Source organism: Nocardiopsis sp. NRRL B-16309 (genome assembly GCF_001279585.1).
Classification (GTDB): Bacteria; Actinomycetota; Actinomycetes; order Streptosporangiales; family Streptosporangiaceae; genus Nocardiopsis.
The window spans coordinates 1-57,671 of sequence record NZ_LGEC01000075.1 but is presented as its reverse complement, the minus strand read 5'-3'; the positions used below and the strand labels follow the sequence as shown (position 1 = coordinate 57,671).

Annotated in this window: 47 protein-coding genes and 1 riboswitch (1 of these 48 running past the window's edge); of the genes, 13 read left to right on the top strand and 34 right to left on the bottom strand. The window is 72.6% G+C overall.

Translation table 11 applies throughout. The features are described from left to right. The 6 genes from ADL05_RS15375 to ADL05_RS15350 all read right to left on the bottom strand — a co-directional run. Nucleotides 1-601, bottom strand: the 5' portion of a protein-coding gene (locus ADL05_RS15375) for a diacylglycerol kinase family protein (RefSeq protein WP_053617653.1). It extends 293 nt beyond the left edge of the window; 601 of the gene's 894 nt are visible here — the first part of the coding sequence; its start codon is at nucleotides 599-601; the stop codon falls past the left edge of the window. An 83-nt stretch (nucleotides 602-684) separates the two neighbouring features. Beyond that, on the bottom strand, nucleotides 685-1,113 hold the full coding sequence (locus ADL05_RS15370) for a DUF397 domain-containing protein (RefSeq protein ID WP_053617652.1): 429 nt from the start codon (nucleotides 1,111-1,113) through the stop codon (nucleotides 685-687). A 106-nt stretch (nucleotides 1,114-1,219) separates the two neighbouring features. Further along, on the bottom strand, nucleotides 1,220-2,050 hold the full coding sequence (gene tatC, locus ADL05_RS15365; RefSeq protein WP_053617651.1) for a twin-arginine translocase subunit TatC: 831 nt from the start codon (nucleotides 2,048-2,050) through the stop codon (nucleotides 1,220-1,222). Between the two features lie 196 nt (nucleotides 2,051-2,246). Next, nucleotides 2,247-2,570 carry a Sec-independent protein translocase subunit TatA gene (gene tatA, locus ADL05_RS15360; protein WP_053617650.1) on the bottom strand — a complete coding sequence of 108 codons (324 nt, stop codon included), beginning with the start codon at nucleotides 2,568-2,570 and terminating at the stop codon, nucleotides 2,247-2,249. Nucleotides 2,571-2,635: 65 nt separating this feature from the next. Beyond that, nucleotides 2,636-2,818: a hypothetical protein gene (locus ADL05_RS15355; protein ID WP_053617649.1), complete on the bottom strand. Its 183-nt coding sequence runs from the start codon at nucleotides 2,816-2,818 to the stop codon at nucleotides 2,636-2,638. 60 nt (nucleotides 2,819-2,878) lie between these two features. Further along, complete coding sequence (locus tag ADL05_RS15350) at nucleotides 2,879-4,930, bottom strand: YafY family protein (protein WP_053617648.1); 2,052 nt, start codon at nucleotides 4,928-4,930, stop codon at nucleotides 2,879-2,881. A gap of 97 nt (nucleotides 4,931-5,027) precedes the next feature. On the opposite strand from ADL05_RS15350, the gene ADL05_RS15345 reads away from it, so the two are divergent. Continuing rightward, nucleotides 5,028-6,134 (top strand): DUF3866 family protein, encoded by a 1,107-nt coding sequence (locus ADL05_RS15345; protein ID WP_053617647.1) that lies wholly within the window; start codon nucleotides 5,028-5,030, stop codon nucleotides 6,132-6,134. A 266-nt stretch (nucleotides 6,135-6,400) separates the two neighbouring features. Here ADL05_RS15345 and ADL05_RS15340 read toward each other — a convergent pair whose 3' ends face one another. The 6 genes from ADL05_RS15340 to ADL05_RS15315 form a co-directional block, all read right to left on the bottom strand. Further along, on the bottom strand, nucleotides 6,401-7,414 hold the full coding sequence (locus tag ADL05_RS15340) for a methionyl-tRNA formyltransferase (RefSeq protein ID WP_053617646.1): 1,014 nt from the start codon (nucleotides 7,412-7,414) through the stop codon (nucleotides 6,401-6,403). A gap of 184 nt (nucleotides 7,415-7,598) precedes the next feature. After that, complete coding sequence (locus ADL05_RS15335; RefSeq protein ID WP_053617645.1) at nucleotides 7,599-8,735, bottom strand: FKBP-type peptidyl-prolyl cis-trans isomerase; 1,137 nt, start codon at nucleotides 8,733-8,735, stop codon at nucleotides 7,599-7,601. 143 nt (nucleotides 8,736-8,878) lie between these two features. Then, nucleotides 8,879-10,237, bottom strand: coding sequence for a Pup--protein ligase (pafA, locus tag ADL05_RS15330; RefSeq protein ID WP_053617644.1), 1,359 nt, complete (start codon nucleotides 10,235-10,237; stop codon nucleotides 8,879-8,881). A 106-nt stretch (nucleotides 10,238-10,343) separates the two neighbouring features. Next, a complete protein-coding gene (prcA, locus tag ADL05_RS15325; protein ID WP_053617643.1) occupies nucleotides 10,344-11,096 on the bottom strand; it encodes a proteasome subunit alpha in 753 nt (250 codons plus the stop codon). Between the two features lie 55 nt (nucleotides 11,097-11,151). Then, nucleotides 11,152-12,027: a proteasome subunit beta gene (prcB, locus tag ADL05_RS15320; protein ID WP_197285810.1), complete on the bottom strand. Its 876-nt coding sequence runs from the start codon at nucleotides 12,025-12,027 to the stop codon at nucleotides 11,152-11,154. A gap of 134 nt (nucleotides 12,028-12,161) precedes the next feature. Beyond that, nucleotides 12,162-12,365, bottom strand: coding sequence for a ubiquitin-like protein Pup (locus ADL05_RS15315; protein WP_053617641.1), 204 nt, complete (start codon nucleotides 12,363-12,365; stop codon nucleotides 12,162-12,164). A gap of 821 nt (nucleotides 12,366-13,186) precedes the next feature. Between ADL05_RS15315 and ADL05_RS15310 the strand changes: the two genes are divergently transcribed. Continuing rightward, on the top strand, nucleotides 13,187-14,341 hold the full coding sequence (locus tag ADL05_RS15310; protein WP_053617640.1) for a S1 family peptidase: 1,155 nt from the start codon (nucleotides 13,187-13,189) through the stop codon (nucleotides 14,339-14,341). An 85-nt stretch (nucleotides 14,342-14,426) separates the two neighbouring features. Here the strand turns inward: ADL05_RS15310 and ADL05_RS15305 are convergent, their stop codons facing one another. After that, nucleotides 14,427-16,040 (bottom strand): amidohydrolase, encoded by a 1,614-nt coding sequence (locus ADL05_RS15305; RefSeq protein ID WP_053617639.1) that lies wholly within the window; start codon nucleotides 16,038-16,040, stop codon nucleotides 14,427-14,429. Between the two features lie 58 nt (nucleotides 16,041-16,098). Continuing rightward, nucleotides 16,099-17,397, bottom strand: coding sequence for an MFS transporter (locus ADL05_RS15300; protein WP_053617638.1), 1,299 nt, complete (start codon nucleotides 17,395-17,397; stop codon nucleotides 16,099-16,101). A 135-nt stretch (nucleotides 17,398-17,532) separates the two neighbouring features. Here ADL05_RS15300 and ADL05_RS15295 point away from each other — a divergent pair, with 135 nt between their 5' ends. Further along, nucleotides 17,533-19,194, top strand: a complete 1,662-nt coding sequence (locus tag ADL05_RS15295; RefSeq protein ID WP_053617637.1) for a PucR family transcriptional regulator — start codon at nucleotides 17,533-17,535, stop codon at nucleotides 19,192-19,194. 112 nt (nucleotides 19,195-19,306) lie between these two features. Continuing rightward, on the top strand, nucleotides 19,307-19,912 hold the full coding sequence (locus tag ADL05_RS15290; RefSeq protein ID WP_053617636.1) for a DUF4352 domain-containing protein: 606 nt from the start codon (nucleotides 19,307-19,309) through the stop codon (nucleotides 19,910-19,912). A 177-nt stretch (nucleotides 19,913-20,089) separates the two neighbouring features. Here the strand turns inward: ADL05_RS15290 and dop are convergent, their stop codons facing one another. From dop to ADL05_RS15275, 3 genes are all read right to left on the bottom strand, one after another. Beyond that, nucleotides 20,090-21,613, bottom strand: coding sequence for a depupylase/deamidase Dop (dop, locus tag ADL05_RS15285; RefSeq protein ID WP_053617635.1), 1,524 nt, complete (start codon nucleotides 21,611-21,613; stop codon nucleotides 20,090-20,092). Nucleotides 21,614-21,937: 324 nt separating this feature from the next. After that, entirely contained in the window at nucleotides 21,938-23,707 is a 1,770-nt protein-coding gene (gene arc / locus ADL05_RS15280) for a proteasome ATPase (RefSeq protein WP_082376429.1), read from the bottom strand. Nucleotides 23,708-24,014: 307 nt separating this feature from the next. Continuing rightward, complete coding sequence (locus tag ADL05_RS15275) at nucleotides 24,015-25,079, bottom strand: tRNA (adenine-N1)-methyltransferase (RefSeq protein WP_231640762.1); 1,065 nt, start codon at nucleotides 25,077-25,079, stop codon at nucleotides 24,015-24,017. A gap of 208 nt (nucleotides 25,080-25,287) precedes the next feature. On the opposite strand from ADL05_RS15275, the gene ppgK reads away from it, so the two are divergent. After that, complete coding sequence (gene ppgK, locus ADL05_RS15270) at nucleotides 25,288-26,121, top strand: polyphosphate--glucose phosphotransferase (RefSeq protein ID WP_053617634.1); 834 nt, start codon at nucleotides 25,288-25,290, stop codon at nucleotides 26,119-26,121. Between the two features lie 268 nt (nucleotides 26,122-26,389). Here ppgK and ADL05_RS15265 read toward each other — a convergent pair whose 3' ends face one another. After that, on the bottom strand, nucleotides 26,390-26,803 hold the full coding sequence (locus tag ADL05_RS15265; protein WP_369800944.1) for a hypothetical protein: 414 nt from the start codon (nucleotides 26,801-26,803) through the stop codon (nucleotides 26,390-26,392). Between the two features lie 161 nt (nucleotides 26,804-26,964). Between ADL05_RS15265 and ADL05_RS15260 the strand changes: the two genes are divergently transcribed. Together ADL05_RS15260 and ADL05_RS15255 are read left to right on the top strand one after the other, a co-directional pair. Further along, complete coding sequence (locus ADL05_RS15260; RefSeq protein ID WP_053617633.1) at nucleotides 26,965-28,287, top strand: helix-turn-helix transcriptional regulator; 1,323 nt, start codon at nucleotides 26,965-26,967, stop codon at nucleotides 28,285-28,287. Nucleotides 28,288-28,319: 32 nt separating this feature from the next. Continuing rightward, nucleotides 28,320-28,793: a hypothetical protein gene (locus tag ADL05_RS15255; RefSeq protein ID WP_053617632.1), complete on the top strand. Its 474-nt coding sequence runs from the start codon at nucleotides 28,320-28,322 to the stop codon at nucleotides 28,791-28,793. Nucleotides 28,794-28,875: 82 nt separating this feature from the next. Here ADL05_RS15255 and ADL05_RS15250 read toward each other — a convergent pair whose 3' ends face one another. After that, a complete protein-coding gene (locus ADL05_RS15250; RefSeq protein ID WP_156365857.1) occupies nucleotides 28,876-30,027 on the bottom strand; it encodes a site-2 protease family protein in 1,152 nt (383 codons plus the stop codon). 122 nt (nucleotides 30,028-30,149) lie between these two features. Here ADL05_RS15250 and ADL05_RS15245 point away from each other — a divergent pair, with 122 nt between their 5' ends. The 4 genes from ADL05_RS15245 to ADL05_RS15230 all read left to right on the top strand — a co-directional run bounded on the left by ADL05_RS15245 (nucleotide 30,150) and on the right by ADL05_RS15230 (nucleotide 33,881). After that, the gene (locus ADL05_RS15245) at nucleotides 30,150-31,046 is read left to right on the top strand and encodes a PD-(D/E)XK nuclease family protein (RefSeq protein ID WP_082376427.1); all 897 of its coding nucleotides are present in this window, start codon (nucleotides 30,150-30,152) and stop codon (nucleotides 31,044-31,046) included. A 118-nt stretch (nucleotides 31,047-31,164) separates the two neighbouring features. Next, a complete protein-coding gene (locus tag ADL05_RS15240; protein ID WP_053617631.1) occupies nucleotides 31,165-31,866 on the top strand; it encodes a response regulator transcription factor in 702 nt (233 codons plus the stop codon). Between the two features lie 217 nt (nucleotides 31,867-32,083). Continuing rightward, nucleotides 32,084-33,514, top strand: a complete 1,431-nt coding sequence (locus ADL05_RS15235) for a threonine/serine exporter ThrE family protein (RefSeq protein WP_231640761.1) — start codon at nucleotides 32,084-32,086, stop codon at nucleotides 33,512-33,514. 178 nt (nucleotides 33,515-33,692) lie between these two features. Then, entirely contained in the window at nucleotides 33,693-33,881 is a 189-nt protein-coding gene (locus ADL05_RS15230; protein ID WP_053617630.1) for a DUF5999 family protein, read from the top strand. A gap of 325 nt (nucleotides 33,882-34,206) precedes the next feature. Here ADL05_RS15230 and ADL05_RS15225 read toward each other — a convergent pair whose 3' ends face one another. The 11 genes from ADL05_RS15225 to ADL05_RS15175 form a co-directional block, all read right to left on the bottom strand. Next, nucleotides 34,207-35,463, bottom strand: a complete 1,257-nt coding sequence (locus ADL05_RS15225) for a lipopolysaccharide assembly protein LapB (RefSeq protein ID WP_053617629.1) — start codon at nucleotides 35,461-35,463, stop codon at nucleotides 34,207-34,209. A gap of 242 nt (nucleotides 35,464-35,705) precedes the next feature. Further along, entirely contained in the window at nucleotides 35,706-38,600 is a 2,895-nt protein-coding gene (gcvP, locus tag ADL05_RS15220) for an aminomethyl-transferring glycine dehydrogenase (RefSeq protein WP_053617628.1), read from the bottom strand. 96 nt (nucleotides 38,601-38,696) lie between these two features. Next, nucleotides 38,697-38,784: riboswitch (glycine riboswitch) on the bottom strand. Nucleotides 38,785-38,935: 151 nt separating this feature from the next. Then, nucleotides 38,936-39,418, bottom strand: a complete 483-nt coding sequence (locus ADL05_RS15215) for a MerR family transcriptional regulator (protein WP_082376426.1) — start codon at nucleotides 39,416-39,418, stop codon at nucleotides 38,936-38,938. A 447-nt stretch (nucleotides 39,419-39,865) separates the two neighbouring features. Further along, entirely contained in the window at nucleotides 39,866-40,339 is a 474-nt protein-coding gene (locus ADL05_RS15210) for a bifunctional nuclease family protein (protein WP_053617626.1), read from the bottom strand. Between the two features lie 176 nt (nucleotides 40,340-40,515). Continuing rightward, a complete protein-coding gene (locus ADL05_RS15205) occupies nucleotides 40,516-41,058 on the bottom strand; it encodes an FHA domain-containing protein (RefSeq protein ID WP_053617625.1) in 543 nt (180 codons plus the stop codon). Nucleotides 41,059-41,667: 609 nt separating this feature from the next. Next, on the bottom strand, nucleotides 41,668-44,172 hold the full coding sequence (locus ADL05_RS15200; RefSeq protein WP_053617697.1) for a mannose-1-phosphate guanyltransferase: 2,505 nt from the start codon (nucleotides 44,170-44,172) through the stop codon (nucleotides 41,668-41,670). Between the two features lie 214 nt (nucleotides 44,173-44,386). Beyond that, nucleotides 44,387-45,142 carry a CDP-alcohol phosphatidyltransferase family protein gene (locus ADL05_RS15195; protein WP_053617696.1) on the bottom strand — a complete coding sequence of 252 codons (756 nt, stop codon included), beginning with the start codon at nucleotides 45,140-45,142 and terminating at the stop codon, nucleotides 44,387-44,389. A 353-nt stretch (nucleotides 45,143-45,495) separates the two neighbouring features. Further along, nucleotides 45,496-45,831 carry a DUF2795 domain-containing protein gene (locus ADL05_RS15190; protein WP_053617624.1) on the bottom strand — a complete coding sequence of 112 codons (336 nt, stop codon included), beginning with the start codon at nucleotides 45,829-45,831 and terminating at the stop codon, nucleotides 45,496-45,498. 116 nt (nucleotides 45,832-45,947) lie between these two features. Continuing rightward, nucleotides 45,948-46,871, bottom strand: coding sequence for an ArsA family ATPase (locus ADL05_RS15185; protein ID WP_082376424.1), 924 nt, complete (start codon nucleotides 46,869-46,871; stop codon nucleotides 45,948-45,950). Continuing rightward, nucleotides 46,862-47,173: a cory-CC-star protein gene (locus ADL05_RS15180; RefSeq protein ID WP_369800943.1), complete on the bottom strand. Its 312-nt coding sequence runs from the start codon at nucleotides 47,171-47,173 to the stop codon at nucleotides 46,862-46,864. Before ADL05_RS15180 ends, ADL05_RS15185 begins: the two co-directional genes overlap by 10 nt. Beyond that, entirely contained in the window at nucleotides 47,170-48,963 is a 1,794-nt protein-coding gene (locus ADL05_RS15175) for a carbon starvation protein A (RefSeq protein ID WP_053617622.1), read from the bottom strand. The genes ADL05_RS15180 and ADL05_RS15175 overlap by 4 nt, the downstream gene beginning before the upstream one ends. A 118-nt stretch (nucleotides 48,964-49,081) precedes the next feature. Between ADL05_RS15175 and ADL05_RS15170 the strand changes: the two genes are divergently transcribed. Then, complete coding sequence (locus ADL05_RS15170) at nucleotides 49,082-49,873, top strand: hypothetical protein (protein WP_231640760.1); 792 nt, start codon at nucleotides 49,082-49,084, stop codon at nucleotides 49,871-49,873. A 220-nt stretch (nucleotides 49,874-50,093) separates the two neighbouring features. Here the strand turns inward: ADL05_RS15170 and ADL05_RS15165 are convergent, their stop codons facing one another. The 3 genes from ADL05_RS15165 to ADL05_RS15155 all read right to left on the bottom strand — a co-directional run bounded on the left by ADL05_RS15165 (nucleotide 50,094) and on the right by ADL05_RS15155 (nucleotide 54,110). Continuing rightward, nucleotides 50,094-51,464, bottom strand: coding sequence for an NAD(P)/FAD-dependent oxidoreductase (locus ADL05_RS15165; protein ID WP_053617620.1), 1,371 nt, complete (start codon nucleotides 51,462-51,464; stop codon nucleotides 50,094-50,096). Between the two features lie 177 nt (nucleotides 51,465-51,641). Then, the gene (locus ADL05_RS15160) at nucleotides 51,642-52,514 is read right to left on the bottom strand and encodes a PRC and DUF2382 domain-containing protein (protein ID WP_053617619.1); all 873 of its coding nucleotides are present in this window, start codon (nucleotides 52,512-52,514) and stop codon (nucleotides 51,642-51,644) included. A 396-nt stretch (nucleotides 52,515-52,910) separates the two neighbouring features. Further along, nucleotides 52,911-54,110: an amidohydrolase gene (locus ADL05_RS15155; protein ID WP_053617618.1), complete on the bottom strand. Its 1,200-nt coding sequence runs from the start codon at nucleotides 54,108-54,110 to the stop codon at nucleotides 52,911-52,913. A gap of 221 nt (nucleotides 54,111-54,331) precedes the next feature. On the opposite strand from ADL05_RS15155, the gene ADL05_RS15150 reads away from it, so the two are divergent. After that, nucleotides 54,332-56,119, top strand: coding sequence for a hypothetical protein (locus tag ADL05_RS15150; RefSeq protein WP_053617617.1), 1,788 nt, complete (start codon nucleotides 54,332-54,334; stop codon nucleotides 56,117-56,119). On the opposite strand, the gene ADL05_RS15145 is transcribed toward ADL05_RS15150, so the two are convergent. Then, nucleotides 56,085-57,671: RICIN domain-containing protein (locus ADL05_RS15145; protein WP_053617616.1), on the bottom strand; the 1,587-nt coding region annotated here is incomplete at its 5' end. The two genes, ADL05_RS15150 and ADL05_RS15145, sit on opposite strands and share 35 nt — an antisense overlap.

The following is a 57,671-nucleotide window of genomic DNA, read 5'->3' as shown; positions in this document are numbered from 1 at the left end:
TGCCGACCGCGACCAGCATGCCGGGCTCGGCGATGCGGCGCCCGTCCACCGTGATCTCGAAGTCGATGGGGGTGAAGGAGCGCAGTTCGGCCAGGAGGCCCACGAGGTAGCCCGCGCGGCCGATCCCGAACCGGAAGCCGTTGACCCGCTCGTTGACGCGGGCGTCGAAGCCGCACGCCAGCACGCTGAGGTAGTGGCGCCGGGTGCCGTCGGCCAGCCTGAGGCGCACGCAGTCCACCGACCGGGCGCGCCCGGCCAGGATCGCCTCGGCGGCCCGGCGCGGTGACAGGCGGCGCGAGGAGAAGGCTCGGGCGATGTCGTTGCCGGTGCCCGCCGGGATCACCGCCAGGGGGACGCCGCTGCCGACGACGGCCTGCAGGGCCTGGTGCACGAGCCCGTCGCCGCCCACCGCGACCAGGGCGTCGGGCCGGTCCGCGACCGCCAGGCGGGCCAGCCGCCGGCTGTCCGCGGCCGAGTCGCCGCTGTAGACGAACACACGGGCGCCGGCCTCGCGCAGCGCCTCCTTCAGCCGTACCGCGGTGACCGCGGCGCGGCGCCGACCGGAGGCGGGGTTGACCAGGAGGGCGATGTGGGGGGTCATGGAATGGGGACCTTGCTAACACGGGTGCGGGGATGTGCGGACGCGTGGAGGCCGCCCGCACCGCCCCGCGCCCCGGGTGTGCGTCAGGACCGGGCGTCCTGGCCCTGCTCCTGCTCGGCTTCCTCGCGCTGGCGGCGATGGTACTCCTCCATCGCCTCCGGCGTGTTCAGCGGGGAGGGCACCCAGGCGACGTCGACCTCGACCTCGCGGTTCTGGATACGGCGCTCCTCCTCGGTGAGGTACTCCTCGGGGATGTCGAACTCACCGTCGCGGGCCCCCAGGACGAAGGCCTCCCACTCCGCGGGGGTGAAGAACAGCGTGCCCTTCTCCGGGGCCTTGCCGTCGCGCACGGCGCGGAAATCATCGTCGAAGCGGGCCACCTCGACGACCGCCTCGGAGTCGTCCCTGGACAGCGAGGAGCGCATCCACACCGCGTGCGTGGTGTCGTGCCACTTCTCGTTGCCCATCGCCTCAGGAGGGAGCTCCCGCTTGGCCTCGGACCGCTCGCTCATCGTGCTTCCTCTTCCCAGTCACCGGACCGGCCCGGAGGCCGTTCTCCGGGCCCGTGGGCCCTACGGTCGCCCACTGCGCCCGACCCTAGCGGCTCGTGCCGCCCCCTCAGGTCCGCTTTCCGGTCTCCGGTTCGGACTCGGTGTCCTCCAGCGGCGAGAGCTCGTCGTCGAGTTCGGAGATCTCGTCGTCGTCCAGGTCGGCGTAGGGGTCGTCGCGGCGCTTGCGGCGGTCGTTGAGGAAGGCGAAGACCTCGGCGATCTCGAAGAGCAGCACGAGCGGCACGGCCAGGGCCAGCATGGAGATCGGCTCGGCCGGGGTGATGATCGCGGCGATGGCGAACGTGGCGAAGATGATGACGCGCCGCCACTTGGCGATCACGGCGTGCGGCAGAACCCCGGTGAGGTTGAGCAGGGCCACCAGGAGCGGCAGGACGAACCCGAGGCCGAACATGCCCATCATGACGACCATGTAGTCCAGGTACTCCCCGATGGTGAGGAACGTCAGCGCGTCCTCGGGCAGGAAGCCGAACAGCATGGTCAGGGCGAGGGAGGTGACGTAGTAGGCCAGCACCGCGCCGCCGATGAACAGGACGGCGGCCAGCGGGGCGAAGATGTAGGCGTACTTCTTCTCGCGGCTGTGCAGGGCCGGGGCGACGAACGCCCACAGCTGGTAAAGCCAGAACGGGGCGGAGACCAGGGCTCCGACGAACGCCCACACCTTGAACGCCACGAAGAAGGCGTCGAAGGGGCCGGTCACGATGAGCGAGCAGCCCTCGGGGTCGACCGCCTCGGACTCGGGCAGCGAGCAGTAGGGCGCCTTGAGGATCTCCCAGACGATGTCGTAGACGAAGTACCCGACCACACTGCCGAGAACGAGGGCGATCATCGCCTTGGTGAGGCGTCCGCGCAGCTCGCGCAGGTGCTCCATGAGCGGCATCCGGGCCTCTGGGTTCTCCCGGCGTCGTGCCGTCATCGTCCCGTCACTTTCCTGTCTCCTCGGGGCCGCGCGCGCGGCCACCCCCTCACAACCGTCCGGCGCGGCGCTCCGCGGCGCCGCGCCCGTAGGGCCTGGCCCTGTCGGCTCCTACCGCCCCTGGCCGCCGGACACCGTCCGCGCCCATGGGCGGTGCCGCTCAGTTGCCGTAGGTGTGGCGGGTGGGCTCGCCGGACTCGTGGACGATGCGCTGGCCCGCGGGCAGCTGCGGGTAGCCCTGCTGCTGCTGGGGGGCGTCGGTGGGCGCGGCGGCCTGGGGGCCCTGCTGCTGCCGTCCGGCCTGCTGCTGCGTGTCGTCCTCGGTCGACTCGTTCTCCTCCTCGACCAGGCCCTTGCTCTCGGCCTTGAGGATGCGCGCGCTGCGGCCGAGGGAGCGGGCCAGCTCCGGAAGCTTCTTGGCTCCGAAGAGCAGCACGGCCAGGATCACCAGGATGGCGATGGTAGGTCCGTTAAAGGGTCCCATGGTTCAACCTCTCTCTGGGGCGCGACCAGGCGCCTTCGATGGTACGCGCATGCGCCGCGGGGCCGTCACGCCCCCGCACCGCTCCGGCGGACGCGCTCGCGCAGGGCGGCGCTGCTCGCCTGGTATTCGCCCGACGCCCGGTTCACCTGTACGGACAGCTCGCGTGCGGCGCGGTGGACGCGCAGCGCGAGCACGCCGATGGCGGCTCCGGTCAGAACCACCACGAACAGGACAGCGAGGACGATCACGAATTCACCATATCCCTTCCGGCATGACCTACACCCCGCGCCTCCATGAACATGTGCGCCTCACTCCGGCGACGATGTGGTTTCGACCAGGGAAACCGGCGTTCGGGCCGGTCGGTAGTGCTCCAGGGTCCGCAGGGCCTCCGCCCGCACCTCCTCCGCCAGAGCAGCCGGAGCCACCACCCGGCACTCCGGTCCCAGGTGCAGCGCCAGCCGCGCGACCCAGGCGGGGGCGGGGGTGCGCAGGGTCGCGCGGACACCGCCTCCCTCGCGTTCGAGCACCGACTCGCACACGTAGTCCTCGGTCACCCAGCGGGCGGAGGGCTCCAGGTCCAGGGTGACCAGGGCGTCGCGGTCCGAGCGCTGCAGGACGCCCCCGGACAGGTCGCGGCGGCCCACCCCCTCGGGGACCTCGGCCGCGTAGGGCAGGACCGTGAGCTCCAGTACCCGGTCCAGGCGGAACAGGCGTACGTCCTGGCGCAGACGGCAGTACCCCTCCAGGAACTGGTTGCCGTCCTGTACGACCAGCCCCATGGGGTCCACCTCGCGCTCGGTGACCTGGTCGAGGTAGCCCGACAGGTAGCGCAGGTGCAGCCGCTGGCCCGACTCCAGGGCGTCGGCGCAGCGGCGCTGGGTCCGGGCGACCTGCTCGTCCATGTCCAGGCGGACCTGCACCGCGTCCACCAGGGCGCCCGCGGCGGCCCCGGCCGCGGCCCGCAGCTTCTCGCCCACCCGCTTGAGGGCGCCGCCTTCCAGCCCCTCGGCCTCGGGCAGCGCCTCCAGCAGGGACACGCCCACGACCAGGCTCGCCGCCTCGTCGGCGGTCAGCCGCAGCGGCTGCGCCAGGGTGTCGGCGTTGCCGAGGATGATCTCCCCGGTCTCGCGGGCCGCGTCCAGGTCGACGTCGATGAGGTCGCCGGGGGTGTAGCCGGGCAGGCCGCACATCCACAGCAGCCCCAGGTCGGCCACGACCTGCTTCTCACTGAGCCCGAAGTGGCGGGCCACCTCCTCGACCCGCAGGTCGCGGCCCAGCGCGTAGGGCACGAGCATGAGCAGGCGGCGCAGCTGGTCGGAGGAGCGCGGGCCGCGGGCGGGCGCCACCGCCTCGGTCCGGGCGACCGCGTCCTCGGGCTCGCCCGGCGCGACCTCGTGCGCGGCGGTGTCCGCCAGGTGGGCGGCGACCGCGTCGCGGGCGTCGGCGGGCTCGACCAGTTCGGCGCGCGAGCCGAAGGAGGCCACCGCCCGCACCAGGTCGGGAGTGTCGACGTAGGGGTAGCTCAGGGTGTCCCACCCGCCGCCTCCGCCGTCGCGCTCGCCGGGCACCACCCGCAGCGCGCGGCGGCGCAGTTCGTGCGCGGAGTCGGTGCGCACCCGCACGGTGGCCGAGCGCTCGGGCTCGGCCCGCTGGGTCGCCACCACCGAACGCAGGTCGACCCCCTCGGGCACCTGCACGTCGGGGCCGCCGCGCAGCACGTCGACCTCGCCCTGCACGCGCCCGAGCCGGAAGACCCGGCGCGCCCCGCGGCGGCGGTCGTGGCCGACCACGTACCAGTGGCCGTGCTGGTTGACGATGCCCCAGGGTTCGATCTCGCGCCGCTCGGAACCGGCCTGGCCGGGCTTGCGGTAGTCGAAGGCGATGGGGCGGCGGTCGCGCACCGCCTGCCACACCGGGCCGAAGGAGGGCTCGTCGGTGCGCATGGCCGGGGTCAGCCCGGGCGCGGCCTCGGTGTCGACCGGGACCCCGGCCGACCGCAGCTTGAACAGGGCGTTGGCCGCCGCCTCGCCCAGCGAGGCGTGCCGCCAGGCGCGCGCGGCCAGGCCCAGGACCAGGGCCTCGTCGGGCAGCAGCTCGATCTCGGGCAGCTCGTAGTCGCTGCGGGAGATACGGTAGCCCTCCTCGCCGCTGACCGCGTCACCGGTGCCGACCTGGATGGGGATGCCGCTGTCGCGCAGCTCCCGCTTGTCGCGCTCGAACATGCGCTTGAACGCCGACTCCGACTCCGCCTCGGCGTAGCCCAGTACCGTCTGCCGGATCTCCTGCGCGGTCAGATGGCGGCGCGTGGACAACAGACAGATGACCAGGTTCAGCTGGCGTTCCGTTTTCCTGCGCGACATCGCCCGCACCCTTCTCGACACTCGGTGGACGACCGGCCGGACACGCGAGGGCGCGTCGTCCCGACACCGGCTCAGCATCGAAGGTACCGTGCCCAGCATGATCCGGTGGCGCCGTGGAGAAGTCCGTCAGATCCTGCCCTCCTGGCCGGGGGTGCTCGTGTGCGAGGTGGACGTCCATCCCCGCGGGGACGACGACCCCGCCCCGCGGCGGTGCCGCGCGCTGGCCTACCCCGACGTCGTGGGCCGCCCCGAGGCGGGCGACGGGGTGCTGCTCAACACCGGTGCCCTGGACCTGGGACTGGGCACCGGCGGATACGCGCTGGTCGTGGCCGTGCCCGACCGGCTGCCGCCCGACCGCGAGGGCCCGGGGCACCTGGTCAAGGCCCGCTACACCCCGCTGCAGACCACGGTCCTGGGCACCGACGAACAGGACTCGCCCCACCACGGCCGGCTCCGCGCGGCCACGGGGGTGGAGGGGATGCCCGTGGTGGTCGCCGACCTGCACTCGTCCCTGCCCGCGGTCGTGGCGGGCGTCCGTGCCGAGGCCCCCGCCGCCCGGATCGCGTACGTGATGCTCGACGGCGGAGCCCTGCCCGCCGCCTTCTCACAGCTCGTGGGGGCTCTGCGACAGGAGGGGCTGGTGTCGGGGTGCGTGACCACCGGCCAGGCCTACGGCGGCGACCTGGAGGCCGTCACGGTGCACTCCGGGCTGCTCGCCGCCCGCCACGTCCTGGGCGCCGACCTGGCGGTGGTCTGCCAGGGGCCGGGCAACCTGGGCACGGGCACGCCCTGGGGGTTCTCCGGGGTGGCCTGCGGAGAGGCCGTGAACGCCGTGGGGGTCCTGGGCGGTCGGCCCGTCGCCGCCCTGCGGATCAGTGAGGCCGACCGGCGCGAGCGCCACCGCGGGGTGTCCCACCACAGCCTGACGGCCTTCGGCCGGGTCGCCCTGGCCAGGGCCGACGTGGTGGTCCCCGCCCTGCCCGGGCCCTTCGGCGAGCTCGTGCGCACCCAGACCGCCGCGCTGGGCCAGCGGCACGCGCTGGTCAACGTGGGGGTGGAGGGGCTGGAGGACGAGCTGCGCGCCCTCCCGGTGAAGGTGTCGACGATGGGCCGGGGACTGGAGGAGGACCGGCCCGCGTTCCTGAGCGCCGCCGCCGCCGGCCGGCACGCCGCCCGCCTCCTCGCCCGCCCCGGCCGCCGCTAGTTCCGGAGAGCGCGCCCACCCACCTGCCGCACGTCCGCTCCGGCCACACGCCGTCTCCGTGGCCAGCGGTCGACAGGAGAACCATCCGGGCCCGCGCTGCACCACAACGGCGAAGCCGCACAGGAGGAGCACTCCTTCATCGGCCTCGCGGGAGCACCACTGGATACTCCCGCCCGTCGCCCGCGACCCGCCTTGACGGGCCTCTGCCGGGGGACCCGCGCCCGTCGCCGCTCCACGGGGCGGCGGCCCGGAGGCGTCCTGGCGGCTCAGGCGCGCAGCAGGTTCTCCGGACTGCGCGCCTGGCCGGGAACCGGCGCGCGCTGGGTGGCGTCGAGCATGTGCGACGAGGGCGCGTCGAAGAAGGCGCCGGGCCGGAACATGGCCAGCGAGGTGGGCTCGGCCCGCACGCCCTCGTCCACGCGCAGGGCCTCGGGCACGAACACCGTCCCGTCCCCGCAGGTCACACCCCACGTACGCCCCGGACCCGCGGCGACGACCTGCCCGGGCGCCCCGCCGGGAACGGACTCGTCCAGCCGCCCGGAGCACAGCGTGATCCGGGCGCCCCCGAACATCCCGAAGGCACCCGGATAGGGCTCGGCCAGGGCGCGCACCATCCGGTCCACGTCCCGTCCGGCGGCGGTGAAGTCCAGGTGGCCGTCACTGGGACGGCGCCGCGGCCACACCGACGGGTGCCCCGTCTGGCGCCACCGCGGCGCGGTACCGGCCAGGATGTCGTCCAGGTGGCGGACCAGCAGGTCGGACTGCAGGCGCGCCACCAGGCCGTACAGGTGGGTGGCGGTCACGTCCGGGGCCAGGTCGAACCAGGTCTGGTCGATGATGTCGCCGGTCTCGGGCTCGGCGTCCAGGTGCAGGAGTGTGACCGCGCTGGCCCGGAAGTCGCGCAGGATCGTCCAGGTGATCGGCGCCCGCCCGCGTCCGACCGGCAGCGGCGTGGGGTGCAGGCCCACCGCGCCCAGCGGCAGGGCGGACAGGACCTGTTCGTGCACGATCTGCGACCAGCCCGCCACGACCATCAGGTCGATGCCGTGGGTGGCCAGGGCGTCGCGGGACTCGTCGGAGTTGATGTCGGCGACCCGCACGTGCGGCAGTCCGTGGTGGCGGGTCACCGCCTCGTAGTCGGCGTATCCGGACCGGTGCGCGAGTTCGGCCGGGTAGGACAGCACCAGGCTCGGCGGCCTCCCCCTGGCGCACAGCTCTTCCAGTGCGTCGATGCCCAGGCTCAGCCCGGACACATAGCAGTAGCGACGCTGGTCGGCCATGGGCTCCCCCTCGCTCCGGGACCGTTTGCCCCGACTCTACGCACCCGTTCCGGCACGCCGCGGACCACCGGCGGCCCGGGCGTGTCCGCTCCCGGGGAACACCGAACGCCCGGCCGGGGCGGCCCGGCCGGGCGTGGTGTCGTTCTCGCGCGGTGCCCACGCGCGGGGCGGGGCGCCGCGGCGGCTACTCCTCCGTGCTCTCCTCGGGGCTCTCCTCCGAGTCCCCGTCCTCCGAGGCCTCCTCGTCGGTGGCCTCCTCGTCCGCGGCTCCGTCGGAGGGCTCGGCGCTCGGCTCCTCGGCGGGCGGCGGGTTGTCCACCGCTCCCAGGACGTCGATCACGAAGACGAGGGTGCCCACGGGGCCGCCCATCGCCTCCTCCTCGGTCTCGCCGTAGGCCATGTCACCGGGGACGACCAGGAGCAGGCGGCTGCCGACCCGCTGGCCGACGATGCCCTCGTCCCAGCCCTCGATGACGGCGCCCGCGCCGATCGTGGTGTCGAACGGGTCGCCCGCCCGGCTCCACGTGGAGTCGAAGGGCTCGTGGGCGCCGCTCTCGTCGGCCTCCCAGCGCACGCCCGTGTACTGGACGATGATCTGCTGGCCGTCCTCGACCTCGGCGCCGTCGCCCTCGATGAGGGGCTCGACCACCAGGTCCTCGGGCGGGTCGGTGTCGGGGATGGTGATCTCCGGCTGGCTGTGGCCCTCCTGGACCACCTCCGGCAGGTCGCCGCCGCCGTCGGTGCTCTGCTCGCCGGGAACGACCGCGCCCTTGTTGAAGCGGTCCATGATGTCGAGGACCAGGACGCTGGCGCCCTCGGGGGCCGGCTGCCCGGCGGCCTCGGCCTGGGTGCGCTCCTCCTCGGTCAGCGGCGGGAAGACGAACACCGCCCGGCTGCCGACCGGCTGGTTGACGATGCCCTCGGTGATGTACTCGGGCATCTGCTCCATGCGCACGAGGTCGGGCGCGCCGGTCTCGTAGCTGGACTGCCCCTCCACCAGCTCGCCCTCGCCCGGGGCGGTCCACTGGTACTGGGCGACGTTGGCGATGAGCAGGTCGTCGTTGCGCACCAGCTCGTCCTCGCCGGATCCCTGGCTCACGATGCCGGAGAGCTCCTCGTCCGGCGGCTCGTTGTCCGGGAAGGTGACCTCGGGTGCCTCCCCGACATCACCGGTCACCTCCGGAAGACGAGGGTCGAGTTCCTCATCACCCATGCGGAGGAAGGCGGGAGTGCGCCACTCGTCGGGGATGGATCCACAGCTTGAGACCGCCAGCGCAAGGGCGGTCAGTGGCACCGCGAGGGCGGCAGCACGTCGGTGCATGAGTCACAACCTCTGATTTCCGGCTCAGGACAGAGTCACACTACCGAAAAGAGGGAGTTCGGCCACCCTTGACCGTGCTGGGCCCCCGCCGCTGGCCCCTCCGGACCCCGCCGGTGGGACGGGGTCCGGGGTCCGTCCGCCGGTCACATCCCGGCGATGAGCTTCTCCACCCGTTCGTCCACCGACTTGAAGGGGTCCTTGCACAGCACCGTGCGCTGCGCCTGGTCGTTGAGCTTGAGGTGGACCCAGTCCACGGTGAAGTCGCGGCGCTGTTCCTGTGCGCGGCGGATGAACTCGCCGCGCAGCCGGGCCCGGGTCGTCTGCGGGGGCACCGACTTGGCCTCGAAGATCTTCAGGTCGTTGACCACCCGTTCCATCTGGCCGCGGTTCTGCATCAGGTAGAACAGGCCGCGGTCGCGGTGGATGTCGTGGTAGGTCAGGTCGAGCTGGGCCACCCGGGGGGAGGACAGGGAGAGGTCGTGCTTGTCGCGGTAGCGCTCCAGCAGCTTGTACTTGGCCACCCAGTCGATCTCCCGGGAGACCAGGTCCAGGTTCTGGGTCTCGACCGCCTCCAGGGTGCGCTGCCACAGGTCCAGGATCCGCTTGCCGACGGCGTCGGTGCCGTGGCGGTCGACGTAGCCCTGGACCTTCTCCAGGTACTCGCGCTGGATCTCCAGGGCGCTGGCCTCGCGGCCGTTGGCCAGGCGCACCTTGCGCCGGCCGGTCATGTCGTGGCTGACCTCGCGGATGGCCCGGATGGGGTTCTCCAGGGTGTAGTCGCGCATGACCACCCCGGCCTCGATCATCCGCAGCACCAGGTCGGTCGAGCCGAGCTTGAGCAGCGTGGTGGTCTCGCTCATGTTGGAGTCGCCGACGATGACGTGCAGTCGGCGGAACCGCTCGGCGTCGGCGTGCGGCTCGTCGCGGGTGTTGATGATGGGCCGCGAGCGCGTGGTCGCCGAGGACACGCCCTCCCAGATGTGCTCGGCCCGCTGGCTGACGCAGAACAGGGCGCCGCGCGGGGTCTGCAGCACCTTGCCCGCTCCGCAGATGATCTGGCGGGTGACCAGGAAGGGGATGAGGACGTCGGCCAGGCGGCCGAACTCGCCGTGCCGGCCCACGAGGTAGTTCTCGTGGCAGCCGTAGGAGTTGCCCGCCGAGTCGGTGTTGTTCTTGAACAGGTAGATGTCGCCGGCGATGCCCTCCTCGTGCAGGCGCTGCTCGGCGTCGACCTGCAGCCCCTCCAGGATCCGCTCGCCCGCCTTGTCGTGGGCCACCAGGTCCAGCAGGCTGTCGCACTCGGGGGTCGCGTACTCGGGGTGGCTGCCCACGTCCAGGTACAGGCGGGCCCCGTTGCGCAGGAAGACGTTGCTGCTGCGCCCCCAGGAGACCACCCGCCGGAACAGGTAGCGGGCCACCTCGTCGGGCGACAGCCTGCGCTGCCCCCGGAAGGTGCACGTGACTCCGTACTCGTTCTCCAGCCCGAAGATCCGTCGTTCCACGCGGACTCACCAACTTCCCGTCACCGGGGTGCGGACGGCGGGGCCTCGCCGTCCGCACCCGCGCCGCGACGCGTCCCCGCGCCGCATCGTGATCATTGTTCGCAGGTCACTCGTTGGCCTCGTCCTCGGTGGTGTCACCGCCGCCGGAGGAGGTACGGGCCGCCGCCTGCCCCTCCTCGATGAGGCTGGTCAGACGCCGTCCGTGGATGCGGCGGAACTTGCGGTGCTCCCTGGAGCGCTCCAGCACGGCGACCTCCAGGTTGGAGGCCTCCAGTTCACGTTCCTCCCCGTTCTCCCTGGCCAGCGCGTGGGTGGCCGTGTTGAGGGCCGCGCTGAGGGGGGCGTCGGCGGCGAAGCGGTCCTTCAGGACGGTTCCGACGTGGTCGGAGGAGCCGCCGACCGCCACGAAGCCCTGTTCGTCGACGATGGAGCCGTCGAAGGTGATGCGGTAGATCTCGTCGTCGGCGGCGGTGTCCCCGACCTCGGCGACGACGATCTCCACCTCCCACGGCTTGAGGCTCTCGCTGAAGACGGTGCCCAGCGTCTGGGCGTAGATGTTGGCGAGCTGGCGCCCGCTGACGTCGCGCCGGTCGTACTGGTACCCGCGCACGTCCGCGAAGCGGACGCCCATCAGGCGCAGGTTCTCGAACTCGGGGTAGCGGCCGACGGCGGCGAAGCCGATCCGGTCGTACAGTTCGCTGATCTTGTGCAGGGTGCGGGACATGTTGTCCGCCACCATGAGGATGCCGCCCTCGTACTGCAGGACGACGGCGCTGCGGCCGCGCGCGATGCCCTTGCGCGCGTAGTCCGCCTTGTCCTTCATCTGCTGTTCGGGGGCGACGTAGAACGGCATCGACACCGCGGATCGTTCCTTCGCTACTCGGGGAATGTCTGGTGTGGGGCGGGATCCGTGGTCAGCTCAGGCTGGCGGTGGGTCCGTCGGGGTCGGTCGCCCGTCCCTCGACCACCTCCGTGGCCAGCCGGGCGACGTCCTCGGCGGGGATCCGCCGGTGCCCGTCCTCGGTGATGACATCGATGAGCGGGAAGATCTTGCGGTGCAGGTCCGGTCCGCCCGTGGCGGAGTCGTCGTCGGCGGCGTCGTAGAGGGACTCCAGGGCCACCTTGATCGCGGTGGTCTCGTCCAGGTCGTCGGTGTAGAGCTTCTTGATCGAGCCCCTGGCGTAGACCGAGCCCGATCCGATGGAGTGGTAGCGGTGCTCCTCGTAGCGCCCGCCGACGGCGTCGTAGCTGAACACCCGCCCCTGAGCGGTGTTCTCGTCGAATCCGACGAAGAGGGGGATCATCACGAACCCCTGCATGGCCAGACCCAGGTTGCCCCGGACCATCTGGGCGAGCTTGTTCGCCTTGCCCTCCAGGGTGAGCGAACGGCCCTCCATCTTCTCGTAGTGCTCCAGCTCGACCTGGTACAGGCGGGCCATCTCGATACCGAATCCGGCCGACCCGGCGATCGCCACGGCCGAGAACTCGTCGGTGCGGAAGACCTTCTCCATGTCGCGGTTGGCGATGACGTTGCCCTGGGTGGCCCGGCGGTCGCCGGCCAGGAGTACTCCCCCGGGATAGGTCAGGGCGACGATGGTCGTCGCGTCAGGGGTGAGGTGCCCGGCCGCACCGCTCTCGGGGAGCCTGTGCCCGGGCAGCATCTCCGGGTGGACCGATGTGAGAAACTCCGTGAATGACGAGGTTCCCGCACTCATGAACGCGGCGGGCAACCGTCCGCCCTCGAACCCTGCGAACACGCGACTCCCTCCACTCGCGCCCCACCCCGGCATGGGGGCGGGTGGGGCGCCTGTTGTCCTTGTCTACGACGGCCGAGCGGTGCGCCCGGCCGTGGAACCGACCCTAGTCCTGTGCGCAGTGGGGCTGGTGGTGCCCGAGTGCGCTGTCAGCGAACCACCGCGGGCGGCTACTGTCCGCCCTTCTGGACGAACTGCCGCACGAAGTCCTCGGCGTTGCTCTCGAGCACGTCGTCGATCTCGTCGAGAATGTCGTCGACGTCCTCGTCCATCTGCTCCTTGCGTTCCTGGACGTCCGCCGCGGCCTCGGTCTCCTCGACCTCTTCGTCGCGGCGTGAGGCGTGCTTCTGACCGCCGGTGTCCTTCGTCGCCATCCTCGCTACCTCCCGTTCGGGGCTCTCGCCCTTATCTTGGCCCAACCACGAGCGGCTCAACCCACTTCCCGGGGCCCGATACCCGCAAGTTACCTCGTGGTCCCCCGCGTGCGCGCGCACTCGGACCGCACCGGGACCGCCTCCCCGGCCGGCCACGGCGCTCAGTGGCCGTCGCGCTCCGAGCAGGCGAAGTGGTCGGGCCCTCGGCCGTGGCGTCCGTACCCCGGTCCCTCCCCGCCGCCCCGGAGCCGACGTCCCGGAGCTCGTGGGACGGGGGCCGCCCCCGCCGCGCCGCCGCGGCGCGGACCGGCAGATGTGCGCTGTGCGCACGCGCAGCAGCCGCTCTGTACGGGCCCCGCTGTCAAGCCCGAGGCGCCCGATCCCTGTCCGACGCACCCCGGCACGGCCCGCGCGGCGGTCGGCCGCACCCCTCTGACCTCAGGTATGACGGCGGTGTATCCATGAGGTCACGAAAGGTACCCGGTACCACTGGCCGCATCCGGCCACGAAGATCCCCTTGCGCACACGCCTTGCTCTCACTGCGTCACTACGCGCACTCGATAACGCAAGGTCAACCGAGTGATGGCTACGAGTAGTCATCACCATAAATCCAGTGACCCGATGACCCCACCTGGAACTGCATGGTTCTACTCATTGCGGGGCTTTCGCCCACCAAAGTGTCGACCTAAGGTGGTGAATCGTTTACCGGATGTATCGGTGAATATCGGGAGCGAAAGGAACTCGCTTCCGATAAGGGGACAGCGCCCGACCCAGGCGAGGTCCCCGTTCCCCCGCCAATCCCCCTTGGAGAGTAGGGATCAATGCGACCCTCCCCCGTTATCTCCGCCATCGGAACCGGCGCCCTGGCGTTCGGTCTCGCCCTCACCATGGCACCGGGAGCCCTCGCGGCCCCGGCCGCCGCACCACAGGCCCCCACCCCCGACGACACCGCCTCCACCATGATGGAGGCACTGGCCGCGGACCTCGACCTGTCCACCCCACAGGCAGAAGAGCTCCTTGAGGCCCAGGAGGCGGCACTGGACGTCGACGCCGAGGCCACCGAGGCCGCGGGCGACGCCTACGGCGGCTCCCTGTTCGACATCGACACCCGAGAACTCACCGTCCTGGTGACCGACGCCGACGCCGTGTCCGCGGTCGAGGCGGCCGGCGCCGAGGCCACCGTCGTCACCCACGGGATCGACGGCCTCGAAGACGTCGTCGAGGACCTCAACGCCGCCGACGCCCAGGAGGGCGTCGTGGGCTGGTACCCCGACGTGGAGAGCGACACCGTCGTCGTCGAGGTCCTGGAGGGCTCCGACGCCGACGTCGACGCCCTCGTCGAGGCCGCCGGCGTGGACGCTTCCGCCGTCCAGGTCGAGGAAGTGGCCGAGCAGGCCGAGACCTACGCCAACATCGTCGGCGGTCTGGCCTACTACATGGGCGGACGCTGCTCCATCGGCTTCCCCGCCACCAACAGCTCCGGCCAGGCCGGGTTCGTCACCGCCGGCCACTGCGGCAGCGTCGGCACCCGCGTCACCATCGGCAACGGCACCGGCGTCTTCGAGCGCTCGGCCTTCCCCGGCAACGACGCCGCCTTCGTCCGCGGCACGTCCAACTTCACCCTCTACAACCTGGTCTACCGCTACAACTCCGGCGGCTACCAGTCCGTGACCGGCACCTCCCAGGCGCCGATCGGCTCGGCCGTGTGCCGCTCCGGCTCCACCACCGGGTGGCACTGCGGCACCATCCAGGCCCGCAACCAGACCGTCCGCTACCCGCAGGGCACCGTCTACTCGCTCACCCGCACCAACGTGTGCGCCGAGCCCGGTGACTCCGGCGGCTCGTTCATCTCCGGCACGCAGGCCCAGGGCGTCACCTCCGGCGGCTCGGGCAACTGCTCCTCCGGCGGCACGACCTACTACCAGGAGGTCACGCCGATGATCAACTCGTGGGGCGTGAACATCCGCACGAGCTGACCCGGCCCACCCCGCACCATCCCCCGACGTCCCCGTCCGCGCCGCACGCGGGCGGGGACGTCCCCCGTTCCCCGGTCGGCGCTGTTCAGCCGGTCCCGTGCACGACCTGCCCGTCCAGGACGGTCAGCCACGCGCCCACCGTGCGCAGCCGGTCGGGGTCCACCGCCTCCACGTCGGCGTCCAGGACCACCAGGTCGGCCAGGTACCCCGGCCGCAGCGCCCCCAGACGGTCCTCCACCCCGAGCGCGTGGGCCGCGTCGAGGGTGTGGGCGCGCAGCGCCTCGTGCAGGGTCACCGCCTGGTCGACGCCGATCTCCAGCCCCTCCCTGGTGGTCCGGCACACCGCGTTGGCCACGGTGTCCATTGGACGCAGGCTGGAGACGAAGGAGTCGCTGGACAGCACGGGCCGCAGCCCGAGGTCGATCTCCTCGCGCATGGGCTGGAGCCGGTGCGCGCGCTCGCCCAGCCGGCGCAGGAAGTCGCCGCCGCTGTCGTGCAGGAAGTTGGGCTGGTTGACCGGGATCACCCCGTAGTCGGTGAAGCGCCTGGCCTGCTCCGGGGTGGGGTGGCCGCAGTGCTCCACGCGCGGGCGCGCGTCCGGTCCCGAGACCCGGGCGGCCGAGGCGATCGCGGCCAGGGTGTGCTCCATGGCGGCGTCGCCCTGGGTGTGGATCGCGACCTGCCAGCCCTCGCCCGCCGCCCGGGTGACCAGGTCCACCAGGCGGTCCGGATCGTGGTAGAGGCTGCCCGCGAACTCGCCGTGCTCGCCGTAGGGGACGGAGAACTTCGCCGTGCCGCCGAGCAGCGTGCCGTCGGAGTAGAACTTCATACCGGTCAGGCGCAGCCAGTCGTCGCCGAAGGGGCTGGCGAGCCCGGCGCTGGTGAGCGCGTCCAGCTGGTGCGACAGGGGCATGCCGAAGGTGCGCAGCGGCAGCGTCCCCGCCGCGCGGGCGGCCCGGTACACACGCAGCTCCCGGGCGGAGACCTGGGGGTCGCACACCGTGGTCACACCGGCGGACAGGTACGGGCCCGCGGCGTCGGAGAGCCAGCCCAGCAGCTGGTCGGCGGGCAGGGCGGTGTGGAAGTTGGGGCCGTGGCAGCCGATGTCCACCGCCAGCGGCAGCAGCAGTTCCATCGCCGAGTCCAGGACCATGCCCGTCAGCCGGCCCGCCTCGTCGCGGACGAAGGAGCCCCCCGCCGGGTCGGTGACGTTCTCGGTGATCCCGCTCCAGGCCAGCGCGGCGGAGTTGACCACCGCCTGGTGGCCGGAGACGTGGTAGACGATCACCGGGTGCTCGTCGGTGGCCTCGTCCAGGTGGCGGCGGGTGGGCCGGCCGCCCGGGAACTTGGCGTCGTCCATGTGGAAGGCGCGGATCCACTGGCCCGCCGGGGTGCGGGCGGCCTCCTCGGCGACCACGCGCACCAGGTCGGCGGCGCTGCCCACCCGCGGGTAGCCCGCGTCCACGGCCGCCAGGGACTCGGCCGTGGACAGCAGGTGGTTGTGCGGGTCGATGAACCCGGGGAGGAGGGTGCGGCCGCCCGCGTCCACCTCCACCGCCCCGGGCCCGGCCGCGGCGCGGGCCTGCTCGGCGGACCCGGCGAGGCGGACCCGTCCCTCCCGCACGGCCACGGCGGCGGCCCGGGGGTTGGCGTCGTCCATGGTCAGGACGTTGGCGTTGTGGATGAGCAGAGCGGACACGGGCGAGTTCTCCTCCTCGTGGCGGGTACCGCCGGCGGTCCGGCGGCGGGGACATCGGTCAGGCGGCCAGCAGTTCGGCGTCACGGTGGCGCGGCGCCCGGCGCAGGCACACGATGCTCACCAGAGCCATCACGACCAGGAGTCCGACGACGGGCAGGATGCTGCCGGTCGCGGCGTACAGCGCCGTGCAGACCAGCGGCGAGAGCCCGCCGAACAGGGCGCCGGCGACCTGGTAGGCGATCGAGATCGCCGTGTAGCGCACCCGCGGCGGGTACATCTGGGCGAGCACACGGGCGATCGGCCCGTAGACGGTGGCCATCGCCAGGCGCATGACGCACAGCATGAGCAGGATCAGCGCGGTGCTGCCGGTGGACATGACCAGGAACTGAGGCAGCGCGAGGACGGCCACGGCCGCCAGGCCCACGGTGACCACGCGCACGGTGCCGAAGCGGTCGCCCAGCCAGGACACCCCCAGGGTGGCGACCAGCTCCACGAACGCCGCCAGGGTCAGGCCGTTGAGGATGACCTGTTCGCTGATGCCGACCTCGGTGACCCCGTAGGCCTGCAGGAACGTGGTGACGATGTAGTAGCCGCCCACCGCGACCGGCAGGACGCCGATGCCCAGCAGCAGCGAACGCCAGGACGTGCGCACCGCCTCGCGCACGGGCAGGCCCTCCGGCTCGCCCGGACCCTCCTGGACCGCGGCGAAGACCGGCGACTCCTCCACCTTCAGGCGGATGAACAGGCCCACCAGCACCAGCACGATCGAGGCCAGGAACGGCAGGCGCCAGCCCCAGGTGTAGAGCAGGTCGGCGTCCCAGGCGGTGATGAGGCCGAACGACCCGGTCGCGAGCAGGGCTCCGGCGGGGTTGCCGAGCTGGGCGAAGGAGCCGTAGAAGGTCTTGTGCCTCTCCGGCGCGTGCTCCACGGCCATCAGGACCGCGCCGCCCCACTCGCCGCCCACGGCGATGCCCTGGACGAAGCGCAGGACGACCAGGAGCAGCGGCGCGACGAACCCGACCTGCTCGTAGGTGGGCAGCAGGCCCACGCAGAACGTGGCCGTGCCCATCATCAGCAGGGTGACGACCAGGGCCGACTTGCGGCCCAGCCGGTCGCCGAAGTGCCCGAAGACGATGCCGCCCAGCGGTCGGGCGAAGAAGCCGACCGAGAAGGTCGCGAACGACGCCATGAGGCCGACCACGGGGTCGACGCCCGCGGGGAAGAACAGCGTCGCGAAGACCAGGCTCGCTGCGGTGGCGTAGATGTAGAAGTCGAACCATTCGATCGTCGTACCGACGAAGGCCGCCGTCGCCGCCCGCGCGGGATGCGCGGACGTGAGGGATGTGCGGTGTGTCATGGGGTCCTCCGTTCGTGGCTGCGGGCCACGGCTGTGATGCTGCGACGGTAGTCACCACCCGGCGCCGCACGCAGGGCCGGACCGCACATGGCACCCTGTGACTGATGTGCACACCGCACAAGACGGGAGGCCGACGTGATCACCCTTGGCGACATCACCCGCGCACCCGACCTGGAGGTCCGCGCGGTGGCGGGCCGCACCGGGCTCGACCGGCCGATCCGCTGGGCGCACGTGACCGAGCTGCACGACCCCGTCCACTGGCTCCGGGGCGGCGAACTCGTCCTCACCGCGGGCCTGGGCCTGGGCACCACCGCCGCCGACCAGCGCGCCTACGTGCGCCGCCTGCACGACGCCGGGTGCGTCGGCCTGGGCGTGGCCCTGGACGGCCCCGGGGACACCGTCCCGCCCGCCGTGGTCGCCGAGGGCGACCGCCTGGGCCTGCCGGTGCTCTGCGTCGAGGGCGAGACCCCCTTCATCGCCGTGGTCGAGGCGGTGGCCGCCCACCACGCCGCCGAACGCGGCCGGGCCCAGAGCCGTGTGCTCACCGCCCAGGACGCCATGGCCCGCGCCGCCCTGCGCTCGGGTCCGGCCGGGGTCGTCACCACCCTGGCCGCCTCCACCGGGGGCCGGTCGCTGCTGCTGGACCGCAACGGCACGACCAGCGCCGCCGCCCCGGCCACCGAGCAGCCCTGGCACCGGCTCGTGCGCTCCACGGTCGCCAGCACCGCCCGGCGGCCGCGCGGCATGGCGGTCCTCGACCACGAGGGGGCGACGGTCCTGCTCCAGAACCTCGGACCGGCCGGACGGACGCTCGGCTGGCTGGCGCTGCACTGCGACTCCGAGGTCACCCCGCACACCAGGATGCTCGCCAACCACGCCGCGTCCCTGCTCGCGGTGGACCTGATGCACTCACGCGACACCCGGCGCGCCCTGCACCGCCAGCGCGCGCCGCACCTGGCCGCGGCGGTCTCCGGCCGCGCCGCGCCGCCGCTCACGCTGCCCGACCCGCCCTGGGAGGTGGTGTACCTGCCGTGCGAGGACCCCGGTGCGCTGGTGGACGAGGCGGCCGACGCCCTGTCCGACGTGCTCGGCGCCACCGACGCGGCCGACCGCGCGGGGCTGTGCGCACTGGCCGACGCGGTCGTCGCGGTCCTGCCCGCCGGCGCGGGGGCACGGGCCACCGCGGGGCGGCACGCAGGCACGGGTCCTCACACGGGGGCGGGCTCTCAGAAGGGTGCGGGGCCCCAGACGGGGGCGGGGCCCCAGACAGACGCGGTACCGGACGCAGACGCCGGAGCACGAGCCGCCGCGGGGCGGCACTTCGGGGAGCGGCTGCTGCACGCGCTCTCGGAGGTGCCGAACGGCCCCCGGGGCGCGGGCGCCTGCGGTGCGCGCAGGGTCGCCGACCTGCCCTCGGCCCTGACCCGGGCCCGCCAGGCCGCCGCGGAGGGCTACCGCAACACCGACGAGGCCGACGCGTGGGACCTGTTCCGCTCGGCGGTCCCGAGGGAGGGGGCACGGGCCTTCACCGACTCCGTGCTGGGTCCCCTGCACGAGCACGACGGCCGCCACGGCACCGACCTCGCGCACACACTGCTGCACTACCTCGACCACGGGGCGCAGGTCGAGGCGGCCGCCCGCGACCTGGGCGTGCACCGCAACACCCTGCGGTCCCGGCTCCGCACGGCCGAACGCGTCCTGGGCCGCCGCCTGGACGCCCCGCGCACCCGCCTGGAACTGTGGACCGCCCTGAGTCTGGCCCCCATGCCCTGCCGTGACCGGACCTGGCACTCCTGAACTCCGCGGGTCCGCACGGGAACATTCGGGACGTGGCCCGTGTCACAGGGGTATGGAACCTCGGGCCCCGTACCGGCCATCCCCGAGAACTCCGCGCCACCGGCTCACCTTCGTGGTGGCGGCGATCCTGGCCGTGCTGGTGGCCACGGCCGCCGGCACCGCGCTGGCGTTCACCCTCTCGCCCCTGTGGACACAGCGGTCCCAGGTGGCGGTCGAGGAACCCGCATCGCCGTCGGAGGAAGAAGAGCCCGACCCGCCCCAGAGTCCGTCCGCCTCCGATCCCGCCACCGCGAGCGACACCGCCGGGGCGGTCCCGGAGTCGGTGCCGCCGGAGTCCTACGCGGGCAGCAGCACCCGCGTCGGCACGCTGCACCTCCAGGTCGAGCGGTGCTACACCGACACCCACATCACCGACGGCTTCGCGTTCGAGGACGACGCGCCCGAGGGGATGGAGTTCCACATCTACCGGCTCACCGTCACCAACGAGGGCCACGCGCCGACCGCCTTCGACACCGAGGGGACCACGGGGACGACCACGGACGGCCGGGTCCTGCAGAACGACCAGGACGCGGAGTTCACCGTCGCCTGGGACTACTTCTGGGACGACATCGAACCGGGCGCCTCCGTGACGTCCTACGTCCTCTTCACCGCTCCCACCGGGACGGAGTTCACCGAGGTCCTGGTCTCCGGCGAAGGGCTCCTCGAACCCGACGAGTAGCCGTGCCGCGGCCGGTCATCGAGATCGGCACCGGGCACCCGACCGCCGGCGCCCACGCCCCGCCGAGCCGTCCCCTGGCCACGGCCCGCACCAGAAGTGCGCCCGCCGCCCGCGCCGCCTGAGTGCGGGCACTCGGAGCGGCGCGCGGCGGTCGGCGGCCGTGGCCCGCGGGCGTGGTCAGTCCCGGCCGGACCCCGTGAGGACCGCGACCAGGTCGGCGGCCGTCGGCGCGTTGTCCAGCAGCGCGCCCACGTGCTCCTTGGTCCCCCGGGTGGGCTCCAGGGTGGGGACCCGCTGCAGGGAGTCGTAGCCCGGCAGGTCGAAGATCACCGAGTCCCAGGACGCCGCCGCGACCTCGTCGGCGTACTTGGCCAGGCAGCGGCCGCGGAAGTAGGCACGGGTGTCCTCCGGCGGCTCGGTGACCGCGCGCTGCACCTGCCGCTCCTCCAGCAGGCGCGTCATGCGGCCGCGGGAGGCCATCCGGTTGTAGATCCCCTTGTCCGCCCGCACGTCCGAGTACTGCAGGTCCACCAGCTGCAGACGCGGGTGCGACCAGTCCAGCGAGTCGCGCGAGCGGTAGCCCTCAAGCACCTTGAGCTTGGTCACCCAGTCCAGCTCGCCGGACAGGCCCATCGGGTCCGATCCCAGGCGCGTCAGGACCGACTCCCAGCGGTCCAGCACGTCGGCGGTGTCGGGGTCCACTTCGGTGCCGAACTTGTCCTCGACGTACTTGCGCGCCTGGTCCAGGTACTCGCCCTGCAGCTCCAGCGCCGTCATCCGCCGCCCGTCGCGCAGCCGGACCCGGTGGGTCAGACCGGGATCGTGCGAGACGGCCCGCAGGTCGGCCACCGGGGTCTCCAGCGACAGGTCCACGCTGAGGAACCCGTCCTCGATCATCGACAGCACCAGCGCCGTGCTGCCCAGTTTCAGGTACGTGGACAGCTCGCTCATGTTGGCGTCGCCGATGATCACGTGCAGGCGGCGGTACCGGTCCGGATCGGAGTGGGGCTCATCGCGCGTGTTGATGATGGGGCGCTTGAGCGTGGTCTCCAACCCCACCTCGACCTCGAAGAAGTCCGCGCGCTGGGAGATCTGGAAGCCCGATCCCTGGCCGTCCGCGCCGATACCGACCTTGCCCGCTCCGCACACGACCTGCCGCGAGACGAAGAAGGGGATCAGGTGCCGCACGATGTCGCCGAACGGCGTCGACCGGCTCATCAGGTAGTTCTCGTGACACCCGTAGGAGGCGCCCTTGTTGTCGGTGTTGTTCTTGTACAGCTGGATCGGTTCGATGCCCGGCGTGGCGCCCGCGCGCGCCGCCGCGTCCGCCATCACCCGCTCCCCGGCCTTGTCCCACAGGACCGCGTCCATCGGGTTGGTGACCTCGGGCGCCGAGTACTCCGGGTGGGCGTGGTCGACGTACAGCCGCGCGCCGTTGGTGAGGATGACGTTGGCCAGCCCCAGATCCTCGTCGGTGAGCTGCGTGGGGTCGGCGACCTCACGCGCCAGATCGAACCCGCGGGCGTCGCGCAGCGGGTTCTCCTCCTCGAAGTCCCACCGGGCACGCCGGGCCCGGGCAGCCGACGCCGCCAGATAGGCGTTCACCACCTGGGTGGAGGTGACCATCGCGTTGGCCCCGGGGTTGCCGGGAACGGAGATCCCGTATTCGGTCTCGATACCCATAATCCGCCGCACACTCATGATGAGAGGTTATCCGCCGGGGACCGGTCTTGAACGCTTCAGCGCCAATTGTCGCTCAAGTGCCGTCTTCTCGGGCGTTTCGGCCCAGCGGACCCCAAGGACCGTTCTCGCAGGTCGGACGGGCTTCGTCCGCATCGCGGGACAGCGCGCCGGCGGAAAAGGGGCCAGGTGCCGGAACCGCCCCGCCACCACCGCGGAAACGCGCGGAGAATCCGCCCCTGACCAGGGCCTGAACGGTTCGGTCGGCGGCCTCCGGAGCCATGGTTCCGGCGGAACAGCACGACGGGGCCGACCGGACGTCCGGTCGGCCCCGCGCACACGCTGTTACAGGTACTGACCCGTGTTGGCCACGGTGTCGATGCTGCGCCCGGCGTCGGCGCCCTTCTTGCCGGTCACCAGGGTCCGGATGTAGACGATGCGCTCGCCCTTCTTACCGGAGATGCGTGCCCAGTCGTCGGGGTTGGTGGTGTTGGGCAGGTCCTCGTTCTCACTGAACTCGTCGACGCAGGCCTGGAGCAGGTGCGAGACCCGGATGCCCTTGGCCTGGGCGTCGATGAAGTCCTTGATCGCCATCTTCTTGGCCCGCGAGACGATGTTCTCGATCATCGCGCCGGAGTTGAAGTCCTTGAAGTACAGGACCTCCTTGTCCCCGTTGGCGTAGGTCACCTCCAGGAACCGGTTCTCCTCGCCCTCGGTGTACATCCGCTCCACGACCCGCTGGATCATGGCGTCGACGGTGGCCTTGGCGGACCCGCCGTGCTCGGCCAGGTCCTCGTCGTGCAGGGGCAGGTCGGGGGTGATGTACTTGCCGAAGATGTCGCGGGCCGCCTCGGCGTCCGGACGCTCGATCTTGATCTTGACGTCCAGCCGGCCGGGCCGCAGGATCGCCGGGTCGATCATGTCCTCGCGGTTGGAGGCGCCGATGACGATGACGTTCTCCAGCCCCTCGACACCGTCGATCTCACTGAGCAGCTGCGGCACGATCGTGTTCTCCACGTCGGAGGACACGCCAGAGCCACGGGTGCGGAAGATCGAGTCCATCTCGTCGAAGAAGACGATGACGGGTGTGCCCTCGGAGGCCTTCTCCCGTGCCCGTTGGAAGACCAGGCGGATGTGCCGCTCGGTCTCGCCCACGTACTTGTTGAGCAGCTCCGGGCCCTTGATGTTGAGGAAGAAGCTCTTGCCGACGTCGCGGCCCGTCCGCTCGGCCACCTGCTTGGCCAGCGAGTTGGCCACCGCCTTGGCGATGAGCGTCTTGCCGCACCCGGGGGGCCCGTACAGCAGTACGCCCTTCGGCGGGCGCAGCTGGTGCTCGTAGAACAACTCCTTGTAGAGGTAGGGCAGTTCGACCGCGTCGCGGATCATCTCGATCTGTCCCGACAGGCCGCCGATGTCGGTGTAGGCGATGTCGGGGACCTCTTCGAGGATGAGTTCCTCGACCTCGGACTTGGGGATGCGCTCGTAGACATAACCCGAACGCGGCTCCAACAGCAACGAGTCGCCCGGTCGGACCGGTTCGTCGCGCAGGGGATCGGCCAAACGCACGATCCGCTCCTCGTCGTGGTGGGAGATCACCAGCGCGCGCTCGCCGTCCTCAAGGATCTCCTTGAGCATGACGACCTCGCCGACGGTCTCGAACGACTCCACCTCGACGACGTTGAAGGCCTCGTTGAGCATCACCTCCTGGCCGGGGCGCAGGGCGTCCAGGTCCACGGAGGGACTGACGTTCACCCGCATCTTGCGGCCGTTGGTGAAGATCTCGACGGTCTCGTCCTCACGCGACCCCAGGTAGACGCCGAACCCGGACGGCGGTTGCGCCAGCCGGTCGACCTCCTCCTTCAGTGCCACGATCTGCTCGCGCGCCTCCTTGAGAGTGGAGACGAGCCGCTCGTTCTGTCCGTTGGCAGCGGCGAGGTTGGCCTGGGCCTCCCTCAAACGCTCCTCCAGAAGGCGTACATGTCGGGGCGAATCGGCGAGCTTACGCCGAACCACGCTGAGTTCCTTTTCCATGTAAGAGACCTGTGCCGTGAGTTCAGCGACTTCACGGTCCTGGTCGCTCTGACGCTCGTCGTCGCGCTCGGCCACGTCCGCCACCTCCCTATGAGAAGGACGACTACTCGGGAGCCTACCTACCCCCGCCCGATTCCTAACCTCCCAGTGGCGAGGAGTGTCCTAGCCCTCATTCGGAGGTCTTGCATCTGGCCAGGTCACAGTGGTACCGGATGACCCGACGTAATGAGAAAGTAACCTCAGTGTCTGGCTCCGGGCAAGTCCCGGGCGGTGAACGCCGCACCGCTCCGGCCCACGTCGCCGGGCTGGGGAGCGCACGACGGAGCCCGCCCGGGACGGGCCCGGGCGGGCTCGCGTGCGGCTCTCGGCGGCCGTGCGGCCGACCCGGCGGCTACCGTGCGTCGTCGTCCGGCTCCGCCGCCGGCGGACCCGTCTCCGGCTCGGTCGGCGTGGTCGGCTCAGCGGGCGTGACCGGTTCGGTCGGCCCGGCGGACGGAACCGCCGCGCCGCCCTCCGGCGGAGCCGACGCGACCGACTCGGCCGACGCGACCGCGTCCGCCCCGGCACCGCCGCGGCCCTCCCGCTCCCGCACGGGAGTGAAGTCCTTGCCGTAGGCCCCCTTGGCCGGCCGGCGCCGGCGCTCGGGCGCCTCGGCCCCGTCCGCCAGGCGCCGCGCGACCACCAGGAACCCGGTGTGCCCGATCATGCGGTGGTCCGGGCGCACCGCCAGGCCCTCCACGTGCCAGGTGCGCAGCATCGTCTCCCACGAGCGGGGCTCGTAGAAGCGCGGGTCCTCCCGCAGCTCCTCCACCACCCGGGAGAGCTGGGTCGTGGTGGCGACGTAGCAGCACACCAGACCGCCCGGGATCAGCGCGCCCGCGACCGCGTCCAGGCACTCCCACGGCGCGAGCATGTCCAGGAAGACCCGGTCCACGTCGGTCTCGTCGAGGGACTCCACCAGATCGCCGACGGTGAGCTTCCACGCCGGGTGCGGGCCCCCGTGGAAGCGCTCCACGTTCTTGCGGGCGATCTCGGCGAAGTCGGCCCGGCGCTCGTAGGAGTGCACCATGCCCTGCTCACCGACCGCGCGCAGCAGCCAGTTGGACATCGCCCCCGAACCGGCCCCGGCCTCCACCACGCGCGCGCCCGGGAAGATGTCCGCCTCCACCAGGACCTGGGCGGCGTCCTTGGGGTAGACGATGGTCGCGCCGCGCTTCATCGACAGCGTGTAGTCGATCAGGAGCGGACGCAGCGCCACGTAGGCCGTACCGGTGTTGGAGCGCACCACGCTCCCCTCGGGCTGACCGATGAGGTCGGCGTGCTCGACCTTGCCCTTGTGCGAGTGGAACGCACCGCCCTCGCTCAGTGTGATGGTGTGCATGCGACCCTTGGGGTCGGTCAGCTGCACGGTGTCGCCGTCGGTGAAGGGGCCGCGGCGCCCATGGATACCGGTCAACGTCGCTCTCGTCTTCCCACGTCGCTATTGGTCGGGCCAACCGCCCAGCGTATCGGTCCGCCACCACCCGGCGGACCGGCCCGCGCCCCGCCGCGGCCGCCCCTTTTCCCGAACGCGTGCGAAAGTCGGCCCGCCAGGGCAGGATCGGGTTGCGTGGGGCGCCCGCGCGCCCCTTCGGCACACGAGGACCAACGGGAGACGACGACCCATGTCACAGCTGACCACGGGGCTCGGAATCGACATCGGCGGCAGCGGCATCAAGGGAGCCCCGGTCGACCTCGCCACCGGCGAGTTCCTGCAGGAGCGCCTGAAGATCCTCACGCCCGAGCACGCCACCCCCGCCGCCGTGGCCGAGATCGTCGGCCGCATCGCCGAGCACTTCCCCGTCGCCGAGGGCGCTCCCCTGGGTGTGACCTTCCCCGGCGTGGTCCAGAACGGCGTCGTGCACACCGCCGCGAACCTGCACGGCCACTGGGTGGGCACCGACGCGCGGGACCTGTTCGCCCGGGCCACCGGGCGGTCGGTACGCGTCCTCAACGACGCCGACGCCGCGGCCCTGGCCGAGGCCCGCTACGGCGCGGCCCAGGGGGTGCGCGGCGTCGTGCTGATGACGACCCTGGGCACCGGGATCGGCACCGCCCTGGTCGTGGACGGCCACCTGGTGCCCAACACCGAGTTCGGCCACCTGGAGATCGACGGCCACGACGCGGAGAGCCGGGCCTCCTCCGGCGCCAAGGAACGCGAGGACCTCTCCTACCACGAGTGGGCCACCAAGCGGCTGCACCGCTACTACCGGGTCCTGGAGGACCTGGTGTGGCCGGACCTGATCGTCGTCGGCGGCGGGGTGAGCCGCAAGGCCGACAAGTTCCTCCCCCACGTGGACATCCGCACGCCCATCGTGGCGGCGTCGCTGCGCAACTCCGCGGGCATCGTCGGCGCCGCCCTGGCCGCCGCGCAGGACGCGGACCGGGAGACCGGCCTGGCCGCGGACCGGGGCGCCGCGCGCGAAGCGGCGGCGGGGGCCGTGGACGACCTCGCCTGACCCCGCCCGCGCGGGCGGGGCGAAGGCGCGGCCCGAGGGGCACCGGGGGTCGGGGCGCCCCTCGGGCCGCCGGGGGGAGAGGACGGGCGGGACCGGACGCGGCCCCGTGCAGAGGGAGACTGGGTTTCGGGGAAGGCCCAGGCCCCGCCCGTCGCCTGGGCGCGGACACAGCACGCGCCCGTCCAGGGATGAGCGCGACGGCTCGGGTTCAGGGAACGTCGGCGGTCGTCATCGCTCACGGAGCACGGTCAGGCGAGTTCGGGCACGGTCACGCCGCGTCGGACGCGCCGTCGCAGGAGGACAGCGCCCCGGCGATCCGCCGGGCGGCGTCCCCCGTCCGGGTGACCGGGGACAGCGGGACCCCCGCCAGCGGGGCGGGCACCCCGTCCTGGAGCGGCCAGCGCATCCACCACCACAGACCGCCGCGGTGCGGGCGCAGCAGAGCGCGCTGCGGACGGCTGCTCGGTCCGGCGTCGACCACACCCGACGTCCGGTCCTCGCGCACCTCCACACCCCGCGACCGCAGTTCGGCGGCCAGGCCGCGCAGCGCTCCGCCGACCAGCTCCCCGCGGTCGGCGCCGTCGGCGGCCGTTCCCGTCAGGGCCCGAGCCTCGGCGGTGTCCGCGCCGCGCCCGAACCCGGCCGGACCCGGTTTCCCCAGCGGTGGGGTCTCAACGGTCACCAGACCTCCCTTCCCGATGTCTTCCCGTGCGACCGGGGACCAATGTCCCTTGAACTCTGCCGCATCAGGGGGACGGGGGCGTGACCGTATGCGGATCACGCATCGCACCTTCATTTTGACACATAGCCACCAAGCGAGCCCGGAATCCCTAATCTAAACTCATGCCCCAACGAGACGGCGTTCCTTCACCCGACCTGTGGTCACGGCCCCGCATCGCGGCCGCCCTGGCGACCTGTGACATGGCGACGGTCATCGAGGGCGTGCGCAGCGCGCGCGGATGGTCCCAGGGCGAGCTCGCCCGTGCGGTCGACTACTCCCAGAGCTGGGTCTCCCGGGTGATCAACGGCCAGCAGTCCCTCACCGTGAGCCAGGTGCACGACCTCGCCCAGAGGCTCGGCATCCCCCTTCACCTGCTCCGGTTCGGCGGCAGCGCGCCTCCGGACGGCGCCGCCGCCCCCGAGGAGGTGGACCCCACGAGACGCCGCGACTTCGGACGGGTCGTCGCCGCGGGAGCCCTCATGACGACCACCGCGCCACGGATCGCCCACGCCAACGCCCACACCCGTCACGCGGTCAACGAGACCACCGCCCCCGCCCTGCGCTCCATCACCGGCGGCCAGCGCCGGATGGACGCCACCTCCGCCGCCCGCCACCTGCTGCCAAGTGCGGTGGCGCACGTGCATCTGGCCGAGCAGATGCTCGCGAACGCGCGCGGGACACCCTTCCTCGCGCCCGTCAGCGCCGCGGCCAGCGAGGCCTCCGGCTTCGCCGCCTGGCTGCACGCCGACCAGGGCGACATGGGCTCGGCCCGCATGCACTACCGCACAGCCGTCGTGCGCGCCCGCCAGACCGGCATCCGCCTGCTCGACGTCTACATGCTCGGCTCCCTGGCCGCCTTCGAGATCGACACCGCGGAGGACCCCGAGCTCGGACTCGGGCTCGTCCGGGAGGCCGAGCACGTCCTGGGCGGCACCGCCCACCCCACCGCCAACGCCTGGCTGGCCTGCGTGGGCGCCCTGGCCCACGCCGGAATCGGCGACCGCTCCTCGGCCGCGCACGCCCTGCGACGAGCCGAGCGCGAGGTCGCCAGGCCCGGCAACTGCGACCCGCCCTGGCCGTGGGTCTTCGCCTTCGACGAGCCCAAGGTCGCCGGGTACCGCGCGCTCGTCGACGTGCGGCTACGGCGCCCGCACGACGCCCGCCAGGCCTTCGCCGAGGCCTTCGCCCCCTCCGGCGCCAGCGCCAAGCAGGCCGCCGTGCTCCAGGTCGAACTGGCCTCGGCCCACGCCGACGCCGGTGACGTCGACGAGGCCTTCCGCCTGGCCCAGGAGGCGCTCGCCACCGGCATGGAGTTCGGGTCCGAACGCGTCATCGGCCGCGTACGCGCCTTCCGGCGCCGCTACACCGGCCCCTACGCCGCCTGCGTCCGGGAACTCGACGATCAGCTGACCTCTCTGATGACCGGATTCTCCGCCTGTGGGTAGAAACGCGGCGAGCAGAACTCCAGGGAGGTTTCGTGATCCGTATCGGCATCACCGGACACCGCGGCCTGACCCCGGGCCTGGACAGCGCCATCGCGACCATGATCGCCGCACACCTGGCGCCCCGCGGATGTGACTTCGTGGGCCTGTCCTGCCTGGCCGACGGCGCCGACACCGTCTTCGCCGAGGCCGTCCTGGCCGCGGGCGCCCCACTGGAGGCCGTCATCCCCGCCGCCGGCTACAGGGAGGGCCTCCCCGAGGAACACCACCCCACCTACGACCGGCTCCTCGCCCGCGCGGTCATGGTCCACCGGTTACCGCACCAGGCGTCCACCTCCGACGCGCACATGGCCGCCGGACGCCACCTGGTCGACCACTGCGACCAGCTCGTCGCCGTCTGGGACGGCGAGCCCGCCCGCGGCCCCGGCGGCACCGCCGACGTCGTGGCCTACGCCCGCTCGCTCTCGCTCCCGGTCCGTGTCCTGTGGCCCCAGGGAGCCCGGCGCTGAGGCACCGCCCGCCGCCGGCACGGTCAGCGGCCGAGTCACCACCGGCCGCCGACGCCGCCCGGTCCTCGCGCGCGCCCCGCGCTCAGTCCCCGTTCATCGCGGCGTTGACGTCCATCGCCCGGAGCACGCCGACCACACCACCGTCCTCCTCAACCACGAGGTACTCCGGCAGCGGGCGACGCGAAAGGGCCTCCATCAGCGCCTCGCCCTCCAGATCCACCGGCACGACCGACTCACGCGTGACCGCACGCGCCACACTCGACACCGGCACCCAGGACCGGCGCGCCTCCGTGATGGCCTGGGCCGCGGCGGGATGCACGATCGCCACCGGCGTCCCCGCGGAGTCCGTGACCACCACCGCCTCGGCACCGGCCGCCTCCGCCCGCCGCTCGGCCTCCGCCAGGGGGGTGTCGGAGACCACCGAGACCGACCGCCGCACCAGCTCCCGGGCCTTGAGCCGGGGCACCCGCGCGCGCAGCCGGGCGCTCTTGAGCGCCTCGGACGCCCCCATCCACATGAACCCGCCCAGCACCACGCCCCACACGACCGCCCACGGCCCCGGCGTACTGCCCGCCGACGCGGCGAACAGCCACGGCAGCGCCACGACCACCAGCGCCAGCACCCGGCCGCCCCAGGCCGCCACCACGCTCCCGGTGTAGGCGCGCCCGGTCACCTTCCACACACCCGCCCGCAGCAGCCGCCCGCCGTCCAACGGCAGCCCCGGCAGCAGGTTGAACACACCGACCAGCAGGTTGGCCACCCACAACTGGAACAGGAGCTCGCCCGTCACGCTGAACGGCTCGGCCAGCGAGGCCAGCCCGAACCCGCCCGCGGCCAGCAGCAGCGACAGCGCCGGGCCGGAGAACGCGATCCAGAACTCCCGGCCCGGGGTGGGCGCCTCCCGCTCGATCTCCGAGACCCCGCCCAGCACGTACAGGACGATGCGCCGTACGGGTAGCCCGTACATCCGCGCCACCACCGAGTGCGCCAGCTCGTGGACCAGCACCGACGCGTACAGCAGGACCGCGAAGACGAACGCCAGCAGGTAGGCCGACGGGCCCAGCGCCAGCCGCGTCTGCACGATGCCGCCGTAGACGAGCGTGATCAGGATGGCCACGATCCACCACGACGACGTCACGTAGACGGGAACACCGAAGGGCCGCCCCAGCAGTAACCCGGGCTTCTTCGAACGTCCGGCGGGGCGGGGCACGGCGGGGTCGCTTCCGTTCGTCACGCCCTCAGCCTAGGGCGTGCATGGCGGATACTCGCCCTGCTGCGCGTCGCCCGGAACGCCCCTCCCCACCCGCCCATCCGACGGGGTCCGCGGATGTCACGGGCCTCTCGTAGGCTCGGAGCATGAGCTCCGTGCCCCTTCCGACCGCGCTGTCGCCCTCCCGCGCCGCCGACTTCCTGCAGTGCCCGCTGCTGTTCCGCTTCCGCACGATCGACCGCATCCCCGAGCCGCCGAGCATCGCCGCCACGCGCGGCACGCTGGTGCACGCCTGCCTGGAACGCCTCTACGAACTCCCCGCGGAGACGCGCACCGCCCGCACCGCCGTCGCGCTGGTCACCCCGCAGTGGGACCGGCTCCGCGCCAAGCGGCCCGAGCTGGAGGAGATGTTCGCCGACGACGCCGAACGCGACGCCTGGCTGGAGTCCGCCCGCGCCCTCGTGCGCCGCTACTTCGACCTGGAGAACCCCGCCGCCCTGGAACCCCGCGAGCGCGAGATGGCGCTCAAGGTCGCCCTGCCCACCGGCCTGAACCTGCGCGGCTACGTCGACCGCCTCGACGTCGCCCCCTCCGGGCAGATCCGCGTCGTGGACTACAAGACCGGCAAGTCCCCGCACCCCCGCTTCGAGGACAAGGCCAAGTTCCAGGTCTACTTCTACGCCGTCATGATCTGGCGCGACCTCGGCGTCGTCCCCACCCGCCTCCAACTCGTCTACCTCGGCGGCGAGGGCGCCGTGCGCTGGTACGACCCCACCGAGGACGAACTGCGCGCCGTCGAGTCCGAGATCACCGACATCTGGGCGCGCATCGAGGCCGCCGGCCGCACCGGCGAGTGGGCGCCCCGCCGCAGCAAGCTCTGCGGCTGGTGCGACCACCAGGCGATCTGCCCGGAGTTCGGCGGGACGCCCCCACCGCTCCCGACCCACCGTCCGTCATCGTCCATGAGCGGCGGCCAGGCGGACGCGCCGCCGGTTCCGACGGACGCCACCGGCTCGGCGGCCCCCACCGCACCTCCCGCCTGAACCGCCCACCCGTCGCCCGTCACCCGGGTGGCCGCTTCGCGGGGGCAGGGCCGCCACCCTCCACCGACGCCTCCGGCGCGGTACGGCCGGCCGTCCCCGATAGGGCACAATCGCCCCTGTGCCCGTCTCAGTGCTGCTCGTCGACGACCAACCGCTCGTCCGCGCCGGATTCCGGCTGATCCTGGAATCGGCCCCGCACCTGTCCGTCGTGGGCGAGGCCTCCGACGGCGAGCAGGCCGTCCACGCGGCGCGGAGCCTGCTGCCCGACGTCGTCCTCATGGACCTGCGCATGAACGGGACCGACGGGGTGGAGGCCACCCGCCGCATCACCGCCTGGGCCCGCGAGGGCGGCCACCGCGTCCACGTCCTGGCACTGACCACCTTCGACCTCGACGAGTACGTGGTCGAGGTGCTGCGGGCGGGAGCGACCGGCTTCCTGCTCAAGGACGCCCCGCCCACCGAGCTCATCGCCGCCGTCGAGGTCGTCGCCGACGGCGCCGCCGCCATCGCCCCCGGCGTCCTGCGGCGCCTCCTGGACCGGTACGCACCGCTGCTGCCCGCGCAGGCGCCCGCGGCCCCCGCCGCGCCCGATCCGCTCACCGACCGGGAGCGCGAGGTCCTGCGGCTCGTCGGCCGCGGCTGGTCCAACACCGAGATCGCCGGCCACCTCGTCCTGGGCGAGACCACCGTCAAGTCCCACCTGGGCCGCATCCTCGCCAAACTGGGCCTGCGCGACCGCGTCCAGGCCGTCGTGTACGCCTACGAGACCGGCCTCGTCCGCCCCGGCGGGGATCCGCCCGGCCCCCGGCCCCACCCGTGACACCGCGCCCGCGGACCGTCCCGTCCCGCCGGGAAACCCCCGGCGCGTCGTTGTCGGACACCGCCGCGCCTTGACAGGATGATCCGGTGACCGAGTTCACCGGTACCCGGTGCCGTGGGAGGCGAACCCCGCCCCCGCCCACCGCGTCCCCTCTGGGGTCTTTGAAGAACGCACTGGCCGATGCGGGGCCCGGGCGGGGAGGGAACGGAGTTCAGCCATGCCGGACAAGCGGGAGCGGCCGGTTCCGCCGAGCGAGGACCGCATGCTCAGCCGCATGCGGGACTGGCGGGCGGCGCACGAGCGCGAGCTGACGCCCGACGGCTTCGACGAGGAGGAGGACGTCGCCCTCCCCGACGCCCGCGCCATGGACCTGGTCCTGCGGGTCGGTGAACTCATGCTCGCCAGCGGCGAGGGCACCGAGGCCGTGAGCGAGGCGATGCTCAGCCTGTCCGTCGCCTTCGAGCTGCCGCGCTCGGAGGTCTCTGTCACCTTCACCACCATCACCCTGTCCACGCACCCAGGCGGCGACCACCCGCCGGTGACCGGTGAACGCGTCGTACGGCGGCGCACGCTGGACTACTTCCGCGTCAACGAGCTGCACACCCTCGTCCAGCAGTCGGCGCTGGGCCTGCTGGAGTTGGAGGACGCCGCCGCGCGGCTCACCCAGATCCGGCGCGCCCGCATGCCCTACCCCAACTGGATGATCGCGATCGGCTTCGGCCTGATCGCCTCCAGCGCCAGTGTCATGATGGGCGGCGGCGTGATCGTGGCCGGGGCCGCGTTCCTGGCCACCGTGCTCGGCGACCGCACGTCGGTGTTCCTCGCCCGGCGCGGGGTGGCCGAGTTCTACCAGATGGTCGCCGCCGCCGCCGTGGCCGCCACCATCGGCGTCGGCCTGCTGTGGGTGAGCTCCGAACTCGCGCTCGGGCTCCAGGCGGGCGCGATCATCACCGGGAACATCATGGCGCTGCTCCCCGGGCGCCCGCTGGTCTCCAGCATCCAGGACGGCATCAGCGGCAGCTACGTCTCCTCCGCCGCCCGCCTGCTGGAGACGTTCTTCATCCTGGGCGCCATCGTCACGGGTGTGGCCGCCGTCGCCTACACCGCCCAGGAGATCGGCGTCGCCATCGACCTGGAGAGCCTGCCCTCGGCCGGCACCTCCATGGAGCCGCTCGTGCTCGTGGGGGCCGCGGGCATCGCCATGGCCTTCGCGATCTCCCTGGCCGTCCCGCCCAGGATGCTGCCCGCCATCGGCGTCCTCGGTGTGATGATCTGGGTGATCTACGCCTGGCTGCGCAGCGCCACCGACGTGCCCGCCGTCGTCGGCACGGTCGCCGGTGCGATCGCCGTGGGCGTGGTCGGCCACTGGCTGGCCCGCTACACGCGCCGACCGGTCCTGCCCTACCTGGTGCCCTCCATCGCCCCGCTCCTGCCCGGCAGCATCCTCTACCGCGGCCTGATCGAGATCACGCAGGGGACGGCGGTCTTCGGGCTGCTCAGCCTGGTGGAGGCGGTCATGGTGGCGCTGGCCCTGGGCGCGGGCGTCAACCTCGGCGGCGAGCTGGTGCGCGCCTTCCAGCACGGCGGCCTGGCCGGAGCGGGCATGCGCGGACGTCCGGCGGCACGCCGTACGCGCGGCGCGTACTGAGACTTTTTCCAGCGGCCCCGCATCGGAGCGAACCGATCCCGGCCAGGGGGTATCTCACAGGGTGAGAGCGAACGACGACAGTGGGACCACCGGATCCGGCTCAAACCGCAGCAGCATGTGAAATGAGCCACTACTCTTGGCGTCAGCTCAGTGTCGAGCACGGAAGAAAGGCCATCCCATGTGTAGCCACGAACCTCCCTGTCCGTCCTTCGAGGACACCGACCGCGAAGCCGCGCGCGTCGTCTCCAGCCACCCCGAACAGGGATGGAGCCTGCTCTGCAACGGTGTCGTCCTATTCGACGACACCGGCGAGCTTCTCCCCGACGGGGCGGTTGTCGCCCCGCACCGGCCGCACGTGGCGGCCTGACCGGCTCCTCGACCGACCCGCGGCTCCGCCGCGCAGCCCACCCTCAGGGGTCCGAGCCGAAGGCTCGCCGTTGAGGGTGGTAGGCCTGTGCCCGCGCGGCGCCCGGGGCGAGCGCGGGTGACGCGGGAGAGGAACCGGAGCCGAAGGCCCTCCCCCAGGCCGGAAGGCCCGCGCGGCAGGGCGGTGGCGAGCGGGTGCACGCGGCCCGAGCGGAGGACTGGCGGGTGACAAGCCCCGCCGCGGCGAGCAGGCCCGGCGGCCCTGCCAGGGAAGCGCTCACAGGCGGTGGCGGGCGGGGCCGCTCCGCGACTCCCGCCCTCCCGGTTCAGCCGTGCTCCGGCCAGCCGTCCGGCAGGACGTCCTCCCCGCCCATCGCCGCGCGCAGGCGGCGCCGGAAGTCGGCGTGCACGTCGGCGCCCCACACCAGGTCGCTGGGCGTGCGCAGGGCCTCCTCCATGGCCGCGACCAGTGCCGTGGGACGCGCCTCGCCCTCCGCCACCGGCACCGCCAGCAGCGCGTGCATCCGGGTGATGACGGCGAACAGCTCCCCCGCCAGGAGGGGCGTGCTCGACGTGGCGACCGCCTCCTCCAGGTAGCGGTTCCACCACGGCTCGTCCGCCTCCGCCGCCTCTTCGGGCTCCGCCGACGGGGGCGCGATGGCGCGGCGCAGCCTCCGGCGCACGGCGTCCGCCGTCTCGGCGTCCCGGTCCGTCAGACCGGCGTGCCACACCCGCTCGGCGGCCTCGGGCTCGCCCCTCAGGACCAGGAGCCCGGCCAGGAGCTCCACGGCGGCACCGGAGGTACCCGGTTCCGGTGCGGGGCCCTCCGGGTCGTCTCCGGGCGGCTCCACGACCGCGCCGAGGTCGGCGATGGCGTGTTCCAGATGGGCGGCGGCCCGCAGCAGGCGCAGTTCCGGGTCGTCGGCGACCGAGAGCCCTCGTTCGACGGCGGCGGCCGCGGCCCCGGGCCTGCCCTGCTCCAGCAGGCGCCCGGCCAGGTCGCGGGCGGCCTCCACGACGGTCGCGGCGTGCAGTCGGCCGACCGGCTCCGGACCGGGCGGCAGGGTGAGCGCCCGCTCCCAGTCCTGTTGCGCTCCGGCGGAGTCGCCGCGCGCCTCGGCCGCCCTCGCCAGCCCGTAGTGGGCGACGGCGGCGTAGTCGGGCCCGCCCAGGTCCAGCAGGCGCTCCCACACGCGTTCGGCCTCGGCGGCCTCCCCGTCCTGTTCCAGGGACAGGGCCAGGTGGTAGGCGGCCCGCGGGGCGTAGCGGGTGTCGCCGGTGGCCAGGGCCCGGCGCGCGGCGGCGCGGGACGCCGGTGCGTCGCCCCGCTGGTCCTGGACCACGGCGAGTCCGAGCAGCGCGCGGGCCTGCACGGCCGGACGGGGGTTGGCCGCGACGGCCTGCTCGTAGAGTTTGGCGGAGCGTTTGAGGTGGCCGTTCTCGGCGAGGTCCTGGGCCTGGTCGCACAGCGCCGCCGCGTCGAGTCCGGACGGCAGGTCCTGTTCCGGCGCGTCCTCGGGATCGGTCGCCTCGGGGGCTTCGGCGGGGCCAGAGCGCGCGGGACGTCCGGACGTCGTGGTCATGGATCCGCTTTCCTGGGGTCGTGGAGGGCGTCGCCGCCACTCTAACCCGCGGCGCCGCACCGGATGGCGGCTCGCCCGCCGGGTGTCGAGGCGCGCCCCACGACGAGGCTCACGCCCATCCGGCGAAGCCCCCTCCCCCATGACGGGGTGACGCCAAGCGTGACCTTTACGACGTAGATTTACAAAACGGACAACAAGGGGGGCGCCGACCGTGTCGGCGCCCCCGCCCCGTCACACGCGCCCTAGAGCTCGAACGCCTCCGGCGGCGGGCACGAGCACACCAGGTTGCGGTCACCGTAGGCCTGGTCGATCCGGCCGACCGGCGGCCAGTACTTGTCCTGGCGCAGCGACGACAACGGGTAGGCCGCCTCCGTCCGCGTGTAGCCGTGCTCCCAGACGTCGGCGGTCAGCGCCTCGGCGGTGTGCGGAGCGCCCCGCAGCGGGTTGTCGTCGGCGTCCCACTCCCCCGACTCGACGCGGTCGATCTCGCCGCGGATGGCGATCAGCGCCTGGACGAACCGCTCCAGCTCGGCGAGGTTCTCGCTCTCGGTGGGCTCCACCATCAGGGTGCCCGCCACCGGGAACGACATCGTCGGCGCGTGGAAGCCGTAGTCCATCAGCCGCTTGGCGACGTCCTCGTTGCTGATGCCGGTGGCCTTCTGCAGCGGGCGGATGTCGATGACGCACTCGTGCGCCACCAGCCCCTGCGCACCCGTGTAGAGCACCGGGAAGTACGGTTCCAGCCGCTTGGCCAGGTAGTTGGCCGACAGCACCGCGGTCTCGGTGGCGGCGCGCAGGCCGTCGCCGCCCATCATCCGCACGTAGGCCCAGGAGATGGGCAGGATGCCCGCCGAGCCGAACGGCGCCGCCGAGACGGGCCCCACGCCGGTGTGCGGACCGGCCTCGGGCTGGCCCGGGTGGTTGGGCAGGAAGCCGGCCAGGTGCGAGCGCACCGCGACCGGGCCCACGCCCGGGCCGCCGCCGCCGTGCGGGATGCAGAAGGTCTTGTGCAGGTTCAGGTGGCTGACGTCCGCGCCGAACTCGCCGGGCTTGGCCCAGCCGAGCAGGGCGTTGAGGTTTGCGCCGTCCACGTACACCTGGCCGCCGGCCTCGTGCACCAGTCGGCACACCTCGGTGACGGTGTCCTCGTACACGCCGTGCGTGGACGGGTAGGTGACCATGATCGCGGCGAGGTCGTCGGCGTGCTCGGTGGTCTTGGCCCGCAGGTCGGCCACGTCCACGTTGCCGTTGTCGTCGCAGGCCACGACCGCCACGCGCATCCCGGCCATCACCGCGCTGGCGGCGTTGGTGCCGTGCGCGGAGCTGGGGATGAGGCACACGTCGCGGTGGGCCTCGCCGCGGGAGCGGTGGTAGCCGCGGATGGCCAGCAGCCCGGCCAGCTCGCCCTGCGAGCCCGCGTTGGGCTGCAGCGAGACCGCGTCGTAGCCGGTGACCTCCGCCAGCCACGCCTCCAGGTCGCGCACGACCGCCACGCTCCCGGCCGCCTGGTCCAGCGGCGCGAAGGGGTGCAGGCCCGCGAACTCGGGCCAGGTGATGGCCTCCATCTCCGCGGTGGCGTTGAGCTTCATCGTGCAGGAGCCCAGGGGGATCATCGTGCGGTCCAGCGCCAGGTCGCGGTCGGACAGGCGCCGCATGTAGCGCAGCAGCGACGTCTCGCTGCGGTGGGTGTTGAACACCTCGTGCGCCAGGTAGTCCACGCCGCGGGCCAGGTCGGCGGGGAGGCGGTCGGCGTCCTCGTCCACGCCCAGGCGGCCGCGCGAGGAGCCCCGCCCGGCCTCGCCGAACGCGGCCAGCACCTTCTCCAGGTCCGCGGCCGAGGTGGTCTCGTCCACGCTCACGCCGACCGTGGACTGGTCGACGGCGAGCAGGTTGTAGCCCGCCTCCAGCGCCGCCTCCACCACACGGCCGGAGCTGGGCACGCGCACGCGCAGGGTGTCGAAGTAGGCCGAGTGCACGACCTCGAAGCCGCGTTCGGCCAGGGCGTCGGCCAGCGCCACGGTGCGGGTGTGCACCTGGCGGGCGATCGCGCGCAGGCCGTCGGGGCCGTGGTAGACCGCGTACATCCCGGCCATGATGGCCAGCAGGACCTGCGCGGTACAGATGTTGCTGGTGGCCTTCTCGCGGCGGATGTGCTGCTCACGGGTCTGCAGGGCCAGGCGGTACGCGGGGCGGCCGGCGTTGTCGACCGAGACGCCGACCAGGCGGCCGGGCAGCTGGCGGCGCAGCTTCTCGCCGACGGCCATGTAGCCGGCGTGCGGGCCGCCGAAGCCGAGCGGGACGCCGAAGCGCTGGGTGGAGCCCACCGCGATGTCGGCGCCCAGGTCGCCGGGGCTGCGCAGCAGGGTCAGGGCGAGGATGTCGGCGGCCACGACCGCCATCGCGCCGCGCTCGTGGGCGGCGGCGATGATCTCCCCGGGGTCGCGGACCGCGCCGCTGGAGGCGGGGTACTGCACCAGGACGCCGAAGGCCCCGGCGTCGGGCAGCCCGTCGGTGAGGTCGGCGACGACGACCTCGATCCCCAGGGGCTCGGCGCGGGTGCGCAGCACCTGCAGGGTCTGCGGGAAGACGTCGGAGTCCACGACGAACGCGTTGCCCTTGGCCTTGGAGGCGCGGCGTGCCAGCGTCATGGCCTCGGCCGCCGCGGTGGCCTCGTCGAGCAGGGAGGCGCCCGAGACCGGCAGGCCGGTCAGGTCCGAGACCATCGTCTGGAAGTTCAGCAGGGCCTCCAGCCGGCCCTGGGAGATCTCGGGCTGGTAGGGCGTGTAGGCCGTGTACCAGGCGGGGTTCTCCAGGATGTTGCGCAGGATGACCGGCGGCGTCAGGGTGTCGTAGTACCCCAGGCCGATCATCGAGGTGCGCACGGCGTTGCGGGAGGCGAGTTCCTTCAGCTCGGCCAGGGCCTCGGCCTCGCCGATCGCCTCGGGCAGGTCGAGCGGGGCGCCGGTCCCGGGAGCGGTGAGGATCGACTCGGGCACGGCCGCGGACATCAGCTCCGCGGTGGAGCCGTAGCCGACCGTCTTGAGCATCTCCTGGACCTCGGCCGGCGTCGGGCCGATGTGGCGGTCGGCGAAGACCCGGGCGGGAGCGCCCGGATTGTTCCATGACTGATCGGGCACGGAGACCTCCTGGTGACAGGGCCGAGATGCTCGGCGGTGTTCCTCACGGTCTCCCCCTCTGTCACCGGGCACGGCGGTGCCGGGCTTCAGAGCGGCCTCTTCCACGCGGTCCTGGTGCCTGAGAGGTTACTGGGGAGTATTGCCCCGTCGGCGCCCCTGCCGGGGTCTCTCCCGCGTGGTCTTGTCAGCCTGTTGACGCAGTTGTTCGTACGCACGGACAAGGCGAATGTCAGGATTCGTCCCTGCCGTGACTACGACCGTACTCGATCGCCGGGCGCGTCGCCGAGTCAGGGCGGGTGTGTCGGTGGCCCCACCGGCCCCTCCCGCCGCGCAGGTCACCCCGTCCGGCGCTCCCGTCGGCGGCGGGCCAGCTCGTCCACGGGCTGGGGCGCGGGCAGGTCGGCCCGCTCCTCGGCCGGGACCACGCCCAGGGCCTCCTCCAGCTCACGCCAGACGTTGGCCAGCGCCAGGCCGAACATGCCCTGGCCGCGCTGCATCAGGTCGACGACCTCGTCGGGCGTGGTGCACTCGTACACGCTCACGCCGTCGCTCATCAGCGTGATGCGGGCCAGGTCGGGGGCGGGCCTGCCGCGCAGGTGGTCGACCGCGTTGCGGATCTGCTGCAGCGAGATGCCCGTGTCCAGCAGCCGTTTGGCCACCTTCAGCAACAGGATGTCGGGGAGGCTGTACAGGGGGGCGTTCTGGGCACCGGAACGCACACTCGGTTCCACCAGGCCGGTTCTGGCCCAGTAGTCGAGCTGGCGGTAGGTGATCCCCGCGGCCGCGCACGCCGCTGGGCCCCGGTACCCGACGTCCATAGGCAGCGCCACCACGTCCTCTTCGCACAGCAGGCCCTGCTGCCCCGCCAGCCGCAGCGCGGACCGCCTGTCATGTGGCTCCCGCTTGCCGCTCGCTACCGCCACGCCGACCTCCGGCCTCTCGTCCCACGGCGGCGTCGACAGGGGATATCCACTTGGGGAATGGGTGCGCCATGGGTCCCACAGCACTGACGGTAGGACGGCCGACCGGCAGGGTCAACGACAGCCCCCGGCGCGTCGCCAAGTACCCGAAGCACCGACCGTCGTGGCGGCGTCCGCGGCGGCCCGCCCGCCCGGACGGATCACGGCCCCGACCGTTCCGGTCACTTCCCACACCCAACCTATCACTGGCTCGGCTGACAAAGCCGCAGGTCGCAGCCGCGTCATGCCTGGTGGCGCCGTTGGCACCAAGCAGAAGGGACCCACCATCGGCGGGTCCCGTATGCACTACTCCGTCCGTCGGCCGAAGTCCTCGGGCGAGATGTTGTCCAGGAACTCCCGGAACGCCTCCACCTGGTCCTCCTGCTCGTCCGGGATCGGCATCCCGGCCTCCTCGATCACGTCCTCGTGGGCGTAGATCGGTGTGCCGGTGCGCAGGGCCAGGGCGATGGAGTCCGAGGGACGGGCGCTGACCTCCACACCGTTGCTGAAGACCAGTTCCGCGTAGAAGATGCCGTCGCTGAGCCCGGTGATGTTCACCGTCTTGAGCGCCGTGTCGAGGGCGTCGAGCACATCCCGGAACAGGTCGTGTGTGAGGGGCCTGGCGGGCGCGACGCCCTGCTGCGCCAGGGCGATCGCGGTCGCCTCCACACCGCCGATCCAGATCGGCAGGTAGCGGTCCCCATCGGATTCCTTGAGCAGGACAATCGGCTGGTTCGAGGGCATCTCAACCCGGACGCCGACGACCTCCATGTGCTTCACAGCGGCTCCGTCCCACGAGTCGTCATGCCAAATGGGCGCTCGTCCCTGCTCCCCCGTTGGATCAGGACCCGAGGGCGAAATCGGCACCCTTCGATACAAAGCTCTCCGGAGGCGGGGGGCCGCAAACCTTCTCAGCCCTCCCGCCCCTCCACCGAGAGCCCGTGGCCGGCGCCGCCTCAGCGGCGCGGCTTGGTCAGCAGCACCATCCGGAACTTCCCGATCTGGATCTCGTCCCCGCCGCCGAGTTCGGCCTCGTCGACCGGCTCGCGGTTGACGTAGGTGCCGTTGAGGCTGCCCACGTCGCGGACTCCGAAGCCGTTGCCGCGGCGGAAGAACTCCACGTGGCGCCGGGAGACGGTGACGTCGTCGAGGAAGATGTCGCTGTTGGGATGGCGCCCCGCGGTGGTGACGTCGCTGTCCAGGAGGAATCGACTACCGGCGTTGGGGCCGCGCCGGACCACCAGCAGCGCCGTGCCCGCCGGGAGGGCGTCGGCGTTGGCGGGATCATCGCCGCTGAGCTCGTCGCCCGAGTCCTCTTCCTCCAGGGCCTGTATGCCCGAGATGGAAATGGTGGACGTGACATCGCCGGCGGCGTCCCCACCCGCACTGGGTCGTGGGCTCTGCTGTTCGGGCCTGCGGACGGGAGTCCCGCAGTGGGAGCAGAAACGGGCATCATCCGCAACGGCGTGACCGCACTGCGTGCAGTAAACGCTCGACATAGGTCGGCTCGGCCTCCTACCGCACGGGGCGGTGCTTGATTCGGCTGATCGGTGGCACGTCGCGGGCATCGCGCGGACCCTCGGCCCACACACCGCCCGGAGCGTGGTGAGACGGTCCCCAGTCGCGGCGACGGGACGCCTCACACGGTCGGTCGCTAGGTCTCTTCCCCCAAGTTGCGCTCCTTGTCACCCCGGGTCAGGACGTCCGCCGCTGCCGGGAGACCCACCCCGGTGGCGACTCGGACGCCGGGGAACACTCGACTGTAAACCATATCCCTGTCCAGGAAGGGATTCGCTCCTCCTCGGCCTGCCGCGAAGGCCCTGGACACCCCCGCGACCCCGTTCGGCCGACACGGCACCCGGGGCACCGCATCCGCCGGTGACCGACCTCGGACGAGATGGACACCTGTCCTGATGCTGATGCGCGGGACGGCCGTTTGGTTCTCCCCGAGCCGCAACGAATTCGGAGGAACTTCACGGCACCGCGACGACCTGCTGATATGTCGAGTTTAGCCGGAGTGGGGCCGTCGCCGCTGATACTCTCCGCACTGCCTCGAACACACAACGCGCGGGTGCGGGCGACCTGCGCCCGCACCCGCGCGTACGCGCCTATCCCTCGGCGCGCTCCACGACCGCGGCCCACTCGTCCAGCAGCCGCTGGGCCGTGTCGGAGTCAGGACCTTCGGCCCAAAGATGCGTGACCGCCTCGGAGGTGTCGGGCAGCACCAGCGCCCAGCCGCCGCCGGGCTCCAGGACCCGGACACCGTCCGTGGTGTCCAGTTCGCGGTCGCCCGCCGCCTCGACCACGGCGCGCATGACACTGCCCTTGACCGCCCAGGGGGTCGGGACGGACCGGCGCAGCAGGTGCGCCCGCGGGATGGCCCGGTCGATCTGGCTCAGCGACCGACGGGTCCGGGCCACCAGCCCCAGCAACCGCACGAAGGCGGCGATGCCGTCGCTGGTGGGGCTGAACTCCGGCAGGACGAACCCGCCGCGCCCGTCGGCGGCGAAGACCACGTCCTCGGCGCCTCCCTGCACGGCCTTGGTGAGCTCGTCGGTGGCCGTGGCCGTCCAGTGCACCTCCGCACCGTGCGAGCGGGCGACGGTCTCGGCGACCCGGGTGGTGGTCACCGGCAGTGCCACCCGCCCGCCGCCGCGCTCGGCGGCGACCAGGTCCAGCACCACCAGCAGGGCGCGGTCGTCGTCGACCAGCTCACCGTTCTCGTCCACGATGGCGAGCCGCTCGGCCACGGGGTCGAACCTGACCCCGAAGTCGGCCCTCGAACTCGACACCAGCTCGCCCAGGCGCTCCAGGTCGCGCATCTTCTTGGCGACGGTGTCGGTGGGCGAGACCTCGTCCAGGCGGTTGTTGACGGTGAGCACGTCCACGCCGATGCGGCCCAGCAGCGACGGCAGGATGAGCGAACTGGTCCCGCCCGCGCAGTCGATCACGACCTTGAGCTCGGCCTCGGCCACCCCGGAGGCGTCGACCGACGCCAGCAGCTCGCCCGTGTAGTTCTCGACCACGCGCGACGGCTGGGTGAGCTCGGCGATCTCGCCCGGGAAGGCGCGGCGGTACTCGGCGCGGGAGAAGACCCTGTCGAGTTTGCGCTGGGCGCCCGGGGACAGGTCCGCCCCCCGGTCGTCCAGGAACAGGATGTCCACCGACTCCGGGTCCCCGGGGGTGGTCCGCAGCGCGACACCCCCGCTCACGCCGCTCTGGGCGGTGTGGAAGCGCGCCACCGGCAGCGGCACGACCTCCAGGTCGCGCACGTCGATGGCGGCCGAGGTCAGCGCGCTGATCACCGCGCGCTTGAGCGTGCGGGCCGCGCGCGAGACGTCACGGGAGGTCGTGACGATCGCGCCCTTCTTCAGGGTCGTGGCGAAGGCGTTGGCCAGGCGCACCGCCAGCTCGGGCGTGATCTCCACGTTGGTCAGGCCGGACACGCCCCGGGGGCCGAACAGCGAGCGCTGCCCGCGCGACTCCCAGATGACGTTGTCGTTGACGACGGCGCCGGCCTCGATGGTCTTGAAGGGGTAGACCTTGACGTCGTTGTGCACGTACGCCTCGGACTCGATGACGCAGTCCTCGCCGACGACCGCGCCCTCCTCCACCCGGACCGCGGCCATGATGTCGGTGTTCTTGCCGATGACCGCGCCGCGCAGGTTGGCGCCCCGCCCGACGAACACGTTGTCGTGCAGGACCGTGCGGTGGCAGAAGGCGTCGGCGCGCACCACGGCGTTGCTGCCCACCACGGTGTACTCGCGCAGCTCCGCTCCGGCCTCGACCTTGGCGTAGTCGCCGACGTAGAGCGGGCCCTTGAGGACGGCGTTGGGGTCGACCTGGGCGCCCTCGCCGATCCACACGCCCGGGGAGACCTCGAAGCCGTCGATCTCGACGTCGACCTTGCCCGAGAGCACGTCCGCCTGGGCACTGAGGTAGCTCTCGTGGGTGCCCACGTCCTCCCAGTAGCCGTCGGCGATGTAGCCGTAGAGGGGTTCGCCCTCCTCCAGGAGCTCGGGGAAGACGTCACCGGACCAGTCCACCACCTCGCCCGGGGCCACGCGTTCGAGGACCTCCGGCTCCATGATGTAGATGCCGGTGTTGACCGTGTCTGAGAAGACCTGGCCCCACGTCGGCTTCTCCAGGAACCGCTGGATCCGGCCCTGTTCGTCGACGATGATGATGCCGAACTCCAGCGGGTTGGGCACCCGCTTGAGGGCGATGGTGACCTTGGCGCCGCTCTCCTTGTGGAAGCGGACCATGTCGGTCAGGTCGATATCGGTCAGCGCGTCCCCGGAGATGACGAGGAACGGTTCGCCGCGCAGGTACTCCTCGGCGTTCTTGACACTGCCCGCGGTCCCCAGGGGGACCTCCTCGGCGACGTAGTCGAGCTTCATGCCCAACTCCTCGCCGTCGCCGAAGTAGTTGCGGATGAGGGTGGCCAGGAACTGCACGGTCACGACCGTCTCGGTGAAGCCGTGTTTGCGCAGCAGGAGCAGCACGTGCTCCATGATGGGCTTGTTGACCACCGGCAGCAGCGGTTTGGGCTGGTTGGCGGTCATGGGCCGCAGCCGCGTGCCCTCGCCGCCGGCCATCAGGACCGCCTTCATCGACGGCGCGTGGACCGGTTGTGCGGACTCGCTGTTGGACGTGGTCATCGCCGGTACCTCCGTACGACGCCGCGGTCGAGCCGCCCGGCGAGGGGATGGGGTTCGGAGCGCGCACCGTCGCGCGCGGTGGGACATGTGCTTCTCATGACGGAGATGACACTCCCTTTCGATCCGACAGGACTCGCGGTGAGCCGGTCCGCCGGTTCGTGGTCGCTCAGGGGCCGGTGTGCCCCTGACCGGTGCGGCCCGGCCGTTCCGGGCCCCGCGGTACCGCTCCGGGATCGCCGTCCACGGTCTCCGGGGCGGTCGGATCGGGTCGATCCGCGCGCGGCCCGGGTGCGGGGTCGCTGTCGTCGGCACCCCCGCGGATGCCGGGTCGATCAGCGCCTTCGTCACGGCGGGTCTGGGCCATCAGGCGCAGTCCCTGTACGGCGTAGAGCAGTCCGGCCCACCAGTACAGAGCAGTTCCCCACAGTGCGAACGCCCAACCTATAATTCTCGCCACATCGGCGACGATCGAGGCGTGCGCCGCGATGAACAGCAGCGGGAACGAGTAGAGGAGGCAGAGCGTGGCGGCCTTGCCCGCGAAGTTGACCGGCAGCGGCCCGTAGCCGAAGTGGCGCAGCAGCGGCAGCGCGCCGAGGATGAGGACGTCGCGCAGCACGAGGATGGCCATGAGCCACCACGGCACGATGTCGCGCACCACCAGGCCCAGCAGGGCGGCGAAGATGTAGAGCCGGTCGGCCAGCGGGTCCAGGACCGTGCCCAGGCGACTGGTCTGGTTCCAGGCCCGGGCGATCTTGCCGTCGAGCCAGTCGCTGATACCGGCCAGGGCCAGCACGAGCAGGGCCCACCAGTCGGCCTGCGGTCCCAGGACCAGCCACAGGAACAGCGGTACGCCGAGCAGGCGCAGCATGCTCAGCAGGTTCGGAACCGTCCAGATACGGTCACTGACCACCGCGCCGGCCACGTCGTCCCCCGCCTCGCGTCTGCCTTCTTCCGCGGATCGCCCCATGGGCTCCACGATAGCCGTGTTTGTTCGGGGCCTCCGCTCGTTCCTCGCTTCGGCCCGTGGCTCGGGGGCGCTTCACGCCGGGGCCTTCGTCGTCGCCTGCGCCTGCGCTCGTTCCCACACCGTCGCCCACCACCACCCCCAACGGACGCCTCCGGCGCAGTTCATCCCGCTTCGGCCCGACCACACCCCCGGTGGTTGCGGTGAGCGGGACCGCTTCGGCCGGAGCGTCGGATGACGGGGCACGCGGCACCGGGGCCTTCGTCGTCGCTACCGCCGGGGCCGGGTCACTCCTTACCGCCGGGGCCGGGTCACTCCTTGCGGTTCTCGCCGGTCTCCTCCTCGATCGGGTTGACCGGGCGGGTCTCCTTCATCGTCTCCGCCTGCCCCGACCTGGTGTGCTCGCGGCGCTGCCGGTACCGCGCCTCGGGGATCCGCGCGTCCGTCTCGGACTCGTCCAGCGGCACCGAGCGCATGACCTCGTCGGCGTTGCCGTAGTCGACCGGCGGCATCGCCATCAGCGCCTTGAGCTGTTCCTCGTCGGCGCCCAGGTCGGCGGCACGGTCCACGATCCGGTCCTTGTCCGCGGGGAAGGGCACCTCGCCCAGGATCGTCCGCAGGCCCCTGGCTCCGTGTTCGGTCTCCATGTCACGTCCTCCCGACCGTGCGATCTGAGGTGGTCGCGTTGACGGACTACCCGGCCGCCCCGGCACCCAATCACCGCGGACCGCCGTGAGCTGGGACGACCCGTGTGGGCGGGGCCTCAGGCTGGCGCCCCGGTGTTCAGGTGGGCGGCCAGGTGCCGGAGCCGCTCCACGCCGGTGGGCTCGGTGCCCTGGAGGGGGACCTCCACGGTCCCCTGCGCGGCGAAGCGCTCGCGGGTGGCGGCCAGGGCCGCGGCCGTGTCGGGGCCCGCGGCGCCCGCGGGCGGGATCTGGTTCACCACGACCCGGTCCAGCGCGAACCCGGCCTCGGCCAGCTGCTCGACGGCGCGCCCGGTCTCGGCGAGCACCATGCGCCGGGGCACGGTCACCAGCGCGACCACGGCGTCCTCGCGCAGCCGGGCCGAGGCCCGCTCCAGGCGGTGGCGCCGGGCGTGCAGGCGGCGCAGCAGGGGGTCGTCGTCCTCCTCGGGGCCGGAGCGGCCCACCACGTCGGCGAAGGCCTCGGCGCGGTTGGCCCGCTCGCGCTGGCGGGTCAGCCCCACCACCCAGGGCGTGAGCAGGGTGGGCAGGTGCAGCAGGCGGAGCAGGTGGCCGGTCGGCGCGCTGTCCACGACCAGGGCGTCCCAGCGGTCCCCGACCTCCTCCATCCGGTCGATGAGCAGGTCGGCCAGGGCGGACTCGGCCATGCCCGGGCTCGATCCGGCCTGGTCCAGGTGCCGGTGGACGGCGGGCATGACCTCGGTCGGCACGGCGCGGCGCGCGTCCTCGGCGACCTGGGCGATCCGGCGGCGCACGGCGGCGTCGGCGTCGGGTTCGCAGGCCCACAGCCGGGGGGCGACCTCGGCTGGCTCGTCGGACAGGGGCGCCTCCAGCGCGTCGCCCAGGGAGTGGGCGGGGTCGGTGGACAGCACCAGGACGCGCAGGCCGGCGTCGGCGAGCGCCAGGGCGCGGGCGGCGGCCAGGGTGGTCTTGCCGACGCCGCCCTTGCCGCCGACGAACGTGATCGGAGCGGTCAACAGCAGCCTCCCGGGGCTCCGAAGTCGTCGCGGCCCAACCGCTGGTGCCAGGAGTGCAGGTCGGCGACCATGTACGGGATGAGGTCGAGGGTCTCGTAGGCGACGGGGTTGTCCACGCCCAGGGTCTCCAGCATCAGCAGGGCGCGCAGGGTGTCCTGCTGGGCACGCGCCTCCCGTCGGCGGGCGTGCCCCCAGCGCGCGTCGAAGACCTGTTGGTGGAAGTCCTCGACGCGGCGCCAGGCGGCGACGGTGCGGTGCCAGGCCCTCCCCAGGGGAGAGGTCCCGGCACCGCGGTGGCCGGTGTTCACGGGGTGGGCTCGGTGTCCTCGGCCGGGGCCGCGTCGGCGGTGTCCTTCGCCCCGGTCGCGGAGCGGCCGGCGAAGGCCTTGCGCAGGGCGATGGCCGCCTCGACGGTCATCCACACGGCCAGGCCGAAGATGGCGATGTCCAGCGGGGCCAGGACGAAGCGCTGCATGGGGTCGTCCGAACCCAGGAAGCCCATGAGCTGGACGACCAGGGCCCAGGAGGTCATGACGACCAGGAAGACCAGCGGGATGAGGACGACGATCGGGTTGCGGCCGCGCTTGGTCACCCACACGGCGATGACGGCCAGGGCCAGGCCGGCGGTGAGCTGGTTGGTCGTGCCGAACAGCTGCCACAGCGTGCCGGCGGCGAAGTTGCCGGGCACCAGGGCCAGGGCGAAGGGGATCAGCACGGCCAGCAGGGTGGAGACGGTGACGCTGCGGGTCAGGAAGGCGAACACGCGGTGCACCGCACCGCCCTCGGACGCCTTGTCCGCGGCGATCGTGCTGATCTCCTGGATGGTGTAGCGCTGGAGGCGCACGGCGGTGTCCAGGCTCGTGGCCGCGAAGCTCACGACGACGACGGTCGCGAAGACCACGCCGAGGTTCTCCGGGACGCCGAGGTTGCCGGCGAAACCGGCCACGCCCTGGACGAACTTGCCGGCGGGGCCGGTGCCCGCCGCCGTCCAGTCGACGTAGATGTCGGACCAGGCCATGCCCTGGTTGGCGGAGAAGACCATGATCCCGGCGGTGCAGGCCAGGATGGAGCAGACCGCGAGCGTGCCCTCGCCCAGGGAGCTGACGTAGCCCACGTAGCGGGCGTCGGTCTCCTTGTCCAGCTGCTTGGACGTGGTCCCCGAGGACACCAGGCTGTGGAAGCCGGAGACGGCACCGCACGCGATGGTGATGAACAGCAGCGGGAAGATCGAGGGCGAGCCCTCGGGGAGGTCGCCGCGGAAGGCGGGCGCCTCGATCGTGTTCATGCCGACCACGACGCCGACCATGATGACGAGCAGGGCCAGCATCATCTGGTGCTGGTTGATGTAGTCGCGCGGCTGGAGCAGCATCCACACGGGCAGGCGCGAGGTGAAGAAGGTGTAGGCGAAGATCAGCACCAGCCACACGAACGCGGGCTCGACGCCCAGTGCGCCCGCGACGGGGTCGACGGTGATCGGGAACATCTCGCCCAGCGGGATGCACGCGTACACGATGACCAGGGCGATGACCGAGGGCACCAGGGCGGCCGTGCGGCGGCGGTAGACGACCTGTCCGACGCCGATCGCCAGGGGGATGGTCACCAGGACCGGCAGGACCGCGGAGGGGTTGTCGATGAACAGGCCCGCGATGATGACCGCGAACACCGCGTTCACCATGGTGACCAGGAAGAAGATGATGAGCAGGAAGAGGATCCGCGCGCGGGCGCTGATGACGTCGCTGGCCAGCGAGCCGATGCTGCGGCCCTTGTGCCGCACCGAGACGACGATCGACCCGAAGTCGTGGGCCCCGGAGGCGAAGATCGTGCCCAGGACCACCCACAGCAGCGCGGGCCCCCATCCCCAGAAGACGGCGATGGCCGGTCCCACGATGGGCGCGGCGCCCGCCACGGAGATGAAGTGGTGCGCGAAGACGATGTGCTTGTTGGTCGGCACGTAGTCCACGCCGTCCTTCAGCGTGTGCGCGGGCGTCACGAAGTCCGGATCGAGCGCGTACACCCTCTTGGCCAGATAGACCGAGTAGAACCGGTAGCCGAGCGCGAACAGCGCGAGGGCCCCGAGGAGGACGGCTACAGCAGGCATGGGGGAACCTTCAATCTCGCACCTGAGTGTGCTCGTGGCCGGCGGGTGCTTTGTCCTGGGCTTTGCAGTACAGTCCCGAGAAATTAACATGAGGCCCTCGTCACAGAAAAGGTGCGCCGTGAACGATTTGGCCTCGGCTTGGCGCCGAGCCCCCACTGGTGAGCTGTGCTGGCTCTCCCCGGACGGGCCCACCGGCGTCCCCGTCGTCCCCCTCCTGGGCGAGCACCCGTGCGTGGCCCTGCCCCTGGCCCTGCTGCCCGAGGTCGACTCGCTCCTGAACCGCGCGGCGTTCTGCGTGTCCGCGCCGGCCGGGGAGAACGCGCCCACCCTGGTCGCCACGGGGCGGGTCCGCGTGCACCTGGACCCCGAGGGCCGCGAGTTCGGCGGTGACCTGGTGGAGCAGGAGGTCGTCAAGCATCCGCCGTCGCGCCTTCGCGTGGGCAGCCTGATGGCCCGCAAGGAGAACTGGTGGTGGATGGCCCGCGCCATCGTGACCATGGTCGACGTCGACCGGGTCCGCGAGATCCCCGCCCGGACCCGGGCGGGTGACGCCCTGCTCGTGCGCGAGCGGGACTCCGACGTGCGCGTGGACGTGGTCACCGCCCGCGACTGGTCGGCGGGCGCGGGCGCGTCCGTGGAGCTGTGGGCGCGCGACGGCGCCGACGTCGAGGGGCACGGGGAGGAGGCGCTCGTGTTCTCCCACCAGGCCAGCCCGGACTTCGAGCGCTGGGAGCGCTGGAGCCGCTACGGGACGCTGACCGGGCAGGAGCTGGCGATCACCGACGCCGACGGCGCCCCCGACCCCGACCCGCGCCCGTTCGGGCTGATGGAGCGCTACCGCAACCACCGCGAGGTGGTGCGGGCCTGCCGGGCGGGCTTCACCACCGTGCGGCGCCGGCTGGCCACCTGATCCCGGCGTCCGGGTGCGGGTGTGCCGGGTCTCCGAGCGCCGGGCGGACGGAGTGCGGGATGGGCCGGAGGGTCCGGGCGCACGTGCCCGAACGGGCGGGCCGAGCCTTCGGGGACGGGCGAGTGCCGGTGCACCGGACGAGCCGGGCGTTCGAGCGCGAGTCGGACGAGTGCGATCGTCCCGGGCGGGCCCGGCGTTCGGGTCCCGGGCCCGTGGCCGGTCAGCCCAGGGCGAGGACCCGGTCGGCCTCGCGCCGCCCCGAGAGCAGGGCGCCGTGGACGGTGGCCGTGTGCTCGATCTCGGTGGCCTCCCCCGCGAAGAACAACCGGTCCCCGACCGGCCGCCCCAGGGCGAGCCGGTCAGTGTCCCCCGACCCGACTGCGGTGTAGGAGAAGCTGCCACGGGCGAAGGGGTCGTCGTACCAGTGCGTGAGGTAGTGGGCGACCGGGTCCGGCGCCTTGCGGAACATGCCGCGCAGTGAGGACATGGCGTGCTCGACGACCTCGTCCTCCTCCATCCGCGCCAGGAACCGGGCGGCGCCGCCGCCGTTGCGGGTGGCCAGCACGGGAGCGCCCAGCACCCGCTGCCCGGCGTACCAGTGGAACCAGGTGCCCTCCTCGGTGCCCAGGTTGACGATCACCTCGGCGTCGCCCCAGAAGACCTCGTCGAAGAGCAGGAAGAGCTTGTCCAGGCGTCCGGTGCCGAGCTTGCGGACGGCGTCCTGCTTGTCCCCGGGCAGGGCCGGCTCGAAGGACACCCGGCCGGCCTGGAGCACGCCCAGCGGCAGCGTCACCAGGGCGCGGTCCGCGGTCAGGGCCACCGGCCCGTCCGGGGTGGCGGCGCGGACGGTGACGCCGCGGTCGTCGTGGGAGACCGACTCGACCACGTGGCCCAGGCGCACGTCCAGGCCCTGGGCGAGGTACTCCGTGAGCCGGCTCATGCCCTGGGGGAAGACGACGTCGTCGCCGCTGAACTCGTGCACGGCGCCCACGGCGGAGAAGGCGACCTCGTCGGCGCTGGCGCCGTGGTCGGCCTCGGTGAGCCGGTGCACGATCTCCCCCGCGTCCCGGGCCCGGCCGCGCACCAGGTTGGCGTCGTGCAGGGCCTGCGCGATGCCCTCCTCGATCGACTCCTGTGAACTGGCGCCGACGTTGGCCCAGTACATGTGCTCGTGCAGGAGGTTGACGTCCTCCATGTTGCGGCGGTGGCGGTCGAAGAGCAGCCGGCGGCCCTTGGGGTCGTAGGCGGTCTCGGTGGCCCGGTTGAACACGGCGGTGGGCACTCCGGCCTCGCGGACCAGGTCGGCCAGGGGATTGTTGCGCTCCCCGCGCATCCAGGAGGCGCCCACGTCCAGGGTGACGCCGTCCCAGACGTCGACGGAGTGGATGCGCCCGCCCAGGCGGTCGCGGGCCTCGACCACGGTGACGCGCTCGCCCTCGTCCGCGAGCCGGTCGGCGGCGGCCAGTCCGGCCATCCCCGCGCCCACGACGATGGTGTGGCCGCGTCCCGGTTCGGCTTCGCGGCCCCGCGGCTCGGTCCCGCGCTCGGTGTGTCCTCCGGCGGGCCCCTCCCCTGCGGACTTCTCGCTCATGCCCTCGCTCAACGCGTCTTCCCCTCCACGTCGGTGACCCGCAGTGAGACCCTAGTCGCGCCGTGTGCCCCGCGCGGGGACGACACCCCGGCGGGGCACCGGTGTGTGCCCGGGCCAGGCCCGCCGGCTCCTGGAGCGGGCCTGGGGCCGTGGCCGCGGGCCGGACGCGGGAACGGCTCACCGGGGAGCGGGACCGCCGGGCTCGTCCCCGTCGTCCATCTCGATCCGCTCGCGCCGACGCTCGCCCTCGACGTGCTCGTCGTGGGCCACCTCCTGCTTGCGGACCCTGACCTCCTCGACCGGGACCTCCCTCTTGGAGACCACGGGGCGCTCCTCGTGGAGGACGAACCGCTCCTCGTCCTCCGCCATGCCCTCGGTGTCCTCGACCTGGGAGGGGTCGGTGATCGGGCGGCGCTCCACCTGGATCTCCTCGTGGTGCAGCGGGACCGTCTCGTCGAAGCGCTCGCTCTCGACGCTCTTGTGGATCCTCGCCTGCCCGCTCTCGCGCCGCTCGACGCCGATGTCCACCTCTTCCTCGTGGCGGACCATCCGGACCTCTTCGTCCTCGGCGGTCCCGGCCCAGTCGCCGCGCTCGCCGGCCATGCCCGCGCGCATGGCGGAGCCCTCGCCGGTCATCTCCGCGTCCATCGCGGGGCCCTCGTCGGCCATGCCCTCGCGTGGGGTGGCGGCGGTGCCCGTCATGCGGTCGGCCTCGCCGCCCGCCTGCCGGGGGACGCTCCCGTGCCTGGCGAAGTAGTCGCTGATGACGGCCTTCTCCTCGTCGGTCAGGTTGTGGCCCCCCTCGACGTTGGGCGCGTCCTTGACCGTGGTCTTGTCGTAGGGCACCTGGATGTCGTCCTCCACGTGCCGCGATCCCTTGAGGGGGACGAGCGTCTCCTTGAGCCCGAAGAGTCCGGTGTGGACCGACACCCACGTCGGCTCGTTCGTTCGCTCGTCCAGGAAGACCTGCTTGATCTTTCCGATGTTCTGGCCCTGGTCGTCGAGCACGCGGTGCCCGACGAGTCCCTCGGCCCCGATGTTGTACGCCACAGTGACCTCCCTGCCCGTCTACGGTTCCGCCCGGCGGACGGACGCTCCTCTCGGGCCCTACGCGTGGGGCACTACCCGGCTCGACCGGGCGGGACAGGTCTTCTGTCCGGAGATGGCGCAACCCGAGCCAGCTGTTTGCCCTGCGTCGGCTCCCAGTGGTCGTCGTCTTGCCCGGATTGACGTCGTCCTGGACATCGACACCCTCGGGCGGGACCGGCCGTGGGCCGACCGCGGGGCGGGCTCGACCACCGACGGCCCCGGCCGCGGGGCTCGGGCTCGACCACCGGCGGCCCCGGCCGCGGGGGGCTCAGGCTCGGCCACCGGCGGCCCTGGCCGTGGGCCGACCGCGGGCCCGCCCATGGGGCCGCCCATGGGGCCGGGTCCGACGGCCGTGCGTCAGGCGCCGCGCGGCTGGACCATGACGCCGTCCCGGGCGACCACGTGTCCGGCGCGCACCACGGCCCAGCGGTCGGGGACGTCGACCACGATCTGGGGCAGGCACTCCCCCTCCACCAGGAGGAAGTCGGCGGGCGCGCCCCGTGTGAAGTCGGCCCGGGGCAGGCCCAGGAGGTCGGCCCCGGCGTGGGCGGCGGTGAGGTAGGCCGCCGACAGGTCCTCGTCCAGCCGCGCGCCGCGGCACCGGGCGAGCAGGTGCGCCCTGTGCAGCATGTCCGCGTTACCGAAGGGGCTCCAGGAGTCGCGCACGCCGTCGGAGCCGAGCCCGACGCGCACCCCCCGTTCGAGGAGCACGTCGGTCGGCAGGACGCTCCGCGGGCCGGGCGCGACCGTGGTGAGCCCGATCCCGGCGTCGGCGAGGTCGTCGGCCAGGCGGCGCAGCGCCTCACCGCTGTCCTCGGGGACGCGGAACGCGTGGCTGACGGTGACCCTGCCGCCCATGTCCAGGGCCCGGGTGCGCTCGATGATGCCGCGGATCGCGGTGAGGCCGGGGGCGCCCCGGTCGTGCAGGTGGACGTCGACGCCGATCCCGTGCAGGTCGGCGATACCGAACACCAGGTCGAGCTGGCCCTGGGGGTCACCGTCGAAGGTGCCGGGGTCGATCCCGCCCACGAGGTCGACGGCGCCGGTCCGGGCCGCCTCGTCCAGCAGGGCCTCGGTGCCCGGCGCCCGGCGGACCCCGTGCTGGGGGAAGGCCACGATCTGTACGTCCAGGGCGGGCGCCAGGCGTGCGCGCGCCTCACCGAGCGCCGCCACACCGGCCAGCCCGAAGGCGGGGGCCACGTCGGCGTGCGCGCGCATGGCACGGGTGCCCTGGGCGACCGCGTGCGCCATCAGCCGGTGGGCGCGCTCCTCGACGGGGCTGGCCAGGGTGCGGAACAGGTCGGCGTCCTGTTCGGCGAGGTCGGCGATGCCCCGGGCCGGGCGCCGCGCGATCCAGGGTTCGCCCCACGTGGTCTTGTCGGGGTGGATGTGCGCGTCCACGAGGGTCGGCAGGGCGATCCGGCCGCCGCAGTCCACCACGTGCGCCTCGCCCACCGGTGTCTGCGCGATCATGCCGTCCACGACCACCAGGTCGACGGGCGCGCCGCCCATGGGCCGGACGTCGCGGTAGACCGTCGTGCGGTACTGCAGGGACATGGTGGGGCCTCTCCACGGGAACGACGGTGCTTCCACATCGTGATCGCTCACATTCGCGATACGGCAGCATCCTAGGCCGTGTTCCGTGGCCGCCGCCGAGCGCGCCGATGCCCGCCCGCCGCCGAGCGCGCCGATGCCCGCCCGCCGCCGACCGGGTCCGCTGTCCGTACGGTCCGGTACAACATGAGAACCCGCTCCCCACGACCATGGAAGAGGACTCCATGACTACCCACGGCTCCGGCCACACCGGCCACCCGCCTCCGCCGGAGCTGCTCTGGGCCCACGCCGGGGCGCTCGCGGCGCTCGTCTCCGGGAAGGCGGACCCCTTCGGCCCGTTCCGCCTGGAGGGCCCGGCCCTGTGCTTCGACGACGGCGGGAGCAGCGACTGGCGGCTGGCCTGGTGCGGCCACGGGCGAGCGGTCCTGGTGGGCCACGACCGCGACTCCAGCGACGCCACCCGCCATGACAGGCGTCCGGTGGACTTCCTCGACGGGGCACCCGACTGGCTCCCCTGGGCCTGGATCCGTGACCGGCGGTTCCGCGAGAACATCGGCTTCGTGTACTGGTGGGACGGGGGCGGATGGGAGCACACGCCCTACCCCGACGACTGGGAGTCCGACGGCGCCTCCTTCGCCCGGTACGCGACGGCCGCCCGCGCGGCGGCGGAGATCGTCGAGATGGTCTTCGACGGGTACGCCCCCGAGGACGAGGACGGAGACGACCCCCTCGCCGAGCCGGGCGCCGCCCTCATGGAGCACGCGTGCCGGGGCACCGTCGACGCCCGTGCCCTGGCCGACGTCCTGTGCGTCCTGGACCGCATCGACGAGGACGAGGACGATGATGGCGGCGACGGCGACCGCGGCCGGAGGTGGGACGCGGAGGCCGCGCGAGAGACGGCACACCTCCTGGGCCTGACCCCCGGTTCCGAGCGCCCGCGCCTCACGGCCGCGGCCGGGCGCACGCCCCGGGCACCGCGACCCGTGATCAGCGAACGCGAGTGGGCCCTCCTGGTCGGTGACGCCATGGCCCGCTCCCCCGAGCTGGACCGGCCGCCGGTCGAGGCGACCCCCGCCCTGGAGCGCGTGGTGTCCCGCGTGCGCGACCTCGGCCTGGCGCACCCGGGCGCCGCCACCCTGCACTACGACTTCCGGGGGAACCGCAGGATCACGGACGGCGGCGGCACCCTGTACAAGGAGTACGACACGGAGCTGATGGAGTGCCTCGCCGCGCTGCGCGAGGACGAGGGCGACCCCGAACGCGGCCGCTGGCTCGGCCTGCGGTTGAGCGTGGCGCGGGACGGGGTCGAGGCGCGGCGCCGCTTCGACGGCCCGCCCGAGGGCGGCCTCGGGTCGACACCGACCGATGAGGTCGGCGCGCTGCACCACCTGCGCCGGGAGATGGACCGGCGCGCTCCGGCCTGGCGTCCCTCCTGGGCTGACCTGTTGTCGCGGGAGACCCTGTGCCTGCCGCCCGCCCCGGCGTCGCGCGCGAGCCCCGCACGCCCCACGGAACCCCTCGACGAGGACGCGGAGCGGGCCCTGCTCGCGGACGTGCACCGGTTCCTCACCGAGCGCCGCACGCCCGGATGGCGTGAGGTGGAGCTCGACGCCCGCTGCCTGGTCGGCTACGAGCGGTTGCGGGTCCGGGTGACCGGCGAGGACGGGCGGGTCCGCGTCGGCCCGGTCCCCTTCCGGGTCCCGTACCTGGTCCGGCGGCTGAGGTCGGGCCTGTACCGGCCCGGACGCGGCACGTGGTTCGGGTTCCGGCTGGTGTGCGGTCCCGGAGCCGGAGAGTTCCGCGCCTCCTACGACTTCGGCTCCGAGCCGGCGTTCGACCTGCCGCCGCTGGACTTCGGCTACGCCCTGGACCTCGCCTACTTCCCGCGCACGGCGGAGCACACGCCCGCGTGGCTGGCCGAGCGGACGGCCGGGGCCCGGACGGACCGGGCCCCGGCCCACCGACCGCGGGGAGCGGTCAGCAGGTGTTGTCCTGGCTGTCGTTCCAGGTGATGCCGCGCACGACGGTGTTGACGGCGCACGGGTTCTCGGTGATCGCGGTGTCGGTCAGGTCCAGGTTCTCGAAGGTGATGTCGGAGGTGTTGGCGAACTCCGAGCGGGCGGCGATCCGGATGTCGCCCGGCCCGGCGACCGATCCGCCCTGGCTGGCGACGGTCACGTTGTGGCAGTTCTCGATGAGCATGGCGTTGTTGCCGGTGTTGGCGATGTCGACGCGCTCGATCACCGCTCCCCCGCTCTCGGAGACGCAGAAGATCCCCCGGCCGCCGCCGCGCGCGCGGACCTCGCCCACGCGGATGTTGGTCGGGTAGGAGTCGCCGACCCGGCCGTTGCGGTTGGCCATCCGGAAGGCCGCGTAGCCGGTCCCGGTCCCGGCGCCCTCGGCGTCGACCCGGCCGACCGTGGCGTTGACGGTGTCGTTGAGCAGCAGGCCGGAGTACCCGGTGTCGCGCGCCGTCACGGTCCCGATGGTCAGACCGTCGACACCGTAGGTCTCGACACCGTGGTTGTCGGTACCGGAGACGTAGACGTCGTCGATGCTGATGTCGCGCGCCTCGCGGACCGCGTCGTTGTCACGGCTGTCGATCCGCATGCCCAGACCGCTCGACAGGCGCAGGTCGATCTGCCCGAAGTGCACGTTCTCCGACGTCCGGACGTAGACACCGAAGTACGGGGTCCCGGTCAGCGACAGGTGGGGGACGGAGACGTCCTCCGCGTGCCGGATGCGCACGGCGGCGTTGTTTCCGGTGGGGGTACCGGTGACGTCGATGGTGCCGCAGACCTCCAGCGAGGTGTGGCTGGGCAGGTCCAACGAGGTGTTGGCGGGCATCGACCCGGAACCTCGCACGACCACGCGCTCCTGCGATGAGCGACCGGGGGTGAGGCCGTCGACGGCCTCGCGCATGGCGGTCAGCATGTCGCCGCCGGTGTAGAGGGTGTCGGATCCGCGGCGCGCGGTCCAGGTGGAGCCGTTCTGTACGGCCTCGGTGGTGGGAGTGCCCGCGCCGCAGTCGTCACCGGACCCGCCGTCGACCTCGACCAGGGACCACACCTGCGCGGCGCCGCCGTGGTGCTCGAACTGGGACAGACGGCCGCCGGGCTCGGTGCTCCAGTCCCACACCTCCAGGGCCTTGCCGCTGTTGCGGTTGACGAAGGAGACGCCGTCGCCGGTGTCGACCGGCAGCCACTGCTGGTTGGGGTTGCCCAGGTCGGTGTACTGGCGGATCTCGGCGCCGTCCTCGGTGGAGTGCTCCCACACGTCGATGGCCTTGCCGCTGTTGCGGTTGACGATGCGGTAGTAGCCGTCGCCGGCGGGCACGAACCGGAACTGCTGCCAGGGGCGGTCGGTGCGCTCCCACTGGACGAGCTCGGCGCCGTCCTCGGTGGAGCCGCCGTCCACGTCGGCGACCAGGCCGCTGTGGTGGTTGCGCAGGACGTAGTAGGCGCCGGTGTCGATGTCGGCGGCCTGGGCCGGACCGGCCGTGAGGCTGGTCAGTCCGAGGCACAGGACGAGGGCGACGGCCGCGGAGAGCGCCCGGCGCAGGAG

Excerpts from the sequence above, each read along its gene's own strand:
- ADL05_RS15350 (WP_053617648.1), bottom strand. The coding sequence starts at position 4,930 with ATGTCGCGCAGGAAAACGGAACGCCAGCTGAACCTGGTCATCTGTCTG.
- ADL05_RS15190 (WP_053617624.1), bottom strand. The coding sequence starts at position 45,831 with ATGGAGACCGAACACGGAGCCAGGGGCCTGCGGACGATCCTGGGCGAG.
- ADL05_RS15315 (WP_053617641.1), bottom strand. The coding sequence starts at position 12,365 with ATGGCGACGAAGGACACCGGCGGTCAGAAGCACGCCTCACGCCGCGAC.
- ADL05_RS15300 (WP_053617638.1), bottom strand. The coding sequence starts at position 17,397 with ATGACACACCGCACATCCCTCACGTCCGCGCATCCCGCGCGGGCGGCG.
- ADL05_RS15230 (WP_053617630.1), top strand. The coding sequence starts at position 33,693 with ATGTGTAGCCACGAACCTCCCTGTCCGTCCTTCGAGGACACCGACCGC.
- ADL05_RS15200 (WP_053617697.1), bottom strand. The coding sequence starts at position 44,172 with ATGAAGGCGGTCCTGATGGCCGGCGGCGAGGGCACGCGGCTGCGGCCC.
- ADL05_RS15245 (WP_082376427.1), top strand. The coding sequence starts at position 30,150 with ATGAGCTCCGTGCCCCTTCCGACCGCGCTGTCGCCCTCCCGCGCCGCC.
- prcB (WP_197285810.1), bottom strand. The coding sequence starts at position 12,027 with ATGCCGGGGTGGGGCGCGAGTGGAGGGAGTCGCGTGTTCGCAGGGTTC.
- ppgK (WP_053617634.1), top strand. The coding sequence starts at position 25,288 with ATGTCACAGCTGACCACGGGGCTCGGAATCGACATCGGCGGCAGCGGC.
- ADL05_RS15260 (WP_053617633.1), top strand. The coding sequence starts at position 26,965 with ATGCCCCAACGAGACGGCGTTCCTTCACCCGACCTGTGGTCACGGCCC.
- ADL05_RS15215 (WP_082376426.1), bottom strand. The coding sequence starts at position 39,418 with ATGGACGTCGGGTACCGGGGCCCAGCGGCGTGCGCGGCCGCGGGGATC.
- ADL05_RS15155 (WP_053617618.1), bottom strand. The coding sequence starts at position 54,110 with ATGTCCCTGCAGTACCGCACGACGGTCTACCGCGACGTCCGGCCCATG.
- dop (WP_053617635.1), bottom strand. The coding sequence starts at position 21,613 with ATGAGTGTGCGGCGGATTATGGGTATCGAGACCGAATACGGGATCTCC.
- ADL05_RS15175 (WP_053617622.1), bottom strand. The coding sequence starts at position 48,963 with ATGCCTGCTGTAGCCGTCCTCCTCGGGGCCCTCGCGCTGTTCGCGCTC.
- ADL05_RS15225 (WP_053617629.1), bottom strand. The coding sequence starts at position 35,463 with ATGACCACGACGTCCGGACGTCCCGCGCGCTCTGGCCCCGCCGAAGCC.
- ADL05_RS15345 (WP_053617647.1), top strand. The coding sequence starts at position 5,028 with ATGATCCGGTGGCGCCGTGGAGAAGTCCGTCAGATCCTGCCCTCCTGG.
- ADL05_RS15165 (WP_053617620.1), bottom strand. The coding sequence starts at position 51,464 with ATGAGCGAGAAGTCCGCAGGGGAGGGGCCCGCCGGAGGACACACCGAG.
- ADL05_RS15335 (WP_053617645.1), bottom strand. The coding sequence starts at position 8,735 with ATGCACCGACGTGCTGCCGCCCTCGCGGTGCCACTGACCGCCCTTGCG.
- ADL05_RS15340 (WP_053617646.1), bottom strand. The coding sequence starts at position 7,414 with ATGGCCGACCAGCGTCGCTACTGCTATGTGTCCGGGCTGAGCCTGGGC.
- ADL05_RS15235 (WP_231640761.1), top strand. The coding sequence starts at position 32,084 with ATGCCGGACAAGCGGGAGCGGCCGGTTCCGCCGAGCGAGGACCGCATG.
- ADL05_RS15310 (WP_053617640.1), top strand. The coding sequence starts at position 13,187 with ATGCGACCCTCCCCCGTTATCTCCGCCATCGGAACCGGCGCCCTGGCG.
- ADL05_RS15205 (WP_053617625.1), bottom strand. The coding sequence starts at position 41,058 with ATGTCGAGCGTTTACTGCACGCAGTGCGGTCACGCCGTTGCGGATGAT.
- tatC (WP_053617651.1), bottom strand. The coding sequence starts at position 2,050 with ATGCCGCTCATGGAGCACCTGCGCGAGCTGCGCGGACGCCTCACCAAG.
- ADL05_RS15370 (WP_053617652.1), bottom strand. The coding sequence starts at position 1,113 with ATGAGCGAGCGGTCCGAGGCCAAGCGGGAGCTCCCTCCTGAGGCGATG.
- ADL05_RS15150 (WP_053617617.1), top strand. The coding sequence starts at position 54,332 with ATGACTACCCACGGCTCCGGCCACACCGGCCACCCGCCTCCGCCGGAG.
- tatA (WP_053617650.1), bottom strand. The coding sequence starts at position 2,570 with ATGGGACCCTTTAACGGACCTACCATCGCCATCCTGGTGATCCTGGCC.